The 57,671-nt window shown below is 63.4% G+C and carries 48 protein-coding genes and 1 tRNA gene (2 of these 49 cut by a window edge); 22 read left to right on the forward strand and 27 right to left on the reverse strand.

Annotated features, from left to right (window positions below):
• The 7 genes in view from waaF to A4C63_RS21825 are tightly spaced (each overlapping or abutting the next) and all read left to right on the forward strand, a layout consistent with a single transcriptional unit that may run on beyond the window.
• Positions 1-1,034: the 3' portion of a lipopolysaccharide heptosyltransferase II gene (gene waaF, locus A4C63_RS21795; RefSeq protein WP_063914530.1), read on the forward strand. It extends 16 nt beyond the left edge of the window; 1,034 of the gene's 1,050 nt are visible here — the last part of the coding sequence; the start codon falls outside the window, past its left edge; its stop codon occupies positions 1,032-1,034.
• Positions 1,035-2,093: a lipopolysaccharide heptosyltransferase I gene (gene waaC, locus A4C63_RS21800; RefSeq protein WP_063914531.1), complete on the forward strand. Its 1,059-nt coding sequence runs from the start codon at positions 1,035-1,037 to the stop codon at positions 2,091-2,093.
• Positions 2,093-3,217 (forward strand): glycosyltransferase family 4 protein, encoded by a 1,125-nt coding sequence (locus A4C63_RS21805; protein ID WP_063914532.1) that lies wholly within the window; start codon positions 2,093-2,095, stop codon positions 3,215-3,217. The genes waaC and A4C63_RS21805 overlap by 1 nt, the downstream gene beginning before the upstream one ends.
• Positions 3,214-4,020 (forward strand): lipopolysaccharide core heptose(I) kinase RfaP, encoded by an 807-nt coding sequence (rfaP, locus tag A4C63_RS21810; protein WP_063914533.1) that lies wholly within the window; start codon positions 3,214-3,216, stop codon positions 4,018-4,020. Before A4C63_RS21805 ends, rfaP begins: the two co-directional genes overlap by 4 nt.
• Positions 4,020-4,754, forward strand: coding sequence for a lipopolysaccharide kinase InaA family protein (locus tag A4C63_RS21815; RefSeq protein ID WP_063914534.1), 735 nt, complete (start codon positions 4,020-4,022; stop codon positions 4,752-4,754). The genes rfaP and A4C63_RS21815 overlap by 1 nt, the downstream gene beginning before the upstream one ends.
• A complete protein-coding gene (locus tag A4C63_RS21820; protein ID WP_063914535.1) occupies positions 4,751-5,503 on the forward strand; it encodes a lipopolysaccharide kinase InaA family protein in 753 nt (250 codons plus the stop codon). The genes A4C63_RS21815 and A4C63_RS21820 overlap by 4 nt, the downstream gene beginning before the upstream one ends.
• On the forward strand, positions 5,503-6,945 hold the full coding sequence (locus tag A4C63_RS21825; protein WP_063914536.1) for a lipopolysaccharide kinase InaA family protein: 1,443 nt from the start codon (positions 5,503-5,505) through the stop codon (positions 6,943-6,945). The genes A4C63_RS21820 and A4C63_RS21825 overlap by 1 nt, the downstream gene beginning before the upstream one ends.
• Here the strand turns inward: A4C63_RS21825 and A4C63_RS21830 are convergent.
• The 8 genes from A4C63_RS21830 to A4C63_RS21865 all read right to left on the reverse strand — a co-directional run bounded on the left by A4C63_RS21830 (position 6,906) and on the right by A4C63_RS21865 (position 18,122).
• Positions 6,906-9,725, reverse strand: coding sequence for a dermonecrotic toxin domain-containing protein (locus A4C63_RS21830; protein WP_063914537.1), 2,820 nt, complete (start codon positions 9,723-9,725; stop codon positions 6,906-6,908). The two genes, A4C63_RS21825 and A4C63_RS21830, sit on opposite strands and share 40 nt — an antisense overlap.
• A 65-nt stretch (positions 9,726-9,790) precedes the next feature.
• Positions 9,791-9,970, reverse strand: a complete 180-nt coding sequence (locus A4C63_RS21835; RefSeq protein ID WP_063914538.1) for a hypothetical protein — start codon at positions 9,968-9,970, stop codon at positions 9,791-9,793.
• Positions 9,967-11,079 (reverse strand): PepSY domain-containing protein, encoded by a 1,113-nt coding sequence (locus A4C63_RS21840; protein ID WP_063914539.1) that lies wholly within the window; start codon positions 11,077-11,079, stop codon positions 9,967-9,969. The genes A4C63_RS21835 and A4C63_RS21840 overlap by 4 nt, the downstream gene beginning before the upstream one ends.
• A 56-nt stretch (positions 11,080-11,135) precedes the next feature.
• Entirely contained in the window at positions 11,136-13,541 is a 2,406-nt protein-coding gene (locus tag A4C63_RS21845) for a TonB-dependent siderophore receptor (protein WP_063914540.1), read from the reverse strand.
• A gap of 218 nt (positions 13,542-13,759) precedes the next feature.
• Positions 13,760-14,716 carry a FecR domain-containing protein gene (locus tag A4C63_RS21850; protein WP_063914541.1) on the reverse strand — a complete coding sequence of 319 codons (957 nt, stop codon included), beginning with the start codon at positions 14,714-14,716 and terminating at the stop codon, positions 13,760-13,762.
• Positions 14,713-15,231, reverse strand: coding sequence for an RNA polymerase sigma factor (locus A4C63_RS21855; protein ID WP_063914542.1), 519 nt, complete (start codon positions 15,229-15,231; stop codon positions 14,713-14,715). Before A4C63_RS21855 ends, A4C63_RS21850 begins: the two co-directional genes overlap by 4 nt.
• Before the next feature lie 246 nt (positions 15,232-15,477).
• Positions 15,478-16,188, reverse strand: coding sequence for a PolC-type DNA polymerase III (locus A4C63_RS21860; protein ID WP_063914543.1), 711 nt, complete (start codon positions 16,186-16,188; stop codon positions 15,478-15,480).
• Positions 16,185-18,122: a DUF294 nucleotidyltransferase-like domain-containing protein gene (locus A4C63_RS21865; protein WP_063914544.1), complete on the reverse strand. Its 1,938-nt coding sequence runs from the start codon at positions 18,120-18,122 to the stop codon at positions 16,185-16,187. Before A4C63_RS21865 ends, A4C63_RS21860 begins: the two co-directional genes overlap by 4 nt.
• Before the next feature lie 116 nt (positions 18,123-18,238).
• Here A4C63_RS21865 and A4C63_RS21870 point away from each other — a divergent pair, with 116 nt between their 5' ends.
• Positions 18,239-18,778 (forward strand): response regulator, encoded by a 540-nt coding sequence (locus tag A4C63_RS21870; RefSeq protein WP_063914545.1) that lies wholly within the window; start codon positions 18,239-18,241, stop codon positions 18,776-18,778.
• 147 nt (positions 18,779-18,925) lie between these two features.
• Here the strand turns inward: A4C63_RS21870 and A4C63_RS21875 are convergent, their stop codons facing one another.
• On the reverse strand, positions 18,926-21,103 hold the full coding sequence (locus A4C63_RS21875) for a malate synthase G (RefSeq protein WP_063914546.1): 2,178 nt from the start codon (positions 21,101-21,103) through the stop codon (positions 18,926-18,928).
• A gap of 451 nt (positions 21,104-21,554) precedes the next feature.
• Here A4C63_RS21875 and A4C63_RS21880 point away from each other — a divergent pair, with 451 nt between their 5' ends.
• The gene (locus A4C63_RS21880; protein ID WP_063914547.1) at positions 21,555-22,073 is read left to right on the forward strand and encodes a glycine cleavage system protein R; all 519 of its coding nucleotides are present in this window, start codon (positions 21,555-21,557) and stop codon (positions 22,071-22,073) included.
• 254 nt (positions 22,074-22,327) lie between these two features.
• Here A4C63_RS21880 and rarD read toward each other — a convergent pair whose 3' ends face one another.
• From rarD to A4C63_RS21905, 5 genes are all read right to left on the reverse strand, one after another.
• A complete protein-coding gene (gene rarD / locus A4C63_RS21885) occupies positions 22,328-23,215 on the reverse strand; it encodes an EamA family transporter RarD (RefSeq protein ID WP_063914548.1) in 888 nt (295 codons plus the stop codon).
• 158 nt (positions 23,216-23,373) lie between these two features.
• Positions 23,374-25,854 carry a hypothetical protein gene (locus tag A4C63_RS21890; protein WP_063914549.1) on the reverse strand — a complete coding sequence of 827 codons (2,481 nt, stop codon included), beginning with the start codon at positions 25,852-25,854 and terminating at the stop codon, positions 23,374-23,376.
• A 377-nt stretch (positions 25,855-26,231) separates the two neighbouring features.
• Positions 26,232-27,206 (reverse strand): serine/threonine protein kinase, encoded by a 975-nt coding sequence (locus A4C63_RS21895; protein WP_063914550.1) that lies wholly within the window; start codon positions 27,204-27,206, stop codon positions 26,232-26,234.
• A gap of 157 nt (positions 27,207-27,363) precedes the next feature.
• Positions 27,364-28,128: a TOBE domain-containing protein gene (locus A4C63_RS21900; protein WP_063914551.1), complete on the reverse strand. Its 765-nt coding sequence runs from the start codon at positions 28,126-28,128 to the stop codon at positions 27,364-27,366.
• Positions 28,129-28,249: 121 nt separating this feature from the next.
• Complete coding sequence (locus A4C63_RS21905; protein WP_063914552.1) at positions 28,250-28,981, reverse strand: ComF family protein; 732 nt, start codon at positions 28,979-28,981, stop codon at positions 28,250-28,252.
• 89 nt (positions 28,982-29,070) lie between these two features.
• Here A4C63_RS21905 and bioB point away from each other — a divergent pair, with 89 nt between their 5' ends.
• The 9 genes from bioB (at position 29,071) to A4C63_RS21950 (ending at position 39,525) form a co-directional block, all read left to right on the forward strand.
• Entirely contained in the window at positions 29,071-30,129 is a 1,059-nt protein-coding gene (bioB, locus tag A4C63_RS21910; RefSeq protein WP_013970556.1) for a biotin synthase BioB, read from the forward strand.
• A gap of 1 nt (position 30,130) precedes the next feature.
• A complete protein-coding gene (bioF, locus tag A4C63_RS21915) occupies positions 30,131-31,303 on the forward strand; it encodes an 8-amino-7-oxononanoate synthase (RefSeq protein WP_063914553.1) in 1,173 nt (390 codons plus the stop codon).
• Positions 31,296-32,027: an alpha/beta fold hydrolase gene (locus A4C63_RS21920; RefSeq protein WP_063914554.1), complete on the forward strand. Its 732-nt coding sequence runs from the start codon at positions 31,296-31,298 to the stop codon at positions 32,025-32,027. The genes bioF and A4C63_RS21920 overlap by 8 nt, the downstream gene beginning before the upstream one ends.
• Positions 32,020-32,838, forward strand: a complete 819-nt coding sequence (bioC, locus tag A4C63_RS21925; RefSeq protein WP_063914555.1) for a malonyl-ACP O-methyltransferase BioC — start codon at positions 32,020-32,022, stop codon at positions 32,836-32,838. The genes A4C63_RS21920 and bioC overlap by 8 nt, the downstream gene beginning before the upstream one ends.
• A gap of 10 nt (positions 32,839-32,848) precedes the next feature.
• A complete protein-coding gene (gene bioD, locus A4C63_RS21930) occupies positions 32,849-33,529 on the forward strand; it encodes a dethiobiotin synthase (RefSeq protein WP_063914556.1) in 681 nt (226 codons plus the stop codon).
• Positions 33,530-33,681: 152 nt separating this feature from the next.
• Positions 33,682-33,978, forward strand: a complete 297-nt coding sequence (locus A4C63_RS21935) for a hypothetical protein (protein WP_063914557.1) — start codon at positions 33,682-33,684, stop codon at positions 33,976-33,978.
• A 286-nt stretch (positions 33,979-34,264) separates the two neighbouring features.
• Positions 34,265-36,070 (forward strand): phenylacyl-CoA dehydrogenase, encoded by a 1,806-nt coding sequence (locus A4C63_RS21940; protein ID WP_063914558.1) that lies wholly within the window; start codon positions 34,265-34,267, stop codon positions 36,068-36,070.
• Between the two features lie 269 nt (positions 36,071-36,339).
• Positions 36,340-37,623 carry a diguanylate cyclase gene (locus A4C63_RS21945; RefSeq protein ID WP_063914559.1) on the forward strand — a complete coding sequence of 428 codons (1,284 nt, stop codon included), beginning with the start codon at positions 36,340-36,342 and terminating at the stop codon, positions 37,621-37,623.
• Positions 37,624-37,746: 123 nt separating this feature from the next.
• On the forward strand, positions 37,747-39,525 hold the full coding sequence (locus A4C63_RS21950; protein ID WP_063914560.1) for an acyl-CoA dehydrogenase C-terminal domain-containing protein: 1,779 nt from the start codon (positions 37,747-37,749) through the stop codon (positions 39,523-39,525).
• Positions 39,526-39,805: 280 nt separating this feature from the next.
• Here A4C63_RS21950 and A4C63_RS21955 read toward each other — a convergent pair whose 3' ends face one another.
• Positions 39,806-40,729 (reverse strand): LysR family transcriptional regulator, encoded by a 924-nt coding sequence (locus A4C63_RS21955; RefSeq protein ID WP_004375209.1) that lies wholly within the window; start codon positions 40,727-40,729, stop codon positions 39,806-39,808.
• A gap of 210 nt (positions 40,730-40,939) precedes the next feature.
• Between A4C63_RS21955 and A4C63_RS21960 the strand changes: the two genes are divergently transcribed.
• Positions 40,940-42,220, forward strand: a complete 1,281-nt coding sequence (locus A4C63_RS21960) for an aspartate aminotransferase family protein (protein WP_063914561.1) — start codon at positions 40,940-40,942, stop codon at positions 42,218-42,220.
• A gap of 139 nt (positions 42,221-42,359) precedes the next feature.
• Entirely contained in the window at positions 42,360-42,518 is a 159-nt protein-coding gene (locus tag A4C63_RS25105; RefSeq protein ID WP_009681539.1) for a YqaE/Pmp3 family membrane protein, read from the forward strand.
• 208 nt (positions 42,519-42,726) lie between these two features.
• Here A4C63_RS25105 and A4C63_RS21965 read toward each other — a convergent pair whose 3' ends face one another.
• From A4C63_RS21965 to A4C63_RS22000, 9 genes are all read right to left on the reverse strand, one after another.
• Entirely contained in the window at positions 42,727-44,550 is a 1,824-nt protein-coding gene (locus A4C63_RS21965) for a S9 family peptidase (RefSeq protein ID WP_063914562.1), read from the reverse strand.
• On the reverse strand, positions 44,516-45,676 hold the full coding sequence (gene pqqE / locus A4C63_RS21970; RefSeq protein ID WP_063914563.1) for a pyrroloquinoline quinone biosynthesis protein PqqE: 1,161 nt from the start codon (positions 45,674-45,676) through the stop codon (positions 44,516-44,518). Before pqqE ends, A4C63_RS21965 begins: the two co-directional genes overlap by 35 nt.
• The gene (gene pqqD / locus A4C63_RS21975) at positions 45,648-45,923 is read right to left on the reverse strand and encodes a pyrroloquinoline quinone biosynthesis peptide chaperone PqqD (RefSeq protein ID WP_063914564.1); all 276 of its coding nucleotides are present in this window, start codon (positions 45,921-45,923) and stop codon (positions 45,648-45,650) included. The genes pqqE and pqqD overlap by 29 nt, the downstream gene beginning before the upstream one ends.
• Positions 45,920-46,675 (reverse strand): pyrroloquinoline-quinone synthase PqqC, encoded by a 756-nt coding sequence (pqqC, locus tag A4C63_RS21980; protein ID WP_063914565.1) that lies wholly within the window; start codon positions 46,673-46,675, stop codon positions 45,920-45,922. The genes pqqD and pqqC overlap by 4 nt, the downstream gene beginning before the upstream one ends.
• 153 nt (positions 46,676-46,828) lie before the next feature.
• On the reverse strand, positions 46,829-47,740 hold the full coding sequence (pqqB, locus tag A4C63_RS21985) for a pyrroloquinoline quinone biosynthesis protein PqqB (RefSeq protein WP_061303871.1): 912 nt from the start codon (positions 47,738-47,740) through the stop codon (positions 46,829-46,831).
• Positions 47,741-47,819: 79 nt separating this feature from the next.
• Positions 47,820-47,891 carry a pyrroloquinoline quinone precursor peptide PqqA gene (pqqA, locus tag A4C63_RS26035; RefSeq protein ID WP_003243383.1) on the reverse strand — a complete coding sequence of 24 codons (72 nt, stop codon included), beginning with the start codon at positions 47,889-47,891 and terminating at the stop codon, positions 47,820-47,822.
• Positions 47,892-48,050: 159 nt separating this feature from the next.
• Positions 48,051-50,351: a pyrroloquinoline quinone biosynthesis protein PqqF gene (pqqF, locus tag A4C63_RS21990; RefSeq protein WP_063914566.1), complete on the reverse strand. Its 2,301-nt coding sequence runs from the start codon at positions 50,349-50,351 to the stop codon at positions 48,051-48,053.
• A 144-nt stretch (positions 50,352-50,495) separates the two neighbouring features.
• Positions 50,496-51,290, reverse strand: coding sequence for a carbon-nitrogen hydrolase family protein (locus tag A4C63_RS21995; RefSeq protein ID WP_063914567.1), 795 nt, complete (start codon positions 51,288-51,290; stop codon positions 50,496-50,498).
• Positions 51,291-51,304: 14 nt separating this feature from the next.
• Entirely contained in the window at positions 51,305-52,987 is a 1,683-nt protein-coding gene (locus tag A4C63_RS22000) for an NAD(P)/FAD-dependent oxidoreductase (RefSeq protein WP_063914568.1), read from the reverse strand.
• A 624-nt stretch (positions 52,988-53,611) separates the two neighbouring features.
• Here A4C63_RS22000 and A4C63_RS22005 point away from each other — a divergent pair.
• Positions 53,612-53,902: a hypothetical protein gene (locus tag A4C63_RS22005; RefSeq protein ID WP_063914569.1), complete on the forward strand. Its 291-nt coding sequence runs from the start codon at positions 53,612-53,614 to the stop codon at positions 53,900-53,902.
• Positions 53,903-53,915: 13 nt separating this feature from the next.
• On the opposite strand, the gene A4C63_RS22010 is transcribed toward A4C63_RS22005, so the two are convergent.
• Positions 53,916-54,377 carry an Lrp/AsnC family transcriptional regulator gene (locus tag A4C63_RS22010; RefSeq protein WP_015268712.1) on the reverse strand — a complete coding sequence of 154 codons (462 nt, stop codon included), beginning with the start codon at positions 54,375-54,377 and terminating at the stop codon, positions 53,916-53,918.
• Between the two features lie 410 nt (positions 54,378-54,787).
• Here A4C63_RS22010 and nicB point away from each other — a divergent pair, with 410 nt between their 5' ends.
• A complete protein-coding gene (nicB, locus tag A4C63_RS22015; protein WP_063914570.1) occupies positions 54,788-55,750 on the forward strand; it encodes a 6-hydroxy-3-succinoylpyridine 3-monooxygenase in 963 nt (320 codons plus the stop codon).
• A 50-nt stretch (positions 55,751-55,800) separates the two neighbouring features.
• On the opposite strand, the gene A4C63_RS22020 is transcribed toward nicB, so the two are convergent.
• Both A4C63_RS22020 and A4C63_RS22025 read right to left on the reverse strand, forming a co-directional pair.
• Positions 55,801-55,877, reverse strand: a tRNA-Ile gene (locus A4C63_RS22020).
• A 16-nt stretch (positions 55,878-55,893) separates the two neighbouring features.
• Positions 55,894-57,671, reverse strand: partial view of an EAL domain-containing protein gene (locus A4C63_RS22025; RefSeq protein ID WP_063914571.1) — the final stretch only. 1,966 nt of this gene lie beyond the right edge of the window; the window shows 1,778 of its 3,744 coding nt (coding positions 1,967-3,744); the start codon falls outside the window, past its right edge; its stop codon occupies positions 55,894-55,896.

Below are 57,671 nucleotides of genomic sequence, written 5' to 3' on the forward strand. Positions count from 1 at the left end.
TTGGCCCCAGCTGGGTCGGCGACATGGTGATGGCGCAGACCCTGTTCCAGTGCCTGAAACAGCAGCACCCCGACTGCGTGATCGATGTCTTGGCCCCCGAGTGGAGCCGGCCGATCCTCGAACGCATGCCCGAGGTCCGTCAGGCCCTGAGCTTCCCGCTCGGCCACGGCGCGCTGGAACTGGCCACGCGGCGACGCATCGGCAAGTCCCTGGCCGGCCAGTACGACCAGGCCATCCTGCTGCCCAACTCGCTGAAGTCGGCGCTGGTGCCGTTCTTCGCCGGTATCCCCAAGCGTACTGGCTGGCGCGGCGAAATGCGCTTCGGCCTGCTCAACGACGTGCGCAAGCTGGACAAGGCCCGCTACCCGCTGATGATCGAGCGCTTCATGGCCCTGGCCTACGCGCCCGGCGCCGAGCTGCCGCAGCCGTACCCGCGCCCCAGCCTGCAGATCGAAGCGCAAAGCCGTGACGCTGCCCTGGCCAAGTTCGGCCTGGAGCTGGACCGCCCGGTGCTGGCGCTGTGCCCCGGTGCCGAGTTCGGCGAGGCCAAGCGCTGGCCGGCCGAGCACTACGCCACCGTGGCCGATGCGATGATCCGCCAGGGCTGGCAGGTGTGGTTGTTCGGCTCGAAGAACGATCACCCGGTCGGTGAGCAGATCCGCGATCGACTGATCCCGGGCTTGCGTGAAGAATCGTCCAACCTGGCCGGCGAAACCTCGCTGGCCGAGGCCATCGACCTGATGTCCTGCGCCCATGCCGTGGTGTCCAACGACTCCGGGTTGATGCACGTGGCCGCCGCGCTGAACCGCCCTTTGGTGGCGGTGTACGGCTCGACCTCGCCGGGCTTCACCCCGCCGCTGGCCGAGCACGTGGAAGTGGTGCGCACCGGCATCGAGTGCAGCCCGTGCTTCGACCGCACCTGCCGCTTCGGCCACTACAACTGCCTGCGCCTGCTGGAGCCGGGCAAAGTCATCGCCGCCCTGCACAGCCTGAGCGGGCCGGATCTGATCGATACCGTGGCCGAGGTCGATTAAGTGCGGGTACTGATCATCAAGACTTCGTCGCTGGGTGATGTGATCCACACCCTGCCGGCGCTTACCGATGCTGCCCAGGCCATCCCGGGCATCCGCTTCGACTGGGTGGTGGAAGAAGGCTTTGCCGAAATCCCCAGCTGGCACCCGGCGGTCGACCAGGTGATCCCGGTGGCCATCCGCCGCTGGCGCAAGAACCTCTGGCAAACCATCAAGAGTGGCGAGTGGAAGGCGTTCAAGCAGCGGGTACGCGAGCGCAAGTACGACCTGGTGATCGACGCCCAGGGCCTGGTCAAGTCGGCCTGGCTGACCCGCTACGTGAAGGCGCCGGTAGCTGGCCTGGACCGCTACTCGGCCCGCGAAGGCTGGGCCAGCCGCTTCTATGACCGGCGCCTGTCGGTTGCCACCGGCCAGCACGCGGTGGAGCGGGTGCGCCAGCTGTTCGCCATGGCCCTGGCCTACGACCTGCCGGAAGGCATCGGCAACTACGGCCTCGACCTCGAGCGCCTGCAGCTGCCGCCGGCCGCCCCCTACGTGGTGTTCCTGCATGGCACCACCTGGGCGACCAAGCATTGGCCCGAAGCCTACTGGCGCGAACTGGCCGAGCGCATGGGCCGGCGCAAGCTGGAGGTGCGCCTGCCGTGGGGCAACCCGGCCGAGAAGGCACGTGCCGAGCGCATCGCCCAGGGCTTGAACAACTGCCAGGTGCTCCCCAAATTGAACCTTGCCGGCGTCGCTCGCGTGTTGGCGGCGGCAAAAGCCTGCGTGGCGGTCGATACCGGCCTCGGCCACCTGGCGGCGGCACTCGATGTGCCCACCATTTCGCTGTTCGGCCCGACCAACCCGGGCCTGACCGGCGCCTACGGACGGACCCAGATTCACCAGGCCAGTGACTGGCCCTGCGCGCCATGCCTGCAGAAGAAGTGCACCTACAAACCGAGCGCCGACGACCTGCGCCGGTTCGATCTGAAACGCGAGTGGCCGCTGTGCTTCACTCGCCTGAATCCCGAGCATGTGGCGAGCCGCTTGAGCGCGTCGCTGCTGGCTGAGGATGTCCGTTGATGCAACTGGCTTTCGTGCTTTACAAATATTTCCCCTTCGGCGGGCTGCAGCGCGATTTCATGCGCATTGCCCTGGAATGCCAGAAGCGGGGCCACCAGATCCGTGTGTATACGTTGATCTGGGAGGGTGACATTCCGCCGGGCTTCGAAGTGCTGGTGGCGCCGGTGAAGGCGATTTTCAACCACCGCCGCAACGAGAAGCTCAGCGCCTGGATGGCTGCCGACCTGGCCAAGCGCCCGGTCGACCGCCTGATCGGCTTCAACAAGATGCCAGGGCTGGACGTGTACTACGCCGCCGACGGCTGCTTCGAGGACAAGGCGCAGACCCTGCGTGGCGGCCTGTACCGCCGTTGGGGCCGCTACCGGCACTTTGCCGAGTACGAGCGTGCGGTGTTCGCCAAGGACGCCCATACCGAAGTGCTGATGATTTCCGAAGTGCAGCAGCCGCTGTTCATCAAGCACTACGGCACCCCGGTGGAGCGTTTCCACCTGCTGCCTCCGGGTATTTCCCAGGACCGCCGAGCGCCGGCCAATGCCGGCGAAGTCCGCGCCGAGTTCCGCAAGGAATTCAACCTGGGCGATGACGACCTGCTGCTGGTGCAGATTGGCTCGGGCTTCAAGACCAAGGGCGTTGATCGCAGCCTCAAGGCCCTGGCCGCACTGCCATCGGCCCTGCGCAAGCGCACCAGGCTGATGGTGATCGGCCAGGATGACCCCAAGGTGTTCCAGCTGCAAAGCGCCACCTTGGGCCTGGGCGAGCAGGTGCAGTTCCTCAAAGGCCGCAGCGACATCCCGCGCTTCCTGCTGGGTGCCGACTTGCTGATCCACCCGGCGTACAACGAGAACACCGGCACGGTGCTGCTCGAAGCCCTGGTGGCCGGCCTGCCGGTGCTGGTCTCCAAGGTGTGTGGCTACGCCCACTACATTGCCGAGGCCGACAGCGGCCTGGTGCTGGACGAGCCGTTCGAGCAGGAACAGCTCAACGGCTACCTGCAGCGCATGCTCGAAGACCAGCAGGCCCGCGCCAGCTGGTCGCGCAACGGCCTGGCGTTTGCTGAAACCGCCGACCTGTACAGCATGCCGCAACATGCCGCCGACGTGATCCTGGGGCAGGAGTCTGCATGAAGCTGATACTGGCCGAACCGTTCAAGCGCCTGTGGGCCGGGCGTGATGCCTTCGACGCCGTGGAGGCGCTGCAAGGCGAGGTCTATCGCGAGCTGGAAGGGCGCCGCACGCTGCGCACCGAGGTCGCTGGCGAAGGCTTCTTCGTCAAGATCCACCGCGGCATCGGCTGGGGCGAGATCTTCAAGAACCTGCTTACCGCCAAGCTGCCGGTGCTCGGCGCCGGCCAGGAATGGCAGGCCATCCAGCGCCTGCACCAGGTTGGCGTGCCGACCATGACTGCCGTCGCCTATGGCGAGCGTGGCAGCAACCCGGCCGCGCAGCACTCGTTCATCATCACCGAAGAACTGGCGCCGACCATCAGCCTGGAAGACTTCAGCATCGACTGGGTCAGGCAGCCGCCCGAGCCGCGCCTGAAGCGTGCGCTGATCGCCGAGGTGGCGAAGATGACCGGCGGCATGCACCGCGCCGGGGTCAACCACCGTGACTGCTACATCTGCCACTTCCTGTTGCACACCGACCGCCCGGTGACGGCGGAAGACTTCAAACTGTCGGTGATCGACCTGCACCGCGCGCAGACCCGGGCGAAAATCAGCCGCCGCTGGCGCGACAAGGACCTGGCCGCACTGTACTTCTCGGCGCTGGACATCGGCCTTACCCAACGCGACAAGCTGCGTTTTCTGCGCGGTTACTTCCAGCGCCCGCTGCGGCAGATCCTGAAGGATGAAGCCGCGCTGCTCGCCTGGCTGGAGCGCAAGGCGCAGAAACTCTACGATCGCAAGCAACGCTATGGGGACGCACTCTGATGGCGGGGTGGACACTGGCGCCAGGCTACGAACACCTGGCGGCGGACTTCGGCAGCCTCGATGCGGTATTTGCCCTGCAGGGCGAACGCCTGACCCGAGACCCGATCAGCGAGGTGGTGCGCATCGCGCGTGGCGGGGTCAACTACTACGTCAAGCGCTACACCGGGGCCGGCAAGCACATGCGCCGTTACCTGGGGCGGCCGCGGATCAAGGCCGAATGGCAGAACCTCAAGCAGTTCGACAAGTGGGGCATCCCCACTGCCGAAGTGGTGGCCTGGGGCCTGGAGCGCAAAGGCCTGGCCTTTGGCCGGGGCGCGATGATCACCCGCGAACTGCCGCGCACCGAAGACCTGTCGGCGCTGGCCGAACGTAACGATGCACGCCTGGCCGACCGCGCCTGGGTCGGGCATGTCAGCAGCCAGCTGGCGCGCCACACCCGGGTCATGCACCAGCACCACTTCGCTCACAACGACCTGAAATGGCGCAACCTGCTGGTCGATGACCAGGGCACGCTATTCTTCATCGATTGCCCCACTGGCGATTTCTGGCGCGGCTTCATGTGGCGGCACCGGATGATCAAGGACCTGGCGTGCCTGGACAAAGTGGCCAAATACCACCTGTCGGCAACCCAGCGCCTGCGTTTCTACCTGCAATACCGTGGCCGCGACCGCCTGAATGTGCGAGACAAGAAGCGCATTCGCCAGGTGGTGGGCTTTTTCGAGGGAAGGGAATGACCGATTACCTGGCCAGCGCGGACCTCGCGCTGCTCAAACGCCATGGCCTGAACGACTTCGAGGCGCTGTGGGCGCTGCAACTGGATGCCGTGGACGAACCGAACACCGGCCGCGGAGGCTGGAGCAGCGTGTTCCGCCTGGAGCTTGAAGGCAAAGGCTACTACCTCAAGCGCCAGAGCGACTATCTGACCCGTACCCTGCACCGGCCGTTCGGCGAGCCGACCTTCGCCCGCGAATTCCGCAACATCAGCCGTTACCAGAAGCTGCACATTCCGGCCTTGCAGGCGGTGTTCTATGGCGAGCGCAAGCAAGGCGGCAAGCACCGGGCGATCCTGATGACCCGCGCCCTGGACGAATGGGCCGACCTCGACAGCCTGCTGGCCCAGTGGCCACAACTGAGCGATGCTGAACGCAACGGCGTCCTGCAGGCCTGCGGCCAGCTGGCGCGCACCCTGCACGGTGCCGGCCAGGTGCATGGCTGCTTCTACCCCAAGCACATCTTCCTGCGCCAGCGCCGCGACGGCTGGGACGCGCAACTGATCGACCTGGAAAAGACCCGACCCCTGCTGTTCGGCATGCGTGACCGCCTCAAGGACCTGGAGCCGCTGCTGCGCCGCGCCCCGGTCTGGAGCGAACGCGATGTACGTACATTGCTGGCCAGCTACCTGGCGCAGCCGGCCGATGGCACGCTGGTCGATACCTGGCTGCAACGCCTGACGCAACGCCGTCGTGAAAAAGAGGCCCGCTGATGCGTTTGTCTGAATTGAAAGAGGCCGGGCGCAACCCCTCGTTGCCCCTGAGCATCACCCTGGCCGATGCCGCTGGCACGGCTGACCTGCAATTGCTCAGCCTGCTGCGCGTGCTGCCGGGCCAGCGCTATGTGGGCGCCGGCGTGTGGCGCGGTACCCCAGTGCTGGCCAAGTTGCTGGTCGGTGGTAACGCCGCCCGGCATTTCCAGCGCGAACTGCAAGGCGTGAAGCTGCTGGCCGAGCAGGGCCTGACCACGCCGAAGCTGCTGGCAGACGGCCTCAAGGACGGTGAGGGTGGCTGGCTGCTGTTCGAGTTTCTCGACGGCGCCGAAAGCCTGGCTGATGCCTGGGCGGCAGTGGAAAACCTGCCGGTGCTTGCCGACGAGCAGCACCTGGTGCTGGGCGAGGCGCTCACTGCCGTAGCGCACATGCACGCCCAAGGCCTGTGGCAGGAAGACCTGCACCTGGACAACCTGCTGCGTCACAGCGGCAAGCTGTATTTGATCGACGGCGCCGGCATCAAGGCCGAAACACCCGGCCAGCAGCTGTCGCGCCCGCGTGTGCTGGAAAACCTTGGGGTGTTCTTCGCCCAGCTACCCAAGCGCCTGGAGCCGTTCATCGAAGAACTGCTGGTGCACTACCTGCTGGCCAACGCCGAGCATGCGTTGCCGCTGGAAGCCTTGCAGAAGCAGGTGGACAAGGTGCGCAGCTGGCGCCAGAAGGACTACCTGGAAAAGGCTGGCCGTGAATGCAGCCTGTTCAGTGTCGAGCGCAGCCTTTCCGGCCTGCGGGCTGTCCGCCGCAACGAGGTAGAAGCCATGCTGCCGGTGCTGGAGCAGGCCGACGCATTGATCGACCAGGGCCACCTGTACAAGACCGGTGGTGCGGCCAGTGTGGCGCGCATCGAGGTTGGCGGCCGAACGCTGGTGCTCAAGCGCTACAACATCAAGAACACCGCCCATTGGTTCAAGCGCTTCTGGCGCCCGAGCCGTGCCTGGCATTCATGGATCGAAGGCCACCGCCTGGAATTCCTCGACATCGCCACGCCGCGCCCGCTGGCAGTGCTGGAGCAGCGGGTGATGGGCTTGCGCAGCCGTGCCTACCTGGTCACCGAGTATGTCGATGGCCCGGACTTGGCCGAGTGCTTCGCGCCCTACGTGGACAACGGCGATGCGCCCGAGGAGCAGGTGGATGCCCTGGTGCATGTGATGCAGCAACTGATTCGGGAGCGGATCAGCCACGGCGACTTCAAGGGTCACAACCTGTTCTGGCACGACGGCCAGTGGTCGCTGATCGACCTCGATGCCATGTGCCAGCACGCCACCCAGCTCAGCTTCGCCCCGGCCTACGCCCGTGACCGGGCGCGGCTGCTGCGCAACTGGCCGAGTGGCAGTGCCTTGCATCAGCGGCTGGACAGGCTGCTGCCCAAGCTGGCCGAGTAATCCGCCGGCAGTGCCAGCCAGGCGCTGCTGCGACCGGGTTGGCGCACGCGGATGCGCCACTGGCCATCCTGCTGGCGCAGCACGGCCCAGGCCTTGACCGCGCTCTGGACTCCCCCGGTGATTTGCAAGTGATAGTGGCCGGCCAGCAGATGCCGACGCACCGGTAGCTGCTTGTCGGCCAACTGCAGGTAGAGCTGGCCGCTGGCGTCGAACAAGTCTGCTTCGCCTTCGATCGCCACGCCTTCGCGTTGTGGGTCCAGGCGGCAGTCTGCGAACAACTGGTCGAGGTCGGGCAAACCGTCGTACCAGAGCACTGGCGAATCGACCACCCAGGAACCGTCGGCCAGGCGTTTGACTGGCAGCTGTATGTAGGCGTCCGGCTGTCGCGGGTCGAGTGCACGCCAGCGGTGGCCGTCGAAGTGGACGTTGTACACCCGGCCTTGGCTGTCCTTCACGAAGTACCGATCGGGCCCGGGTGTGGCACTGACGTGCTCATAGACCTGTTCGCCATGTACCCCCTCTATCCGGTAGCGCAGCTTGGCCAGGTCCACGGTCGCCGCATGGGTTTGTGGCAATGGCCTGGGCGGTTGTGGCGGCAAACCACGAAGGGCCCGGCGCATCAAGGTAGAGCCGGCAAAACTGTTGAGGCCGTCGGTGGCATGGCTGAGCGCCGCGATGGCGTGGTGCAGGGTTGCCTCATGGTCGTTCTTTTCCATCGCTTCGAAGCCGTCCCATATGGAAATGCCCATGCGTCCGAACGCCAGCGCCGACATGGCGGGTGCCGGCAGTACCAGGCTGACCAGGTCGAGAATGAGGCGCAGCGTGGCCAGGCCGAACTCGCCCAGCACTTCTCGATTACTGCGGCTGTTGCTGTCCGCCTCGGCGATCAAGGCATGTACCTCTGCCCGGTAAAGGGCTTTGAACAGATTGCCGGGGATGATCGGCCTTTGCACATGCGGCCCGAGGCGGCCCTTGCTGAACAGCGTTTCAAGGCGCTTGGCATCGGCGCCAGGGGCGCGCTCGATGAAGTACTTTTGCAGGGCGGGGTTGCCACGCACTGCCCGCAGCATGTCACGGGCATTGCGGAATTCGCGCCAGGCACGCCGGTCTGGTGCATCCGGCGTGTAGATCACCAGCGAAGGTTGATTGGGGCTTTCGGCATTGAGCAGCAGCACGCCTTGCAGCGTATGCCCGTCCACAACCAGCTGGCGAACGACGATGTGCTGCCCGTCGATGGGCGGGCGGCTGCTGCTGTCGGGGTAGTCGACAACTGCCTTGGCCCAGTGGTAACCCTGCTCCTGCTGGCCGGGCAGGAAATGCCCGACGTAGCGAGCCTTGGCCGCCTCGGCGCGCATGCGTGCCCGGTTGATGTTGCCGTGGGCCTCCATTCGCCAGTTGGCCGATGGGGAGTCCAGCAGGTGTGTGCGCAGGTAGCGCTCATAGCCGCTGCCGGCATCGAGCTTGCGCACCAGTGTCTTGACCTGTTCGGGGGACAGGTTCGCCAGTGGGGCGCCAGTGTCGTCGTGTACCCGGGCCGTCAGCCAGTAATCCACGTCGAACCAGCTGATGTTGAGCAAGGCCAGTTCGTCCAGGCGGTAAGTGACCGCCACCATTTCGACGGTGTCGCCCACTTGCGGGCGGGCGGCGGCGGCGATGTAGCTGGACGGTGACAGGGGATTGAGCAAAGGCCCGCGCCGACGAGCCATGGTGACACTGATGCAGATGCGCTGCGGCGGTATGCTGATGGCCAATGTTCGCGCCAGCTGTTTGGCGAGCCGCGCCCGCACCCAGGCTTGCAGGTGGTGGCGCTCGCGAAACTGATCCAGGGTCAGCAGCCCTGGTGCGGCGGCCTGGGTGATAGCCCCAGCCAGTTCCTGCATGGTTTGCATGATATGCGCCAGGCCTTGTGGGGACGTATTGCGCAGCCATGCTGGCAGGTGCTTTTCAAGCAGCAGGGCGTAACGTGTGGCCAGGGCATGCTTGCTGCTCATCAAGCCGGCGAGCGACTGCTGGCTGGCCAGCGTTGCACCGAGCTTGCCCAGGTCGGGCACCTGGGCATCTTGCCAGGCGGCTTGCCAGGCCAGTGTCAGCCGCTGGTGCTGGCAATCTGTCAGGTCGCGTACCTGCTGCGCCACCAGATCGTCGGCAAACCACTCATAGCGCAAGCGGTCGGCTTGCATCAGCCATTGCTGGTCTTCCGTGCGTGGCAGCATTTGCAGGAAGGGCTGGATTTGCAGCAAGTCGTCGAGACGCTCGCAGAGTTCGACATGCAGCTCGGCTAGGCTTTCAAACCCTTCGATGCCGTGGGCGAGGCTGCAGAGCAGCGCTTTGCCGGTGACTTTCCCCGGGATGGCATCGCTACCTTCGGGGCCGTCGGCCACCAATATCAATGTGCCTGGCAGGGCCAGCCTGCGCTGGGGGCTGAGGCTGCTGAATACCGGTCGGTAAGCCTGTGCCTTCAACTCGCTGGGCAAATGTGGTCGCTGCCAGGACAACGGCAATTCGAGGTAGGTGCGCAGCAGGCTGATGTGCTGATAATCCAGGGTCTGGTCGGCCAGGCGCAGTTCCAGTTCCGCCAGCAACTGTTCCTGGCGCAGCTGCTGCAGCTGTTGGCGCCTGCTCTGGCTGCCCTTGGGGGCTTCGCTCCAGAACAGCGCCAGGTCGCTGAAGAAACGTTGGCGTAACCGGGCGGGCGCCAGCCCGGCCACAAGGGTGGGCTGCCCGTGGTGCAGCGCACGGATGCTGGCATCCAGGGTTTCGAGGCGTTGCAAAGGGGTCATGGCAGGGCTCCGTGATCAAGGAAGCCAACCATGGCGGCCCGCTGCAACGCAGCGGTGGTAGCGGGCTACCGACGCGGCAGCAAGCCTTTGAGGCCCAACCCCGCCGAGACGCCAAGGCCAAGCCAGGCGAGGCTGTCCCAAAGGCCGTCGCCTAGCAAGGCGGCGAACAACCCCGTGAAGCTGAGCAGGGCGATCAGTGTGGGCCAGGCGAAAATGTGCCGAGAGGATCGCGACCGGTGGCTCATGCCCTTGCCTCCCGGGGTTTGCGCTGTTTGCCCCACCACAGGTAGAGCCCGCTGCCGAGCACGATGATGGTGAGCACGTCGAGCACTGCCCAGAGGATTTGCATCGGTCTACCGCCGTAGTCGCCGAAGTGCAGCGGTTGCGAAAGGCCCATGGCGTCCATGTACCAGGGGCGTTCGCCGACGGCTGTAACCGCCAGGGTGCGGGCATCGATCAGAACCGGTGTGAACAGGTGCGAACTCAGGTGCGTGGCGCCGTTCATGAACACTGCATAATGGTGCTCGCTGGAGAAGCGCGTGCCGGGGAAGGCGATGAAGTCCGGGCGCATGCCTGGGGCGGCCTGTTCGGCAATCTCCAGCAGGCGTGAGGCTGGTGCGCGCTGGGTGAGCGGTGGCGCGTCGCGGTAAGGCGCGACCATGGCGGCCAGGCTGTCGTTGCGCCAGGCCGCGATGACCAGGTCGGACAGGGCACTGATCACACCGGTTACGCTTACCGTCAATGCCCAGGCCAGGGTCACCACGCCGATCAGGTTGTGCAGGTCGAGCCAGCGCAGGCGACGGGACTTGTCGTGGCGCACCGTGGCGAAGTTCAGGCGGCGCATGAACGGCGCATAGAGCACGGTGCCGGAGATGATCGCCACCACGAACAGCACGCCCATGAAGGCCAGCAGCAGCTTGCCGGGCAGGCCGGCGAACATGTCCACGTGCAGGCGCAGCATCACCATCATGAAGCCGCCATTGGCGGCCGGCATGGCCACCGCCTCGCCGGTACGGGCATCGAGCATGAAGGTGTGCGACAAGTTGGGGTCGGTGCCGGCGGTGGCGGCGGTGATGGCGACCACGCCGTTGGGTTCGTCCTCGTCATAGCCGAAGTACTGCATGACCTCGCCAGGGCGGTGCTGTTCGGCTTTGAGTACCAGTTGCTGCAAGTCGAGGTGTGGCGTGCCTGCTGGCATTTCATGCAGTTCGGGTGCGTCGCCGAGCAGGTGTTCGAGTTCGTGGTGGAAGATCAGCGGCAGGCCGGTGACTGCCAGCAACAGCAGGAACAGGGTGCAGACCAGGCTGCTCCAGGTGTGGACCACGGACCAGCGGCGGATGGTTGGGCTTTTCATCACGGTACCGATTAATGCCTGATGGGCACAGGGGCCGCAAAGCGGCCCCCGTTCACTCAGAACTTGTAATTGACACTGGCCACCACGTTGCGCTCGTCGCCGTAGTAGCACCAGTAACCGTCACAGTTGGCCAGGTAGTCCTTGTTGAACAGGTTCTTCGCCTCTACGGCTACCGTCAGGCCTTTCATGCTGTTGTCCAGGCTACCCAGGTCGTAGTGCACCGAGGCGTCATACACCGTGTACGAGCCCACATGGGCCAGTTCGGTGTTGGCGGTATTGCCGTAGGTGTCACCCACGTAGCGCACACCGCCGCCAATGCCGAAGCCGTCCAGTGGCCCGCTGTGCCAGGTGTAGTCGGCCCACAGGGTTGCCTGGTTGCGCGGGATCAGCGCCATGCGATTGCCTTTGTCGTCACCCTTCAGGATCTCGGTGTCGGTATAGGTATACGATGCGATCGCCTTGAGGTTCTCGGTAACCTGGGTGGAGGCTTCCAGTTCCAGGCCGCGAACCTGCAGTTCGCCCACCTGGCGGGTGATGCTGCCTTCCGTGACGCTGACGTTCTGCTGCTTCAGGTCATACACCGCTGCAGTGAGCAGGGTGTCAGTCCCGACGGGCTGGTATTTCACACCCACTTCATACTGACGGCCTTCGGTCGGTTTGAACGACTCCGTGGAGTTGAAGTTGGCACCACTGGCCGGCTGGAACGACTCGGTGTACGAAAAGTACGGCGTAATGCCGTTGTCGAACACGTAACTCAGGCCGACGTTGCCGCTGAAGGCCTTGTCGCGCTGGGTATTGGTGGCGTCGTTGCTGTTATGGAACACAGCGCCGGTGTGTATCCAGTCTTCACGACCACCCAAGGTCAGGCGCCAGTTGTCGAGCGACATCTGGTCCTGGACGTAGGCGCCTGTCTGGTGGGTTTTCTGCTGGAAGTCCTGCATGGCGATGTAGGTGACGTTCGACAGGTCGGCGCCATATACCGGGTGGTTGACGTTGATCGGTGGCACGCCCAGGCCATACAGCCACTGGTAGTTGGTATTCGAACGCTGATGGTCCAGGCCCAGCAGCACGGTGTGGCTGATGTCGCCGGTCTGGAAGTCGGCCTGGAAGTTGTTGTCGACGGCGAACTGGCTGATGTCTTCGTTGACGATACCCGACTCGCGGTTGACGTTGCCATCGGCGTCGATGCTGTTGACGGTTGCCACCTGCACGGCCTGGAACGACAGGTCGCTCTTGGTGTAGCGCAGGTTCTGGCGGAACTGCCAGGTGTCGTTCAGGCGGTGCTCGAAGGCATAGCCCAACGCGTAGTAAGTGCGGTCGTAGAAGTCCCAGTCCGGTTCGCCAAGGTTCTTGTGGTGGGAAATCTTGCCGGTCGGTCCGTTCAGTTTGGTGCCTTGCAGCGGCAGGAACTGGCCGGTGATACCAGTATCGTCCCGGGTGTACTGGGAGATGAAGGTCAGCTTGGTATCGTCATCGATGTTCCAGGTCAGGCTAGGTGCGATGTTGTAGCGCTTGTCCGGGATGTGGTCGACGGGTGAGTTGCTGTCACGCACCACACCACTTACGCGGTAGAGAAACTTGCCTTCATCGTCGATCTTGCCGGTGCTGTCGAAGTTGATCTGCTGGTGTTCGTTGCTACCCACCTGGGCTTCGATCTGGTGCGCACTTTCAAATTGCGGCCGGCGGCTGACCATGTCGAGCAGGCCGCCCGGTGGTGTCTGGCCATACAGCGACGACGCCGGGCCGCGCAGCACGGTAATGCGTTCGAGGTTCCATGGCTCGACCTTGGGGTTGGCGAACGAGCCCTTGGGCAGCGGCAGGCCGTCAAGGAACTGGGTCGGCTCGAAACCGCGTATACGCAACCAGTCGGCGCGCGAGTCCGAACCGTAACCGCTGCTTTGCACGCCTGCGGTGTAGCGCAGGGCGTCATTGAGGTTGAGTACCTGGCGATCATCCAGTTGCTGGCGGGTGATCACGGTCATCGAACGTGGGGTCTCGACGATTGGTGTGTCGGTCTTGGTACCCGCGGCAGTGCGTGTGGCCACGTAGCCGCTGGAGGCACCCCAGGCGCTTTCATAGTTGGAAGTCGCATTGATCGCAGTCTCCGGTAGCGCCAGTGTCCCTTCTGGCGTGGCCACCAGGCTGTAGCTGCCCACGCTGCTTTGCTGCAACTGCAGGCCAGTGCCGCGCAGGGCCGCCTGCAGGGCGCCGAGGCCATCGTAATGCCCGCTTACCGGGGCCGAGGTGCGGCCGCTGACCAATGCCGGGTCGATGGCCAAGGCGATGCTGGCCTGGCTGGCGATCTGGTTGAGGGTGGTGGCCAGCGGGGCGCCGGGCAGGTCGTAGGTGCGTGGAGCGGATTGCTCGGCGGCGAACAGGGCAGGGCTGGCCAATGGCGCGGCCACGGCGATGGCCAGGGCCATCAGGCTGGGGCGCAGGATACGATCAACAGCACGGGACATGCAGCGGCTCCTCGACGGATAAGTGCGTTCTGCTTCCTTGCCGAGCGAGATTTGAAAAGTGACAGGGTGAATCTGAAAAAAAGTGAGAATTATTTGAAGTTGGTTTTGCCTGTACCGGCCCTTTCGCGGGTAAACCCGCTCCCACAGGGATCGCGGAGGCTTTGAGGCTGGTGCAATCCTGTGGGAGCGGGTTTACCCGCGAAGAGGCCGGTGCAGGACTACTTGGGACCGACGGTCACCCACCACTGGGTATGCCGCTCGATCTTCACCGGCAGTGCCGGCACCAGCGACGCCAGCGCCAGGTCGGTGTCGGTCAGCGGGAAGCTGCCGGTGACACGCAGGTCGGCGACCTTGTCGTCTACCCCGAGGTAACCGCTGCGGTACTGGCCAAGCGCGGCTAGCAGGTCGCCCAGGCGCACGTTGTCCACCACCAGCATGCCGCGTGTCCAGGCGTCGGCACCGGCGGGGACCGCGCCGATTCGGCCGAGACCATTGGTGTTCATCAGCACCTGCTGGCCTTCACGCAGCACCTGTTCGTCGCCGCTGTTCAGCGGCATGGCGGCGACCGAGGCTTGCAGCACCTCCAGGCGTGTACCGCCGTCCTCACGGCGCACCAGGAAGCGCGTGCCCAATGGGCGCAGGCTGCCATCCTCGGTGCGTACCAGCAGCGGGCGCGAGTCCTGGTGGCCGGTTTCGACCGAGATCTCGCCCTGGTGCAGCACGATCACCCGTTGCTCGCCTGCGTAGTCGATATCCACGGCAGTGTGGCTGTTCAGGCTCAGCAAGGTGCCGTCTTCCAGGCGCAGGGTACGCAGTTCGCCGGTGGCGGTGCGCTGGTCGGCCAACCAGTAACTGGGTGCCAGCGATGGTGCGCCGACCCAGGCCAGCAGCGAGCCCAGTAGAAACATGCCGGCCAGCCCGCCGCCGACCTTGCCGATACGTCGGCGCAGGCCGGCGCGCGATTGCAGCAGGGCCTGGCGTGCGGGGCCTGCAGCGGCGCTGACGCGCTGGTCCATGGCGCCGAGTTGGCGCCATGCGCGGGCGTGCTCCTCGCTGGCGGCATGCCAGCGCATGAATTCGCTGCGCTCATCAGGTGTACCGCTGCCACTGTCGAGGCTGAGTTTCCAGGCAATGGCGGCTTCCAGTACCCGGGACGAAACCGGTGCACTGTTCACGTCGGCTCCCCATACAGGGCCACGTAGCACTGGCGCATGCCCTGGGCGATGTACTGGCGCACCCGCGACACCGAAACCCCCAGGCGCTCGGCGATTTCGGCATGGCCCATGCCGTCCAGGCGATTGTGCAGGAATGCTGCGCGGGCCTTGCTCGACAGCTTGCCGAGCAGGCGGTCGATGGCCTTGAGGTCTTCGAGGATCAGGTGCTGCACTTCTGGGGACGGTTGTTCGGCTTCTGGCATCAGTGCCAGTTCGGCCAGGTAGGCCTGTTCCAGCGCGGCGCGGCGGAAGTGGTCGAACATCAGGCCCTTGGCCACTGCGGCCAGGAAAGCACGGGGCTCGCGGGGCCTGACCAGTTGCTCACGGCCGAGCAGGCGCACGAAAGTGTCCTGGCTCAGGTCTTCGGCACGTTGGCGGCAGGCCATGCTGCGTTGCAGCCAGGCAAGCAGCCAGCCGCGGTGGTCGCGGTACAGCGCACCGACCAGATCGGCGTGTGGGCTCTGTGCAGAAGACAAGCAGCGTTCCCCCCAGGAACGTAGGTATTAACTAACGATAATTATTCGCGATTGTTGCAGAGGGGAGGGGGTGGGTGCAATGGACGCTTATCGGATGGCTAGCATCCAAGGTCATGCAGATGTGTTGCCTGTGTTGGCCTCTTCGCGGGTAAACCCGCTCCCACAGGATTTCCAGGGTTTCAAAGGCAGTGCGGTCCTTGTGGGAGCGGGTTTACCCGCGAAGAGGCCAGCAAGGGCAGCGCAAAGCTACAGGCCGTGATTGTGCACCTTGCGCCTGCGCCACCCGCGCAAGCGCTGCTCCAGCTGCAACGGGCTGTCCAGCTGCTGGCGCCGGGCCTGGCTGAACAGGATCAGCGCCAGCTCGGCGGTCACCAGGGCATCGGCGCTGGCATGATGGCGCTCCTCCACCTGCAGGCCAAACCGCGTCACCCAGTCATCCAGCCCGGCCTCGCGCAGCACTGTGTCGGGGTTGAGCATCGGTGCCAGCTCGGCAACATCGAGGAAGGGCGATTGCAAGCGATAGCCCAGGCTTTCCTTCAGCGCCCGGGCCAGCATGCGCTGGTCGAACGGTGCATGGAACGCCAGCACCGGGCTATTGCCAATGAAATCGAGCAAATCAAGCAAGGCCTCGGTCGGGTCGCAACCGGCAGCCAGGGCACTTGGGCCCAGGCCGTGGATCAGCACGCTGGCGTTGGTCTTCTGCAAAGGCCGGTGCAGGGTGCGTTCGAACTGTTGGGCAAAATCGATGGCGCCGTCTTCGATGGCCACGGCGCCGATCGACAACACCTGGTCACGGCTGGGGTTCAGGCCGCTGGTCTCCAGGTCCAGCACCACCCAGCGCTGCTCGCGCAGGGTACACACCCCCAGCGGCGTGGCCTTGGGCAGCCGGGCCAGGCGCTGGCGCGTGGCATGGTCCAGTTCGGGCGCGCTGGGGCGCAGCCAGGCGAACAGGCTCATAGCTGGTACCGCAAGGCCAGGCTGCTTTGCAGGCGCTGGGCCTGGCGCAGGGACTCGCGCAGGATGCGCCGGTCCAGGTGGTTGAGGCTGTCCGGGTCCAGGCGGTTGGAATAGGGCAGGTTGTCGCGGGTCTGGCGCTGGTGCTGCTGCATGCGGGTTTGCTGGATGAAGTGGTAGGCCTCTTCATACGCTGCGCCGTCCAGTGCCTCGATCACACCCTTGGCTACCAGCTGGCGCAGGCGTTCCAGGGTGTTGCAGGCACCGATGCCATTGGCCAGGGCCAGCAGCCGGGCACCATCGACGAAGGGTGTCAGGCCCTGGACCTTGAGGTCGAGGGTGGCGGCCTTGTCGTTGCCTTGGCGGGTCAGCACGAACTCGCGCAGGCGGCCCACCGGCGGGCGCTGACGCAGGGCGTTGTCAGCCATCATGCGCTGGAAGATGCGGTTATCGGCCACCTGGTCGAGCAGGCCCTGGCGCAGCTGCTCGCAGCCTTGCTCGTCACCCCACACCACGCGCAGGTCGAAATAGATGCTCGAGCCCAGCAGGTTCTCCGGGCTGGCTTCGCGGACAAAACCGGCAAAACGCCGCGCCCACTCACTGCGCGACAGGCACAGCTCGGGGTTGCCGGCCATGACGTTGCCCTGGCAGAGGGTGAAACCGCACTGGGCCAGGCACTGGTTGATGTATTGCGCCAGCGGCAGCAGGCGGGCGCGGATGGCGTCGGCTTCGGTGCTGTCGGCGGCTTCGAAGAGGATGCCGTTGTCCTGGTCGGTGTGCAGGGTTTGTTCACGTCGCCCTTCGCTGCCAAAGCAAAGCCAGCTGAACGGCACGCCCGGGTCACCGCGTTCGGCCAGCGCCAGTTCGATCACCCGGCACACGGTGTGGTCGTTGAGCAAGGTGATGATCTGGGTAATCTGCGTGGACGAGGCGCCGTGGGCGAGCATGCGTTCGACCAGCTGGCTGATCTCGCCGCGCAGCGATACCAAAGTGTCCAGGCGTGGTGCATGGCGGATGGTACGCGCCAGGTGCACCAGGTCGACCCGTTGCAGGGAAAACAGGTCGCGCTCCGAAACCACGCCGCACAGGCGCCGGTTTTCCACCAGGCACACGTGGGCGATATGCCGTTCGGTCATGGCCATGGCCGCATCGAAGGCGCTGGCCTGGGGGCTGAGGTAGAACGGCTGGGCGGTCATGTGCCGCGCGATGGGTGCTCCCAGGTCGGCATCGACCGCAGCCACCACCTGGCGCAGGTCACGCAGGGTGAAGATACCGGTGGGGTAGCGCTGCGGGTCGACCACCACGATGCTGCCGACCTGCTGCTCGTGCATCAGGCGCACGGCGTCGCGCAGGGGCGTGTCGGCGCTGCATGCCACTGGGTGGCGCATGGCCAGCTCCCCCAATGGCGTGTTCAGCGAATACTGGGTGCCGAGGGTTTCCACCGCGCGCTGGCGTACCTGCTGGTTGACCTGGTCGAGCAGGCTGCTGACCCCGCGCAGGGCAAAATCCCGAAACACTTCAGACATCGAGAACACGCGGATGAACGCGGCCTTGTTCAGTTGCAGGCAGAAGGTGTCCTCACCGGCCAGGTGCTCGGTGCGGGTCGCCCGCTCGCCGAGCAGGGCCGCCAGCGGGAAGCATTCGCCGCTGGTGATTTCGAAGGTGGTCTCTACACCAGGCTTGACCAGGTGCTGGCGCTCGCCGACCACGCGGCCCTGCTTGACGATGTAGAAGTGCTCGACCGGCCCGTCGGCAGGTTTGACGATGCTTTCGCCGCTGGCATAGAAGCGCAGCTGGCACTGTTCGACCAGGTAGGCCAGGTGGCTGTGTTCCATCTGGTTGAACGGCGGAAAACGCTGCAGGAACTGCAGGGTGCCCTGGATGTTCTGCAGTACTGCCGTCCTGCCCGCCTGGCTGTAGGCGTCCTTTTTGCTCATGAAACTGACCGTATCGCTATGCCGAACTATATATCTATATATATAGGTGCCGGCCATGTTGTTCTCTGCCTCCATGGTCGGCTTGCGGCGGGGTGGTGCCCATTGGACGTAAGTCTATGAGCGCCCCTGTCAAAGACCCGACAAAAGGCGAATCGGGTTACGCAAGTTTTGCGGTCCTAATGCTGAAGCGGAATTTTTTTGACGAGATGAGCATGCCTGAGCCAGACGACATCCTGAGCGACGCCGAGCGCGAGGCACTGGCCGTGGTGAGTGCGCCTGTGGCAGCCAAACCGCTGGTGCTGGTGGTGGATGATAATGCGGTGAACCGTGAGGCGTTGATCCTGTACCTGAAAAGCCGGGGGATCGACTGCGTCGGGGCGGATGGGGCCGAGGAAGCCAGGCTGTACCTGCATTACCAGCAACGGATTGGCTTGATGATTACGGACTTGCGTATGCAGCCGGAGGATGGCCTGGACCTGATCCGCAAGGTTCGTGAATCAGAGCGGGCGGCGTTGTCGATCATCGTGGTGTCGGGCAACACCGATGTGAAAGAGGCGGTGGATGTGATGCACCTGGGGGTGGTGGATTTTCTGTTGAAGCCGGTGGACCTGGGCAAACTGCTGGAGCTGGTGAAGAAAGAACTGAAGATCGAGTAGTGCAGGAGTGGGGCTGCTTTGCAGCCCTTTCGCGACACGAGGCCGCTCCCACAAGTACCGCGCCAAACCTCAGCCTTGCGCGGTACCTGTGGGAGCGGCCTTGTGTCGCGAAAGGGCCGCAAAGCGGCGCCCTGTCGCAGATGTCGCTTACAACCCGTTACGCGCCTTGAACTCGCGGCGACGGCGGTGCAGTACCGGCTCGGTATAACCGTTCGGCTGCTTGCCACCTTCCACCACCAGCTCTACCGCCGCCTGGAACGCGACGTTGTCGTCGAAGTTCGGTGCCATCGGGCGGTACAGGGCGTCACCGGCGTTCTGCTGGTCAACCACTACAGCCATGCGCTTGAGGCTTTCCAGCACCTGCTCCTGGCTGACCACGCCGTGGCGCAGCCAGTTGGCCAGTAGCTGGGCCGAAATACGCAGGGTAGCGCGGTCTTCCATCAGGCCGACGTTGTTGATGTCCGGCACCTTCGAGCAACCCACGCCCTGGTCGATCCAGCGCACCACGTAGCCGAGGATGCCCTGGGCGTTGTTGTCCAGTTCGTTGCGGATCTCTTCGGCCGACCAGTTGGTGTCGGTGGCCAGCGGGATGGTCAGGATGTCGTCCACCGACGCCGGGGTACGCGAAGCCAGTTCACGCTGACGCGCCTGTACGTCCACCTTGTGGTAGTGCAGGGCGTGCAGGGTGGCGGCGGTCGGCGACGGTACCCAGGCGGTGTTGGCGCCGGCCAGCGGGTGGGCGATCTTCTGCTCGAGCATGGCCGCCATCAGGTCGGGCATGGCCCACATGCCTTTGCCGATCTGCGCACGGCCTTGCAGGCCGGTGGCCAGGCCGACGTCGACGTTGTTGTTCTCGTAGGCACCGATCCACTTCTCGTTCTTCATGGCGCCCTTGCGCACCACGGCGCCGGCTTCCATCGAGGTGTGGATTTCATCGCCGGTGCGGTCGAGGAAGCCGGTGTTGATGAACACCACGCGCTCGGCTGCAGCCTTGATGCACGACTTGAGGTTGACCGTGGTGCGGCGCTCCTCGTCCATGATGCCGACCTTGACGGTGTTGCGCTTCATGCCCAGCAGGTCTTCGACCTGGCTGAAGATCTCGGCGGCGAAGGCTACTTCCTCCGGGCCGTGCATCTTCGGCTTGACGATGTAAACGCTGCCACTGCGGGTGTTCTTGCGGCTGGTGTTGCCGTTGAGGTTGTGCAGGGCGATCAGGTTGGTGAACAGGCCGTCCTGGATACCTTCGGGGATTTCGTTGCCCTGGGCGTCGAGGATCGCCGGGTTGGTCATCAGGTGGCCAACGTTGCGCACGAACAGCAGCGAACGGCCGTGCAGGGTCACGCTGCCACCGTTGGGTGCGGCGTACTCGCGGTCCGGGTTCATGGTGCGAGTGAAGGTCTTGCCACCCTTGGTCACGCTTTCGGCCAGGTCGCCTTTCATCAGGCCCAGCCAGTTGCGGTAGACGACCACCTTGTCGTCGGCGTCGACGGCGGCAACCGAGTCTTCGCAGTCCATGATGGTGGTCAGCGCCGATTCCATCAGGATGTCTTTCACACCGGCGGCGTCGGTGCTGCCGACCGGGGTGCTGGCATCGACCTGGATTTCGAAGTGCAGGCCGTTGTGCTTGAGCAGCACGGCAGTCGGTGCGGCGGCATCGCCGTGGAAGCCGATCAACTGGGCGTCGTCACGCAGGCCGCTGTTGCTGCCGCCTTTCAGGGCGACGATCAGCTTGCCGCCTTCGATGCGGTAGCCGGTGGAATCGACGTGCGAGCCGGCCGCCAGTGGCGCGGCTTCATCAAGGAAGGCGCGAGCGAAGGCGATGACTTTGTCGCCACGCACCTTGTTGTAGCCTTGGCCTTTCTCGGCGCCGCCTTCATCGCTGATGGCATCGGTGCCATACAGCGCGTCGTAAAGCGAACCCCAGCGGGCGTTGGCGGCGTTCAGGGCGAAGCGGGCGTTCATCACCGGAACGACCAGCTGCGGGCCGGCCATGTGGGCGATTTCTTCGTCCACGTTCTGGGTGGTGGCCTGGAAATCGTCGGCTTGTGGCAGCAGGTAGCCGATTTCCTGGAGGAAGCTTTTGTAGGCTGCGGCGTCGTGTGCCTGGCCTTTACGTGCCTGGTGCCAGGCGTCGATCTTGGCTTGCAGCTCGTCGCGCTTGGCGAGCAGGGCTTTGTTCTTTGGAGCGAGGTCATTGATGATCTTCTCTGCACCCGCCCAGAACTGCTCGGCGACGATGCCGGTCCCGGGGATGGCTTCGTTGTTCACGAAGTCGTACAGGACCTTGGCGACCTGAAGGCCACCGACTTGAACGTATCCAGTCATTGCTTGCCTCACTCTGCTCAGCTATTTCGCTCTTCTGTATTAAGCCTGTAGCGCTTCTCTAAACACGGCACCAGTGCATGCCCCCGAGTAAAGCCCCGAGCGCGGCTGGGTGCGGCCTGCCAGACCGGCTGGCAGACAGTGTGCGTATTTTCACAGGCGCCTTGGCAGACATCCAAACGACGTTTTGTAGTCCGCGCCACGGGATACTACATGAAGCAGTAGGCGGGGCAAAATCAGACTAAAAGCGCCGTTATGCGACCCGTTGGTCGCGTATGGTCACGCTGGGAGTGAGTATGTTCGCAAAAAACAGGTGGATTGTTCCAGATAAATCTTGAAACAGTACACGATTCGTTGTGTGGATTGCCCTGCGGCAGGTTGCCGCGCCTTGCCTATACTGAGTCGATCCCCCGATTTTCTGCCGCCCGGCGCGGTCCGACACGAGGAAGGGCTTGTGGATCATCTTGTACTGACTGTGATTGCCCCTGACAAGGCCGGCCAGGTCGAGCGCATTGCCCAGTGCATCGCCGACCACAGTGGCAACTGGCTGGAAAGCCGCATGTCGCGCATGGCCGGGCAGTTTGCCGGTATCCTGCGGGTGGCGGTGCCAGCGGAAAACTACGCCGAGCTGGTGGCCGCGCTGCAGGGGTTGGTCCGCTATGACATTCGCGTGCTGATCGCCGAGAGCGGCATCGAGCCGTCGTGCACCTGGAAGCCGATTGCTATGGAGCTGGTAGGGAATGACCGGCCGGGGATCGTGCGTGACATCACCCGCTTGCTGGCGGACCTGGGGGTGAACCTTGAGCGGTTTACCACGGAGGTGCGGCCGGCGCCGATGAGCAGCGAGCCGCTGTTCCATGCCGATGCCTTGCTGGCATTGCCGCTGACCCTGTCGCTGGACGATTTGCAGCAGAAGCTGGAGAGCCTGGCGGATGACTTGATGGTGGAGTTGAAGCTGCGGCCGGAGGAGTAATCCGGGATTGCCGGCGAAAGGGCTGCAAAGCAGCCCCCTGCGGTTATCCCGATATCACGGGGAAGGCCCTGTGGATAACCTGGGGGTGTACCTCTCCAGCCCAATAGCTCTGCGCCTTCCACAGCTTTGTTCAAAAAATACTCAAAAATCAGCAGCTTGTGCACAAAGCACGGGGACGAGGGTGTGGATAACCTTTGGAGATGTCTCTGCAGGCCACGCACCACAAGGCCTGCAGAGTTGCGATCATTTTTTGATCAATTGCGCTTGCGCAAACTCAACCAGGCATCGACGCTGTAAATCGCCAAACCCGCCCAGATGAACATGAACGCCACCAGGTTGCTCGACGACAAATGCTCATCGAACAGCAGCACTGCCTGCAGCAGCACCAAGGTAGGCGCCAGGTATTGCAGGAAGCCCAGTGTGGTGTACGGCAAGTGGCGTGCGGCCGCGTTGAAGCACACCAGCGGCACCAGTGTCACCGGCCCCGCGGCCATCAACCACAACGCTTCGCTGCTGGTGTAGAACGCGCCCTGGGCACTTGTCGCCGCCGGGTGCAGCAACAGCCAGCCAAGCGCCAGCGGTACCAGCATCCAGGTTTCCACCACCAGGCCCGGCAGTGCCGCCACCGGTGCCTGCTTGCGAATCAGCCCATAGAAGCCGAAGCTCAGTGCCAGCACCAGCGACACCCAGGGCAGGCTGCCCACCTGCCATACTTGCTGGGCCACACCCACGGCAGCCATGGCCACGGCCAGCCACTGCAGGCGGCGCAGGCGCTCGCCAAGAATCAGCATGCCCAGCAGCACATTGATCAGCGGGTTGATGTAGTAGCCCAGGCTGGCCTCGAGCATGCGCCCGTTGTTCACCGACCAGACGTAGGTCAGCCAGTTACCGGCGATCAGCGCCCCGCTCAGGGCGAGGATGCCCAGCCGGCGCGGGTTGTTGCGCAGTTCACGCCACCAGCCGGGGTGTTTCCACACCAGTAGCAGCAGCGAGCCGAACAGTGCCGACCACAGTACCCGGTGGACAATGATCTCCACCGCCGGGACGCTCTGGATCGCCTTGAAGTACAGGGGGAACAGGCCCCAGATGATGTAGGCGCTGAGGCCCAGTAGGTACCCGCGACGCGGGTTTGCGGCGTGCATGCAGAATCCTTGCTTAGGTAGCTAAATAAAGCGCAGGGCTATTTCAGCACAGGTTGGCGGATTGTGCTGGCACTTATGAAACGCGAAAGCCAGGGCATGGCCCTGGTTTTCGGCGTCAACGGCACGGGGAGCCTGGCCGCCAAATGCACACCCAACGATCACTTCTGGTTTATGCGCGCCCTACGCAAATTGTCACTAGCTTCAACAGACGCATAAAGCGCCAGGAATTTCTCAGCGCTAACAAAGGGAATGGGCACAATCGTACTGGCGTATAGAGCTATTTCTACGCCGGGGACCTCGTGCATCGCCACGATGACAATGTACTCACCGTCCGGCCTGGAAGGGTGTGGCGTGTAAACACCGTCGTCGATTGTGCCATTGCCGACACGCACATGCCATGAGGTTTGTTCCTTTGGTACTTGCTTCTCCGGCCCGTTTTTGGGCTTCACCCAGAACTCAAACTCCACACCCGCTTGCCCCTGCTTCGGCTTCAGCCAATAATTGCCTTCCATTGTAACAGGCAAGAGTACATGAACGGTCTTGGTGTAAGTCCCACTGCTGACCACTACTTTATCAAGCCACAGTACCGAATCAACTTCGGGCATGCCTTCTTCCCACTCGGGTATCTGTTTGGGGGCGAGGTACCGTTTGGTTGCCTGCGCTAGAGGGTCGGCGTCGGGCGACTCGACTATTTCACCCAACCCTTCGACTTTCATGCTGATGTCTTTTCCGTTAATTTCGCCAGCGACTATATCGGCATAGCCAGCCAGGTTTACGCTCACGATGGAGGGGTAGATATTGAGGCTGTCTCGCAAAGTGCTTACAAGAACATGAGAAATGCTAGTGCCTATTTGAGCGCTAATAATGACCTTGATATGACTGCCTTTGAACTTGTCGGCAGTGGGCGCGCTGTAGGTTCCAGTACTTGGGTTGATTACTCCTGGGGGGTTGTCACCGTCGTAATTAGGGAGGTGACGTACGCTCCATGTTACCCCTCCGGTGGCGGGTTCGGTCTTGAAGGTTATTCTTTCACCGGGCAGTACACTGATCTCACCGTCGTCGATCGGCTTGTTGTCGCTCCTGGTAATGGTGAACTTGTTTCGGTCAGGGGCCAGTTGACCTATGGCGGTCACGTCATTTGGCCAATGTGCGGAATCAAGGGTGATCTCCGAATTGCGGAACATAAGTGATGACAGGATAAAGGCTTCAATCTCAGCAGTCATTCCTTCGAATGACTTGTTCACGCTAAATAGGAAGTCATCGAAGTTTTCTTTCAGGCGGTCTTCGATCCATTCCCTTATGAGGTAATTCTTTTCGTCCAAGGCATCGTCTAGCTTGTCACTAACCTCCCAGTTGAACGTTTCACTTCCGCCCTCTCTCGTAAGCTCTATTTTATGCTTGCCGTCATGAACCTTCACTGATATTTTATATATGTGCTCGAAGCTCCATCTAGTGCTAAGCGTGCCCGCTGTTAAACCTGCGTCTCCGTCCCAGCCCCAGGTTATATGTGCTTTTCTTTCGGTGGTTCCAATCCACTCAATAGTCAGTCGTTCTTTATCATGTTTTATTCTGAGCTTTTCCTTGGTGTTTTCCTTGGCGGGTGCGGAATAGTCAAAAGCTGCAGCATAAAATCTGACGTAGTCCTGGCCAATTTTACCGTAATTCATCTCGGCAATTTTAAATTTGCCGGTGGCTATGTATTCGATGTTGTTCGAGGTGTTGTCATGCATGGATTTCCAGTCAAGCAGGCGAACAGACGAATCGTCAGACTTTAACTTCGGAACTATCAGGTTTGCTACAATGAAATTCGAGTGCAGCAGCACGTTGGCACTGAAGCCGTCCGGTAAAAGATAAGGAAGCTTTCGATTTTCGTCTGGCGGGCTAGCGTTTTCACTGTTGAATTCCTCCTCTTCGGCAAATAGAACGACAGCGCCGTCGCGAAAGTTTTTCGTGTTTACACGCCCTGCTCCGGGGGCACCATGGGTACGTATTGCAAAACTGTGTATTTTTAGTGGGGAGTTCTCCGAATTCGAAAGCTGGCCCAATGTATACTCGATTCGAGCTCGTTCCTCAGGTGCATTGGCGTAGTCATTGAAAAGTATCCTGAAATGTTCTCCGAGTTTCGTGAGTTCAAAATCTGTTGTGTTGCCATAAAATTTATAGTTGCCATTAGCGGCAAAGCTGAAGTAGACCCTACCCTCCTTCGAAACATCTCCCTTATCACGTTTCAAATCGACGTCAAATACCAGGGACGGGCCGTAGACAGGGGTCGCCTCCGCCAATCGCGTAACCCGCCTACGGGCTCCTAGCGGTTCGGTTAGTTGAATCTGTTTGCCTCGCACGCTTCGCATCAGCAATTTGGCTCTAGAATCGCTGAGGTCCGCATTCTCAAATGATAGCCTGGGTTCGTCCAGGCAAAAATCCAGAAGCTGGTGAAAGGAAGTGCCGTCGATATCAATCTCGCTATTAATCGGGTCCAGGAATAGCCCGCCCGAGTAGCGTTCGATAAATTCTTGCTTCAATATATGGTTTGCAGTTTTCCGATCAAATGCCACAATGATCGGGTAGCCGAAATTTTTACGTGTTTTGGCTAATTCCTTCAAAAACTGTTCGAGCGATTGTTTTGTAGAGCTGTTCATGGAGTTCTCGCTTTAAAGGGTATATGAATTCGCAGCGCTCTCGCCATGGAACATCGTGAGTGGCCATGGTCAACTGAGTTCTGGTGCTTGCGTTAATTGCGGTGCTGGGTTGAGCTTAACGCCTGAAGTGAACTTGTTTATGATGGAGAGGCTCGGCCGGACGCCTGTGCCCGCTCGGCACGCCACGGTTTGTTTGATTCATTGCTGATAATCCCGCATTGCCCCGAGAGTTTTTTTACACCCAGCCTTCCGCCTTGCCTACTGGCAAAAATGCTAGGTCCAGCCTGTAAGGAAGTTGCAGGAAAGGGCGCCGGCATTTCCGTTTGCCGGCTTGCGCGATGGGGTGTCTGCTAGCTCGATACTTTCTGATGCAAGGCTTAGAACAACTTCAACGGTGGCTCATCCAACGCGGCCATCTGTTCACGCAGGGCGAGAATCTGGTCGCCCCAGTAGCGTGGCTGGCCGAACCAGGGGAAGCTGAGCGGGAACGCCGGGTCGTCCCAGCGCCGCGCCAGCCAGGCGCTGTAGTGCAGCTGGCGCAGGGCGCGCAGGGGCTCGATCAGCGCCAGCTCGCGCGGGTCGAAGTCGTGGAATTCGTTATAGCCGTCGATCAGCTCGGCCAGTTGCCCCAGGCGCTCCTCGCGGCTGCCAGCCAGCATCATCCACAGGTCCTGCACCGCCGGGCCCATGCGGCAGTCGTCGAGGTCGACCACGTGGTACACCTCGTCGCGGTGCATCAGGTTGCCGGGGTGCAGGTCACCGTGCAGGCGGATGAGCTGGTGCGGCGTGCGGGCGTAGGTGTCCTCCACCCGCTTGAGCAGGTCGCGGGCCACGGACTCGAAGGCCGGCAGCAGCTCTCGGGGGACGAAGTCGCCTTCCAGCAGGGTATTCAGCGAGGCGTGGCCGAAGTTGTCCACAGCCAGCGCTTCGCGGTGCTCGAACGGTTTGCTGGCGCCCACGGCATGCAGGCGGCCGAGCAACTGGCCGAGGCGGTAGAGTTGGTCGAGGTTGCCTGGCTCCGGGGCGTGGCCGCCGCGTCGGGGGAACAGGGTGAAGCGGAAGCCCTGGTGTTCGAACAAGGTGCGGCCGTCGTGCTGCATGGGCGCAACCACCGGCACTTCGCAGTCGGCCAGTTCGGCTGTGAAGGCGTGTTCTTCGAGGATGGCCGCATCGCTCCAGCGTCCTGGGCGGTAGAACTTGGCGATCAGCGGTTGTGCGCCCTCGATGCCTACCTGGTAGACGCGGTTCTCGTAGCTGTTCAGTGCCAGCACCCGGGCATCGCTGAGAAAGCCAAGGCTTTCCACGGCGTCCAGGACCAGGTCGGGGGTGAGGGTGTCGAAGGGGTGGGACATGGTGGCTCCGGGGGTAAGCTGCATGGAGGCCATGGTAACGCGTTATGCCTGTACCGACCTCTTCGCGGGCGTGCCCGCTCCCACAGGTACGGCGCACACTTTGAAGCCTGCGCCGTACTTGTGGGAGCGGGCACGCCCGCGAAGAGGCCGGCACAGGTCAGGCAGGAATCCCAAGCAATACATAAGAGGGATGAAACTGCACTCGCACTGCGCTGCCATTCTCCACACGCTGCCCAGCCAACCAATCCGGCTCTGCAAACGCACACAAGGTCTGGCCATTCCCCAGCGCCAACCTGACTTCACTCGGCCCATCAATTTCCGCCAGCACCTCCTCCACCGTCGCCCGCAGGCAATTACTCCCCGCTTCGGCCTCTTCCCCTTCGGCCAGCAACCGCACCCACCCTGCCTTGAGCAGCGCCACTACCATCGTCCCCAGCGTCAGCTCAAGCCGCGTGGTGCTGTCGTGGGTGATCAACGCCTCGATCTCCAACCCACCGCCCAGCGCCAGGCTGACGTGATCATGCCGGCCCTCACGGCGCAGGCCGCTGACCTGGCCCTGCAACTGGTTGCGCGCGCTGGTACGCAGCATCAGCCGGCCGAGCAGGTCGAGGTCACTGGACTCTTCGGCTGCTTCGAGGATTTGCGCCTGCAGAGCCTGCAGCCTCTGATACAGGCGCAATACTCGCTCACCTTCCGGTGACAGTCGGGCACCACCGCCGCCACGCCCGCCAGTGCTGCGCTCGACCAAGGGCAGGCTGGCCAGGTTGTTGAGCTCGTCGATGGCATCCCAGGCGGCTTTGTAGCTGATGCCCGCAGCCTTGGCGGCGCGGGTGATCGACCCTTCTTCGGCAATGTGCTGCAGCAGCGCGATGCGCTGGGGCCGGCGGGCGATATGCTGGGTGAGGAGGGAGGGCAGGGACATGGGCATTCAGTCTTGTGGGGCCTGAGGATGGATAGTGTGTAGGAGCAACTGTCTTGCTCAAAATTTAAATGTACATGCGCTCACTCTGGGAGCTGGCTTGCCGGCGATGAGGCCCTTGAAATCACAGATAGCCCGGCTTGGGCGTACGCGCCAGGCAATACACATCCACCCGCTGCACCCCGGCCTTGCGCAGCAACTGGGCAATGGCTTGGGCAGTAGCACCGGTGGTCAGCACGTCGTCGACAATGGCGACATGCTTGCCTTCCAGCCGGCCCGTGACCGCAAACGCCTGGCGCAAATTGCGTCGCCTGGCCTTGGCATCCAGTTGTTGCTGCGCAGGTGTCTCCCGCGTGCGCAGCAGCAACCGCTCGTCGCAACGTACCCCCACCTGCGACGACAGCCAGCGTCCGAGCATCCCCGCCTGGTTGAACCCTCGCTCCCGTAGTCGACGTTTGGCCAAGGGCACAGGCAACAACAGGTCGGGGCGCGGCAGCCCTTCGGCAAAGCGGTGCAACAGCCCATGCCCGAGCAATTCGGCCATCAGGCGCCCCAAAGGCCACTGGCGGTTGTGCTTGAAACGGCTGATCAGCGTGTCCACCGGAAAGCCGAAATGCCACAGTGCAATCACCTGCTCGAAGGCCGGTGCGTGGCGACAGCACGGGGCGCAGGTCAGACCGGCCAGGGGTAAGGGCAGGGCGCAGCGCAGGCACTGATCGCCCAGCCAGGGCAGTTCCTGCTCGCAGGGGACGCACAGCGGGTAGGCCTGATCGGCAGGCTCATCGCACAGTAAGCACGTTTGATTAATAAGTGAGCATTTGTAAACCAGTCTTTTCAGCTGTGGTTGACAGTTCATAGGCCTTCCATGACTATGCGAGCTATCCGTGATGCGCTGGCGGGCTTTCCTGTCCCGGCGCCAGCTTCAGCCTAAACAAGGAAACGCCAATGAGCGCCAGCACAACTGCAACAACACGTCACGACTGGTCCCTGGCCGAGGTCAAGGCGCTGTTCCAGCAACCGTTCAATGACCTGCTGTTCCAGGCGCAAACCGTGCACCGCGCGCATTTCGACCCGAACCGCGTTCAGGTTTCGACCCTGCTGTCGATCAAGACCGGCGCCTGCCCGGAAGATTGCAAATATTGTCCACAGTCCGGTCACTACAACACCGGGCTGGAAAAACAGAAGCTGATGGAAGTGCAGAAGGTGCTGGAAGAAGCTGCCCGCGCCAAAGCCATCGGTTCCACCCGCTTCTGCATGGGTGCGGCGTGGAAGCACCCGTCGGCCAAAGACATGCCCTACGTGCTGGAGATGGTCAAAGGCGTGAAAGCCATGGGCCTGGAAACCTGCATGACCCTCGGCAAGCTCGACCAGGAGCAGACCAAGGCCCTGGCCCAGGCCGGCCTGGACTACTACAACCACAACCTCGACACCTCGCCGGAGTTCTACGGCAGCATCATCACCACCCGCACCTACAGCGAGCGCCTGCAGACCCTGGCCTACGTGCGCGACGCCGGGATGAAGATCTGCTCCGGCGGCATCCTTGGCATGGGCGAGTCGCTGGACGACCGCGCCGGCCTGCTGATTCAGCTGGCCAACCTGCCCGAGCACCCGGAGTCGGTGCCGATCAACATGCTGGTCAAGGTGGCCGGCACGCCGCTGGCCGAGGAAGAGGACGTCGACCCGTTCGACTTCATTCGCATGCTGGCCGTGGCCCGTATCCTCATGCCCAAGTCGCACGTGCGTCTGTCCGCCGGCCGTGAGCAGATGAACGAGCAGATGCAGGCCCTGGCCTTCATGGCGGGCGCCAACTCGATCTTCTACGGTGAAAAGCTGCTGACCACTGCCAACCCGCAGGCCGACAAGGACATGCAGCTGTTCGCACGCCTGGGCATCAAGCCCGAAGCGCGTGAAGAGCACGCCGACGAAGTGCACCAGGCGGCGATCGAGCAGGCGCTGGTCGAACAGCGCAGCAGCGAGATGTTCTACAACGCCGCGACGGCCTGAGATGGCCTTCGACCTGGCGGCGCGCCTGGCCGAACGGCGTGCTGCAGACCTGTATCGGCAGCGGCCATTGCTGGAAAGCCCGCAGGGGCCGGAAGTAGTGGTCGATGGCCAGCGCTTGCTGGCCTTCTGCAGCAATGACTACCTGGGCCTGGCCAACCACCCCGAGGTAATTGCCGCCTGGCAGGCCGGCGCCGAGCGCTGGGGTGTCGGTGGCGGTGCCTCGCACCTGGTGATCGGCCACAGTACGCCGCACCACCAGGTGGAAGAGGCCTTGGCCGAGCTCACCGGGCGCCCGCGCGCATTGCTGTTCTCCACCGGCTACATGGCCAACCTGGGCGCCATCACCGCGCTGGTGGGGCAGGGTGACACGGTGCTGCAGGACCGCTTGAACCACGCTTCGCTGTTGGATGGCGGCTTGCTCAGCGGCGCCCGTTTCAGCCGCTACCTGCACAACGACCCGGCCAGCCTGGCCAGCCGCTTGGACAAGGCCGTCGGCAATACCCTGGTGGTGACCGACGGCGTGTTCAGCATGGACGGCGACCTGGCCGACTTGCCGGCGCTGGCCGATGTCGCCCGCGCCCGCGGCGCCTGGTTGATGGTCGACGATGCCCATGGCCTGGGTACCCTCGGCAACCAGGGCGGCGGTATCGTCGAACACTTCGGCCTGGGCGTGGATGACGTGCCGGTGTTGATCGGTACGCTGGGCAAGGCTTGCGGTACCGCCGGCGCCTTTGTGGCCGGCAGCGAAGAGCTGATCGAAGCGCTGGTGCAGTTCGCCCGCCCGTACATCTACACCACCAGCCAGCCACCGGCGCTGGCTTGCGCCACGCTCAAGAGCCTGGAACTGCTGCGCCGCGAGACCTGGCGCCGCGAGTATCTGGCCGCGCTGATCCGCCAGTTCCGGGAAGGCGCGCAGCAGATCGGCCTGGTATTGATGGACAGCCCGACACCGATCCAGCCGATCGTCATCGGCGACAGCGCGCAGGCCCTGCGCCTGTCACGCATGCTGCGCGAGCGCGGCTTGCTGGTGACGGCCATCCGCCCGCCCACCGTGCCAGCGGGCAGCGCACGCCTGCGGGTGACATTGAGCGCCGCGCACAGCGAGGCGCAGGTGCAGCTATTGTTGAATGCATTGGCCGAGTGTTATCCACAGTTGGAGAGCGCCGATGCGTAATCGACTTGTTCTGTTGCCTGGCTGGGGCCTGGGCACTGCTTCCCTGGAGCCGCTGGCCGCCAGCCTGCGTGCCCAGGACGCCCGCCTGCAGGTGGAGCTGATGCCCTTGCCGGAACTGCCCCACAGCGATGTGCAGGCCTGGGTCGAGCACCTCGACCGCAAGCTGCCGAGCGATGTCTGGCTGGGCGGCTGGTCGCTCGGCGGCATGCTGGCTAGCGCCCTGGCGCACAAGCGCGGCGACCATTGCTGCGGCCTGCTGACCCTGGCCAGCAACCCTAGTTTCGTAGCTCGCCCGGACTGGCCCCACGGCATGGCCGAAGACACCTTCGGCACCTTCCTCGACGGCTGCCGCAACCATACCCAGGTCACCCTCAAGCGCTTCCGCACACTGTGCAGCGATGGCGCCCTGCAACCCCGCACATTGTTACGCCAGCTGGGTGTCGGCGTACCGGATACCGACCCGCTGTACCTGGCCACCGGCCTCGAAGTGCTGGCCAGGCTGGACACCCGCGAAGCCCTGCAGGCCTACGGCGGCCCGCAGCTGCACCTGTTCGCCGGCAGCGACGCGCTGGTGCCGGCCGAGGCGGCAAAAGCGCTGAGCGAGCTGCTGCCCGATGTGGAAGTGGGCCTGGTCGAAGACAGTTCCCACGCGTTCCTGCTGGAGTACCCGCAGGAGCTGGCGGCGGGCATCAAGAGTTTCCTGCATGAGAGTGGCGATGACTGACCTTTCCCGTCCGACCCTGCCCGGTGCGCTGCCTGACAAGCGCCAGGTGGCGGCCTCGTTCTCCCGTGCCGCGGCCAGCTACGACAGCGTGGCAGCCTTGCAGCGTGCGGTGGGTTCGCACCTGCTGGAGCAGTTGCCGGAAGGCTTGCAGCCGTCACGCTGGCTGGACCTGGGCAGCGGCACCGGTCATTTCAGCCGGGCGCTGGCCGAGCGGTTCACCCAGGCCAGCGGCGTGGCGGTGGATATCGCCGAGGGCATGTTGTGCCATGCTCGTAACGAAAAGGGCGGGGCGCACTATCATGTGGCCGGTGATGCCGAGCGTTTGCCACTGCGTGATGCCAGCGTCGACCTGGTGTTTACCAGCCTGGCCGTGCAGTGGTGCGACCAGTTCGCAAGCGTGCTGGCAGAAGTGCTGCGAGTACTGCGCCCGGGCGGCGTGCTGGCCTTCAGCAGCCTGTGTGTGGGTACCCTCGATGAACTGCGCGCCAGTTGGCAGGCGGTGGATGGCCTGGTGCACGTGAACCGCTTCCGCCGTTTCGAGGACTATCAGCGTCTGTGCGCCGCCAGCGGCTTCGAACAGCTTGGGCTGCAGCGCTGCCCGCACGTGCTGCACTACCCGGATGTGCGCAGCCTGACCCATGAACTCAAGGCCCTCGGTGCCCACAACCTGAACCCTGGCCGGCCTTCCGGGCTTACCGGCCGGGCCCGCATGCAGGGCCTGCTGCAGGCCTATGAGGCATTTCGCCAGCCCGAGGGGCTGCCAGCCACCTACCAGGTGGTCTATGGTGTGTTGCGCAAGCCACAGGCGTAAGGGGAGCGAGATGAGTCAGGCCTATTTCATTGCCGGTACCGATACCGATGTTGGCAAGACCACCATCGCTGCCGGGCTGTTGCATGCGGCACGGTCGCAAGGCTTGAGCACGCTGGGGGCCAAGCCGGTGGCCTCCGGGTGCACGATGACGCCGAAAGGCTTGCGCAACAGCGACGCTCAGGCGCTGATCGATGAAAGCACGATCAAGCTGCCCTACGAGCAGGTCAACCCGTTTGCCTTCGAGCCGGCCATCGCACCGCACGTGGCGGCGCGCGAGGCCGGGGTGACGCTTGCCGTACCGGAGCTGTTGGCGGCGATGCGCAATGTGCTGCAACAAAATGCCGACTTCACCCTGATCGAGGGGGCCGGTGGCTGGCGCGTGCCGTTGTCGGGGCAAGCCAACTTGTCCGACCTGGCCATTGCCCTCAAGTTGCCGGTGATCCTGGTGGTGGGGGTGCGGCTGGGGTGCATCAGCCACGCCTTGCTCAGCGCCGAGGCGATTGCCCGTGACGGGCTGCAACTGGCGGGGTGGGTGGCGAACATCATCGAGCCGCGTACTTCGCGCCTGGAAGAGAACCTGGCCAGCCTGGCCGAACGCTTGCCGGCGCCTTGCCTGGGGCGGGTGCCCAAGTTGAAGCAGGCCAGTGCCGACATGGTGGCTGAGCATCTGCAGCTGGATCTGCTGGATTAGCCGTTTCCAGGCCTGGCCCGCGAAGAGGCCGATGCAGGAATACCCATGGCCTATCGACTGGCACCGGGCCATTAGGGATTTAAACGGGCCTTTTCATCCTGGGCCTGCTTTAATTGGCCCTGTTCGTCATCCAGCGTCAATGGAGTCCTGACATGGAAATCACCGGTAGCTCCGCCTATTACGCGGGCCTGAGCGCAATCCAGACCGGCCAGAACCGCGTCGATCAGGCTGCCAGCCAGATCGCCAATACCACCGCCGAACGAACCGCCACCAGCCAGTCCAGCGATTTTCAGGCCGAACGCCTGCGCGCGGTCGACCGCAGCCAGCAGATGGACCTGGCCACCAGCACCGTGCAGCTGGCGGTGGGCAAGCTTGAAGTCGAGCTTGGCGCAAAGGTCGCCAAGGCATCCGACGAAATGCTCGGCCGGATCATCGACACCTACGCCTGATACGGCGGTTATCCCGAACCTATCGCTATCCCTGTGGGAGCGGGTTTACCCGCGAATGCGTCCGCCCGGACACCTCTGCCTTCCGGGCTGGCCCATTCGCGGGTAAACCCGCTCCCACAGGTGTATGTATCATGCCTTGGCGTATTTACCATTTTTCGTGGCGCAAATGGCACCATAGTCCATCCTTGACATAAGGCGGAGCTAAACGTAAGTTTCAAACAACTGTTTGATCGACGGCCGCCAAGCGCGGGTCACCCCCACAGAACTCACCTAGAGGTTCATCGCAATGCCTGATTACAAAGCCCCCTTGCGTGATATCCGCTTCGTTCGCGACGAGCTGCTCGGCTATGAGGCGCACTATCAGAGCCTGCCGGGTTGCCAGGACGCCACGCCCGACATGGTCGATGCGATCCTCGAAGAAGGCGCGAAGTTCTGTGAGCAGGTGCTGTCGCCGTTGAACCGCGTGGGTGATCAGGAAGGCTGCACCTGGAGCGAATCGGGCGTGAAAACCCCGACCGGCTTCAAAGAGGCCTACCAGCAGTTCGTCGAAGGTGGCTGGCCGAGCCTGGCGCATGACGTCGAGCACGGCGGCCAGGGCCTGCCAGAGTCGCTGGGCCTGGCCCTGAGCGAAATGGTCGGCGGTTCGAACTGGTCGTGGGGCATGTACCCGGGCCTGTCCCACGGTGCGATGAACACCATCTCGGCGCACGGCACCGCCGAGCAGCAGCACACCTACCTGACCAAGCTGGTATCCGGCGAGTGGACCGGCACCATGTGCCTGACCGAGCCACACTGCGGTACCGACCTGGGCATGCTGCGCACCAAGGCCGAGCCACAGGCCGACGGCAGCTACAAGGTGTCGGGTACCAAGATCTTCATTTCGGCCGGTGAGCACGACATGGCCGACAACATTGTCCATATCGTCCTGGCCCGCCTGCCGGACGCACCGGCCGGCACCAAGGGCATCTCGCTGTTCATCGTGCCGAAGTTCCTGCCCAACGCCGAAGGCGGCGTGGGCGAGCGCAACGGCGTGAGCTGCGGCTCGATCGAACACAAGATGGGTATCCACGGCAACGCCACCTGCGTGATGAACTTCGACGGCGCCACCGGCTACCTGATCGGCCCGGCCAACAAAGGCCTGAACTGCATGTTCACCTTCATGAACACCGCTCGCCTGGGTACTGCGCTGCAAGGCCTGGCCCACGCCGAGGTGGCCTTCCAGGGTGGCCTGAAGTACGCCCGTGAGCGCCTGCAGATGCGCTCCCTGACTGGCCCGAAAGCACCGGACAAGGCCGCTGACCCGATCATCGTCCACCCGGACGTGCGTCGCATGCTGCTGACCATGAAGGCTTTCGCCGAAGGCAACCGCGCGATGGTGTACTTCACCGCCAAGCAGGTGGACATCGTCAAGTACAGCCAGGATGAAGAAGAGCGCAAGAAGGCCGATGCCCTGCTGGCGTTCCTGACCCCGATCGCCAAGGCGTTCATGACCGAAGTCGGCTTCGAAGCCGCCAACCACGGTGTGCAGATCTACGGCGGCCACGGCTTCATCGCCGAGTGGGGCATGGAGCAGAACGTGCGCGACAGCCGCATTTCCATGCTGTACGAAGGCACCACTGGCATCCAGGCCCTGGACCTGCTCGGCCGCAAGGTGCTGATGACCCAGGGCGAAGCGCTGAAGGGCTTCACCAAGATCGTGCACAAGTTCTGCCAGGCGCAGGAAGGCAACGATGCGGTCAAGGAGTTCGTCGAACCGCTGGCGGCGCTGAACAAGGAGTGGGGCGAGCTGACCATGAAAGTGGGCATGGCCGCCATGAAGGACCGTGAAGAAGTGGGTGCGGCCTCGGTCGATTACCTGATGTATTCCGGCTACGCCTGCCTGGCCTACTTCTGGGCCGACATCGCCCGTCTGGCGGCCGAGAAGCTGGCTGCCGGTACCAGCGAAGAGGCGTTCTACACCGCCAAGCTGCAGACCGCGCGCTTCTACTTCCAGCGCATCCTGCCGCGTACCCGTACCCATGTGGCGACCATGCTGTCGGGTGCCAACAACCTGATGGCGATGGACGAAGAGAACTTCGGCCTGTCGTACTGATCCTGCCGTTGTAAACGAAACCCGCCTGCCTTCACCGGCAGGCGGGTTTTTTCATTCTGCGGCCTGATGCCTATCTCTTTGTAGGAGCAGCCTTGTGCTGCGAAGAGGCCATAGCTGCCACAGAAAATCTTTTGTCATTGCGGCCTTTTCGCAGCACAAGGCTGCTCCTACACGGGACAGCGTCTGATTCGATATTCAACTGTTCATGTGCACTGCCGATGAAGTAAGGGCACAATGCCATTATTGATCTGCCGGGTCGGAGATTACCCTTGTTTCGTCTTAACGCTGTTCGCGCAAGCCACTTCCTGCCGTCGCTGTTCTTGTTGCTGGCAGGGCTCGCCGCAGCCTATGTGAGAGACCTCAGTGTCTTTTTCACATCGCTGTTCAATGTCCTGCCTACCTTGGTCCTGCTGCTGGGCGGCGCCTATTGCGCGGTGTACCGCCGCCAGCGCGAGCTGTTCCTGATGCTCACGGTGTATATCGCCTACTACCTGCTCGACACCCAGACCGACTTCTACCGTGACCATGGCCGCGTGCGCGAAGACGCGGCGGTGATCTTCCACTTGGTGTGCCTGCTGCTGCCCGCCCTGTTCGGGCTGTATGGTGCCTGGCAGGAGCGCACCCATCTGCTGCAGGACCTGGTTGCCCGTGGTGCCGTGCTGTTTGCCGTCGGCAGCGTGGCGGTGGCCCTGGAGCAAAGCTACCCCGAGGCGTTGCTGACCTGGCTGGCGGAAATCCGCTGGCCAACCTTGCATGGCCAGTGGATGAGCCTGATCCAGATGGTCTACCCGCTGTTCCTCGGCGTGTTCATCCTGCTGGTGGTGCAATACCTGCGTGCGCCACGGCCGCTGCACGCGGCGCAGGTGACGGGCCTGCTGGGCATCTTCTGGATGCTGCCGCAAACCTTCATCCTGCCGTTCACCCTGAACATCATGTGCAGCCAGGTAATGCTGATGATCGCCGCGGCGGTGGCGCACGAGGCCTACCAGATGGCCTTCCGTGACGAGCTGACCGGCCTGCCGGGGCGCCGTGCGCTGAACGAGCGCATGCAGCGCCTGGGGCGCAACTATGTGATCGCCATGACCGATGTCGACCATTTCAAGAAATTCAACGACACCCACGGCCACGACGTCGGCGACCAGGTGCTGCGCCTGGTCGCCAGCCGCCTGTCCAAGGTCACCGGGGGTGGCCGGGCCTACCGCTATGGCGGCGAGGAGTTCGCCCTGGTGTTTGCAGGCAAGACTGCCGAGGAGTGCGTGCCGCATGTAGAAGCCGTGCGCGAAGTGATCGCCAACTACGTGATGCACCTGCGCGACCAGCACAACCGCCCGCAGGACGATACCACCGGGCGCCAGCGGCGGGCGGGCAGCAGTGGCGGCACGGTATCGGTCACCATCAGCATCGGCGTGGCCGAGCGCCAGACCGATCATCGTAACCCCGAGGCCGTGTTGAAATCCGCCGACCAGGCGCTGTACAGCGCCAAGGGCGCGGGGCGCAATTGTGTCATGGTATATGGGCAACAATCGCAGCGTGGGGCAGTGCGCACGGCGTGACCGAAATAGACTAGGCAGTCTAGTGATGACCCTATGTCTCGTAAAAGTTGTTCGGTTACACTGCCTGCAACCCAGTGTCGCGGTTCCCCGAGACCGCCCCGACCCGACTAGCGAGAGGTTGTCATGGCTGAATATAAAGCGCCCCTGCGCGACATGCGCTTCGTACTGAATGAAGTCTTCAACGTTGCCGAGCAGTGGGCGCAGTTGCCCGGGCTGGCCGAGGTTGTCGATGCCGACACGGCCATGGCGGTACTGGAAGAGGCCGGCAAGGTCACGGCCAAATCCATTGCGCCGCTCAGCCGCGCCGCGGATGAAGAGGGCTGCCACTGGGACAACGGCGCGGTGCGCACACCGGCTGGTTTCATCGAGGCCTACAACACCTACGCCGAAGGCGGTTGGGTGGGTGTGGGCGGCGACCCGCTGTTCGGCGGCATGGGCATGCCCAAGGTCATCTCGGCCCAGGTCGAGGAAATGGTCAACGCCTCCAGCCTGTCCTTTGGCCTGTATCCGATGCTGACTGCCGGCGCCTGCCTGTCGATCAATGCCCACGCCAGTGAAGCGCTGAAGGAAAAGTACCTGCCGAACATGTACGCCGGCCTGTGGGCCGGTTCCATGTGCCTGACCGAGCCGCACGCCGGTACCGACCTGGGCATCATCCGCACCAAGGCCGAGCCCCAGGCCGACGGCAGCTACAAGGTCAGCGGCACCAAGATCTTCATCACCGGCGGCGAGCACGACCTGACCGAGAACATCATCCACCTGGTGCTGGCCAAGCTGCCGGACGCACCGGCGGGGCCGAAAGGCATTTCGCTGTTCCTGGTGCCGAAGTTCCTGGTTAACGAAGACGGCAGCCTGGGCGCACGCAACCCGGCCACCTGTGGCTCGATCGAGCACAAGATGGGTATCCAGGCTTCGGCCACTTGCGTGATGAACTTCGACGAAGCGGTCGGCTACATCGTCGGTGAGCCGAACAAGGGCCTGGCGGCCATGTTCACCATGATGAACTACGAGCGCCTGGGCGTTGGTATCCAGGGCCTGGCCTCGGCCGAGCGCTCCTACCAGAACGCCGTGGAGTACGCCCGCGACCGCCTGCAGAGCCGCGCCCCGACCGGCCCGCAAGCCAAGGACAAGGCCGCCGACCCGATCATCGTCCACCCGGATGTGCGTCGCATGCTGCTGACCATGAAGGCGCTGATCGAGGGTGGCCGTGCCTTCTCCAGTTACGTGGCCATGCAGCTGGACAGTGCCAAGTACAGCGAAGACGCCAGCGTGCGCAAGCGCAGCGAAGAGCTGGTGGCACTGCTGACGCCGGTGGCCAAGGCCTTCCTCACCGACCTGGGCCTGGAGTGCGCGGTGCACGGCCAGCAGGTGTTCGGCGGGCATGGTTACATTCGCGAGTGGGGCCAGGAGCAACTGGTGCGCGATGTGCGCATTACGCAGATCTACGAGGGCACCAACGGCATCCAGGCCCTCGACCTGATGGGGCGCAAGGTAGTGGCCAGCGGTGGTGCGTACTGTCGGCTGTTCTCCGACGAGATTCGCCAGTTCATTGCCAGTGCGGGTAGCGAACTGGATGAGTTTGCCAAGCCGTTGGCGGCCAGCCTCGACCAGCTCGACGGGTTAACCGAGTGGGTACTGGAACAAGCCAAGGGCAACCCGAATGAAATTGGCGCGGCTTCGGTCGAGTACCTGCATGCCTTTGGTTATGTTGCCTATGGCTACATGTGGGCACTGATGGCGCGGGCGGCCAAGGCGGGTGAGGGGGACGAGGCGTTCTACTCGGGCAAGCTGGGTACGGCGCGGTTCTACTTTGCGCGGTTGCTGCCGCGGGTGGATTCGCTGGTGGCCTCGGTGAAAGCGGGGAGTGAGTCGCTGTACCTGCTGGATGCCGAGCAGTTCTGACGGATTTTGGGGTCGCAAAGCGGCCCCAATTCCAGGCACATCTGGAAGTGAATTCTCCTGTGTAAGCTTTTTCCTACACAACGTGGTGACTTTTCACCACTGTTCTCAGATTGGATCCACGGTTAATCTTTACCACATGGACGTTGCGCAGGAAGCGCAAAGGACAGATCAAGGATGACGACGAAGGACACCTGCCAGGATGGCGGGGCGATACGGATGTCACAGGGAAACAGTCTGGAAAACCCCGCTTCGGCGGGGTTTTCTTTGTGCGCGTGTTTTTTCAGCCCAGCACATCCAGCGGTGATGCGCCCAACAGGCGGGCGTCCGTCTCTTCCTCCAGCAGCGTGCGCAACAGCTCCACAGAGGCCTGCTGGCGCTGGGCATCGCGGAACACCAGGCCAACCTTCAGCGGTACCCGCGGCTCGCTCAATGGCTTCCACAGCAGCCCCTGATCATCCTCGGCGGCCTCCTTGGCCCGCCCCGGCAGGATGGTGGCCAGCGCGGTATGGGCCAGGCTGTCGAGAATCCCCGCCATGTTGTTCATCTCGGCCTGCACCTGCGGCCGACGCCCCTGGCTGGCCAGCTGCGCCTGCCAGATCTGGCGGATCTGGAATTCCTCGCCCAGCATCAGCATGGGCAGCTCCGCGGCCTGGCGGATGGATACCTTCTTGAAGTCCTTCAGCGGGTGGGTAGCGGGGATGACCAGTTGCAGCTCGTCTTCGTACAGCAGCAGGCCATGCAGCCCCGGCTGGCGTGGCGGCAGGTAGCTGATACCGATGTCCAGGCTGCCGTTGAGCAAACGCCGTTCGATCTCCAGCCCCGACAATTCGTAGATCTGCACCACAAGATGCGGCTGTGCCCTGCGCAGGCGTTCCAGCAACTGCGGCACCAGGCTCGGCCGCACGGTCTGCAGCACGCCAATGGCCAGCGTACGCAGGGACTGGCCCTTGAAGTTGCGCATGGCCTCGTGGGCGCGCTGCAGGCCGTCGAGCAGCGGCAGGGCATGGTTGTACAGGGTATGGGCGGCCAGGGTCGGCAGCAGGCGCTTGTTGCTGCGCTCGAACAGGCTCAGGTCGAGGCTGTGCTCCAGCTGGCGGATCTGCTGGGATAGCGCCGGCTGGGACAGCGACAGGCGCTCGGCGGCGCGGCCCACGTGGCCTTCTTCATACACCGCGACGAAATAACGCAGTTGGCGGAAATCCATAAGCAACACTTATCGAAAATGCTGGAAAAACGAAATGGTCGAAAACCCTCGCGAAGCCTAGTCTATCGCCGTATTCCAGCGGGTTACAGCGATGAATCGGTCGATTGTTACCCCGGATGAAAAACACTTTTGATAGGCAAGGCAAAATATCGAGTGTCGGCACCTAGACCGCACCGTGGCCGCCCTTTACCGTGATCGGTTGGAGCCCTGATGAACCTGTTCAACCTGCGCCGCCCGGCCCCTGCCGCCGTCGCCGAGCCCACGCGTGCGCCGGTGATCGTGCCGGAAGCGCCGCAGCTGTCGCGTGAGCGCCTGATGCCCAGCACCGAACGCGCAGCGCAAGTGTTCGTGCGTGGCCAGGGCTCCTGGTTGTGGGACAACGAAGGGCACGCCTACCTGGACTTCACCCAGGGCGGTGCGGTCAACAGCCTGGGGCACAGCCCCAGCGTGCTGGTGAAAGCGCTGGGCAACCAGGCCCAGGCGCTGATCAACCCGGGCTCGGGCTACCACAGCCGTGGCCTGCTGGGGCTGGTCAACCGCCTGTGCCAGAGCACCGGCAGCGACCAGGCCTACCTGCTCAACAGCGGTGCCGAAGCCTGCGAAGGCGCGATCAAGCTGGCGCGCAAATGGGGCCAGCTGCACCGCAACGGCGCCTACCACATCATCACCGCCAGCCAGGCCTGCCATGGTCGCAGCCTGGGCGCGTTGTCGGCGTCCGACCCGCTGCCGTGCAACCGCTGCGAGCCGGGCCTGCCGGGCTTCAGCAAGGTGCCGTTCAACGACCTGGCGGCGCTGCACGCCGAGGTGGACTCGCGCACCGTGGCAATCATGCTCGAGCCGATCCAGGGCGAGGCGGGTGTGATCCCGGCCACGCAGGAGTACCTCAAGGGTGTGGAAACGCTGTGCCGCGAACTGGGCATCCTGCTGATCCTCGACGAGGTGCAGACCGGCATCGGCCGCTGTGGCGCGCTGCTGGCTGAAGAAATCTACGGCGTGCGCGCCGACATCATCACCCTGGGCAAGGGCCTGGGCGGTGGCGTGCCGCTGGCAGCCTTGCTGGCCCGGGGCACGGCGTGCTGCGCCGAGCCTGGCGAACTGGAAGGTAGCCACCATGGCAACGCGCTGATGTGCGCCGCCGGCCTGGCTGTGCTGGATACCGTGTTGGAGCCTGGTTTCTTCGCCCAGGTGCAGGACAACGGCCGCCACCTGCGCGAAGGCCTGAGCCGGCTGGCCGGGCGTTACGGCCAGGGCGAAGTGCGCGGGCAAGGCCTGCTGTGGGCCCTGCAACTGAAAGAAAACCTGGCCCGCGAGCTGGTGGCGGCGGCCCTGGACGAAGGCCTGCTGCTTAACGCACCGCAGGCGGATGTGGTGCGCTTTTCGCCGGCGTTGACCGTGAGCAAGGGCAACATCGACGAAATGCTGCTGCGCCTGGCCCGCGCCTTCGCCCGCCTGCACACCCGGCAGCAGGCCCGCCGGGAAGTACCGGCCTGATCCGAATTTTACGAACCGTCTGGCGTTCCTGCGCATCGCCCCTGGCCTGTTTCATTCGGCCCGGGGCGTTTTTTTTTGCCAGTGGAACCTCTGCCACGCGGGTCTAGTCTGTGAAGTAACCCCTTCAGGAGAGACTCGCATGGACTTCATTCGCATCATCATCGCCATCATCCTGCCGCCGCTCGGCGTGTTCCTGCAGGTGGGGTTTGGCGGGGCGTTCTGGCTGAATATCCTGCTGACCTTGCTGGGGTACATTCCGGGGATCGTGCATGCGGTGTATATCATCGCCAAGCGGTGACATTGCTGGGGCTGCTCTGCAAACACATAAATAATTGAGTTAGCAGGGCTCTGTGGGAGCGGGCGTGTCGAGGCGTCGAACCGCCGCGAACACCGGCGGAGCCGGTGCCATACACCGGGTTGGCCGTTTCGCGGGCGCGCCCGCTCCCACAAGGGAATGTGACACGCTCTCGAACATTGTTCCCTGTGCGACAGCGCAGCCCAAAATCTCAGCTCCCCAACACCCGGCAATAGAATTTCCATTCTTCTTCCAGCGCATGCGCCAGGTTCTCCGCCTTGCGGAACCCATGCCGCTCCCCGGCATAGAAGTGCCCTTCAGCCTCGATCCCGTTAGCCTGCAACGCCGCCAGCATCGAACGCGTCTGCTCCGGCACCACCACCGCATCCAGCTCGCCCTGGAAGAAAATCACCGGCACCTTGATCTGCCCCGCATGCAGCAGCGGCGTACGCTGGCGATAGCGCTCGGCGTCCTGCAGCGGGTCGCCGATCAGCCAGTCCAGGTAGTCCCCTTCGAACTTGTGCGTGGCCCGGCCAAGGGCAACCGGGTCGCTGACCCCGTACAGGCTGGCGCCCGCGCGGAACACATCATGGAACGCCAGGGCGCACAGGGTGGTGTAGCCCCCCGCACTACCGCCGCGGATGAACGCCTTGCGGCGGTCGATCAACCCACGTCCGGCCAGGTAATCTACCGCCGCGCAAGCATCGGCCACATCGCTTTCGCCCCAGCGCAGGTGCAGGGCCTGGCGGTATTCCCGGCCATAGCCGGTGCTGCCCCGGTAGTTGAGGTCGGCGACGGCGAAGCCGCGTTGGGTCCAGTACTGGATGCGCGGGTCGAGCACGGGATAACAGGCTGAGGTCGGGCCGCCATGGATGAACACCACCAGCGGTGCAGCCCCTTGCGAGCGGGCGGCCGGGTAGAAGAAACCATGGGCGCGGTGACCGTCACTGCCATAGTGGATCGACTGCGGCAGGCTGATATGCCTTGCCGGCAGCACGTCGGCACCACCGGCCAACACGCTGACCTCGTGGTTGCTGCGGGTAATGGCGATGACCGCTGGCGGGCTGATCGGCGAGGCGGCAATGGCGTACAGGTGTTCGCCATCCATGGCCAGGCTGCGAAAGCGCGTGTAGGCGCTGGCGAAGCGCTCCAGGCGGCCATCGGTAGTACGCAGCCCCAGTTGCCCGAAGCCGTCTTCGAACCAGCTGGCTAGATAGCTTTGCGGCCCCAGCGCCAGCCAGGTACTGGCGCCCAGTTGCCAGGGCGCCGCAGCGTGGTCCGCGGGCTCGGCAGACAGGGCCTGCCAGCGGCCATCGATCTCACCCCAAGGCTGCCAGAAGCCATTGCGGTCAGACAGGCAGAAGAGTTGGCCTGCGCTATCGAAGCGCGGCTGTTGCAGCGATTCGTCAGCGCCGGCCACACATTGCGCCGGCCCCCAGTGGCCACTTGCATCACGTGCGCGGCACATCAGCCTGGTGACGGTCCAGGGTTGTGCCGGGCGGTCCCATTCGACCCACGCCAGGCGCTGGCCGTCGGCACTCACCGTAGGCGAGGCATAGAAGTCGGCACCTTCGGCGAGCACCTCGCGGGTATGTTCACCCAGGGCGACCAGACGATGCTCGACCCGTTCGCCATGCTGCTCCTCGACCGCCAGCACCAGGCTGTCGTGCCACTGCACATCGCCGTAGCGGCAGCTGGCATCATCGGTCAGGGCACGCGGTGCCGCGCCTTCCAGGGCCTGGGTATAGACCTGCTGGTCCTTTTCGTTGACGAACACCAGCCCGTCACCACCCAGGCAAAAACTGCCGCCGCCGTATTCGTACACCCGGCTACGCGCGCTGAAACCATCGGGGGTCAGGCAGCGGGCCTGCTGGTGCTGCCAGTGCCAGATACGGCAGGCGCCATCGGCTGGGCGGAATTCATTCCAGAACAACCCCGCGGCGCTGACCTTTATTTCGGCAAAGTCGGTGCCGGCGGCAACCGCCTGGGCCGCGCTGAACTCAGCCGCGGGCGATGACACGGGAGTTTCGTTCATTGCGGAAGGTCATCTGTTCAATGGTGAGCTGGGCGCTTTCTGCCTCCTCACGGGCCTTGAGGATGATGCCGTGATCGGTCGACTTGGCGCACACCGGGTCGGCGTTGCTGGCATCGCCGGTGAGCATGAAGGCCTGGCAGCGGCAGCCGCCGAAGTCCTTTTCTTTCTCGTCGCAGGAGCGGCAGGGTTCGGGCATCCACTCATAGCCACGGAAGCGGTTGAAGCCGAACGAGTCGTACCAGATGTGGTGCAGGTCGTGGTCGCGCACGTTGGGGAACTGCACCGGCAACTGGCGCGCGCCGTGGCAGGGCAGGGCGGTGCCGTCCGGGGTGATGGTCAGGAACAGGCTGCCCCAGCCATTCATGCAGGCCTTGGGACGCTCCTCGTAGTAGTCCGGGGTGACGAAGATCAGCTTGCACGGGTTGCCCTCAGCCTTGAGCTTGTCCCGGTATTCGTTGGTGATGCGTTCGGCCCGCTCGAGCTGCGCGCGGGTCGGCAGCAGGCCCAGGCGGTTGAGGTGGGCCCAGCCGTAGAACTGGCAGGTGGCGAGCTCGACGAAGTCGGCCTCCAGTGCGATGCACAGCTCGATGATGCGGTCGATCTTGTCGATATTGTGCCGGTGGGTGACGAAGTTGAGCACCATCGGGTAGCCATGGGCTTTAACCGCACGGGCCATTTCCAGCTTCTGCGCAAAGGCCTTCTTCGAGCCGGCCAGCAGGTTGTTGACCTGCTCGTCGCTGGCCTGGAAGCTGATCTGGATATGGTCCAGGCCGGCCTTCTTGAAGTCGGCGATGCGCGCCTCGGTCAGGCCGATGCCCGAGGTGATCAGGTTGGTGTAGTAGCCCAGCCGGCGGGCCTCGCCGATCAGCTCGGCGAGGTCCTGGCGTACCAGCGGTTCTCCGCCGGAAAAGCCGATTTGCGCGGCCCCCATTTCCCGGGCTTCGGCCATTACCTTGAACCACTGCGCGGTGCTCAGCTCCTGGCCCTGGGCGGCGAAGTCCAGCGGGTTGGAGCAGTACGGGCACTGCAGCGGGCAACGGTAGGTCAGCTCGGCCAGCAGCCACAGCGGCAGGCCAACCGCGGGCGTGGGCGGTAACTCAGGCGAGGACGATCCAGTGTTCGGCACGGGCCACCTCCATGAACTGCTCGATGTCATCGGCCACTTCCGGGACACCGGGGAACTGTTGTTCGAGTTCGGTAATGATCGCGGCAACGTCGCGTTGGCCGTCGATCAGGCCACCGATCATGGCTGCGCTGTCGTTGAGCTTGATCATGCCCTCGGGGTACAGCAGCACATGGCCCTTTTGCGCCGGCTCGTACTGGAAGCGGTAGCCGGGGCGCCAGTTCGGCACTTGATTACGGTTGAAACTCATAGGGTGATCCCTTTGTGCCACACCCGTTCCTGGGTGACGGAGTGATAGGGCGGGCGGTTCAGCTCGTAGGCCATGCTCATGGCGTCGAGCATGCTCCAGAGAATATCCAGCTTGAACTGCAATATTTCCAGCATACGCTCCTGGCCCGCGCGGGTGGTGTAGTGCTGCAGGGTAATCGCCAGGCCGTGCTCCACGTCACGCCGGGCCTGGCCCAGGCGGGTGCGGAAGTACTCGTAGCCGGCCGGGTCGATCCACGGGTAGTGTTGGGGCCAGCTGTCCAGGCGCGACTGGTGGATCTGCGGGGCGAACAGCTCGGTCAGCGAGCTGCTGGCCGCTTCCTGCCAGCTGGCCCGGCGGGCGAAGTTGACGTAGGCATCCACGGCAAAGCGCACACCGGGCAGTACCAGCTCCTGGGAGCGCAGCTGGTCCTGGTCCAGGCCCACGGCCTGGCCCAGGCGCAGCCAGGCTTCGATACCACCGTCCTCGCCGGGCGCGCCATCGTGGTCGAGCAGGCGCTGGATCCACTCGCGGCGCACTTCGCGGTCCGGGCAGTTGGCGAGGATCGCGGCATCCTTCATCGGGATGTTGACCTGGTAGTAGAAGCGGTTGGCCACCCAGCCCTGGATCTGTTCGCGGGTGGCGCGGCCCTGGTACATCGCCACGTGGTACGGGTGATGAATGTGGTAGTAGGCGCCCTTGGCGCGCAGGGCCTGCTCGAATTCGGCAGGGGACATTGGCAGTGCGTCGCTCATTCGGCTGGCTCCTGTAAAGCTGAGTCTCGGCTCAATCCCTGTGGGAGCGGGTTTACCCGCGAACACCGGCGAAGCCGGTGCCATACACTGTGTGGGATTCTTCGCGGGTGAACCCGCTCCCACAGGGGCTGTGTTGCTTGTGCGATCTGGCTGTTACAACTCGATACTCATGCCATCGAAGGCCACTTCCACGCCCCGGCGCAGCACTTCGGCACGCTCGGGCGAGTCTTCATCGAGAATCGGGTTGGTGTTGTTGATGTGGATAAGTACCTTGCGCTGGCGCGGGAAGCCATCGAGCACTTCCAGCATGCCGCCGGGGCCGTTCTGCGCCAGGTGGCCCATCTCGCGACCGGTGCGGGTACCCACGCCACGGCGCTGCATTTCATCATCTTCCCACAGGGTACCGTCGACCAACAGGCAGTCGGCGCCATGCATCATCGTCAGCAGCTTCTCATCCACCTGGCCCAGGCCCGGGGCGTAGAACAGCTTGCCGCCGGTGCGGGTGTCCTCGACCAGCAGGCCAAGGTTGTCGCCCGGGTGCGGGTCGAAGCGGTGCGGCGAGTAGGGCGGCGCGGCGCTGCGCAGGGGGAACGGGGTGAAGCGCAGGTTGGGGCAGGCGTCGATGACGAAGCTGCCTTCCAGCTCGATGCGGTTCCATTGCAGGCCGCCGTTCCAGTGGCTGAGCATGTTGAACAGCGGGAAGCCGGTGGTCAGGTCCTGGTGGACCATGTCGGTGCACCACACCTGGTGCGGGCAGCCTTCGCGCAGGCTGAGCAGGCCGGTGGTGTGGTCGATCTGGCTGTCCAGCAGGATGATGGCGTTGATGCCGGTGTCGCGCAGGGCACGGGCCGGCTGCATCGGTGCAAAGGCCTGGAGCTGGGCGCGGATGTCGGGCGAGGCATTGCACAGCACCCAGTGCACGCCATCGTCGGACAGGGCGATGGACGACTGGGTGCGCGGCGTGGCCCGCAAGGTGCCGTCACGCAAACCCTTGCAGTTGACGCAGTTGCAGTTCCACTGGGGGAACCCGCCGCCGGCGGCGGAACCGAGAACCTGGATGTACATGGCCACTCTCTCTGCAGAAAACCGTAGCGAAAAAACGAAAACGCCCCGGCAGGCCGAGGCGTTGAACCGTAAGCCGGGCTTAGCGGTTGGCGAAGTACATGGTGACTTCGAAGCCGATGCGCAGATCAGTGTATGCAGGTTTGGTCCACATGGAATTACTCCTTCCGGATGAGGGTTGGGTTTGTCAGCTAATACTAGGGTACCGCCATTGGCTGGAGGTTCCCATGATTCGGGATTGCGCTATCTTACAAGAAATAGGTGTACCGAAAGGTTAATTATTAGAAAAGTGCCCTTGCAGTTCGCGTAATAATCACTCGGTTGAGGTGATCCAGGAGCTATCTGGCGCGGCAGCGTTGGCCAGGCACAGCCACCTGGAGCCGGTATCGAGCAGGTGGATCAGCAGCTGGTCCAGGTCCGACTGCCGCGTGGTCAGGATAGCCCTGCCTAGCGTTTCCAGCCCGCCAGGTTGTGTAGCCAGGCATGTCTGCCATGCCCATTCGGCGACTGCGTCGTTGGCCATCGCCGGCTCATCGAATTGCCCGGCCAGTGCCTGGCGAGCGCCTGGATCGAAGGTAATGCCCTGGCGTAGCAAGGTGAGCAAGTGGTCGAGTATCTGCGCCTGGTTGGCGTGGGGCGACTGGACTCCGAACAGCAGGCCACCGACACCCTCGACCTGACGAAAGGTACTGAATACCGCATAGCCGAGTTGCAGTTCTACCCGCAGTCGTTGGTAGACCGGCCCTTGCAGCAATTGGGCGAGCAGGCGGCCAGCGGCCTCCATCGCCGCCGGCAAAGGGCAGAACAGCAGCAGGGCATGTTCACTGCCGGCTACTTTGGCATGTTGCCAACGGTGGTTGGCCCAGGTAGGCAGAGGGCCAGGCGCCGAGCCTTGGCCAGGGCAGTGCTGCAACGCAGTGCCCAATGCGTTGAGGGCGTCATCGTCGAAGCCTGCAGCCAGGCCGTGCCAGCGTGTGTGCTGCCACAGGCTGTCGAGTTGCGTCTGTGTCAGGGTGCAGTCCGGAACCGGTGCAGGCGTGGCGCCCAGCACGGCGTCGGGCAGTTGCTTGAGCAGGGCGCGGATGGGGATCAGAGCCGGTGGCTGCACCGAACAAGGCAGCCAGCTGCTTGCCGGGGGCTTGAGCATCAGTACCAAGGCCTGTTCCACAGTGCGCAAGACTGCTGCGGGCAGCCCGGCGCAGCGCAACTGCCAGTATTCGCCAGCGGCACTGAACTGCAGCTGCACCGATACACGCTCGCAGCGCTCCTGCAGGGGGTGCAAGGCGCGTTCGAGCAGCGCATGCAGGCGCTGGCGCAAGGGTGAAGGGACATGCCAGCGCAGGTACAGCGCCGCGTACTGACGGGCGCCAGGCAGCTGGTCGCTGACCTTCAGTGCCGCTGGCAGTGGATGCTTCCTGACATCAGGTACATCCGCCAGTAGCAAGGGGTCGACAGTGGGCAGTTGCCAATGCCCATGCTCGCGGCCCGGCAGGTCCTCCAGCAGGGCACGGAGGGCCTGCAAGCCTTGTGTATCCAGACCGGCGAACAGCTGGCCGGCGCTGTCCCGGCGGGCCAGCTCAAGCGCGCTGGCGCTGCGTTCGCGGCTTTGCTGCAGCAGTGCGAACTCGGTATTCAATTGCTCAGGTACGACCTGTCTGATGAAGCCGAACCAACCTTGCAACAGGGCATCGGCTTCCTCTGGGCTGGCGTCTTCGCTGAGCTGCAGGTCGATGTGCCACAGCGACTGCCCGGCGAAGGCATACAGCGCCTCGGCCTTGAAACCTTGCAGCCAACCGCGCTGGCGAAGCGCATTCAGCCAAGTACCCGGGCGGCTATCGCTGAGGCAGGTGATCAGCAACTCAAGGGCCTGCTCGGCACCTGCCGGGAGGTTTTCGTGGCTGAAGAGCAGGTGCGTGTCGGTCGCCGACAATGGCGGTGGCAGAGCTTGTGGTACCCGTTCACCCGTTGCGAACAGCTCGGCATGCTGCCGGCCCAGCAGTTCCAGTTCATCCAGCGATTGTGGGCCGCACAGGCTCAAGCTGACCTGGCCGCCTTGGTAGAAGCGCTGGTGAAAGCCATGGAGCGCTTGCTGGAAGGCGGGATCCTGCAAGGCCAGGGTGTGCCGGTTGCCGGCATGAAAAGCGCTCAACGGATGGCCGGGCGCTGCGGATTGCAGCAAGGCGAACTGCTGCTGGGCCTGCGGATTGCGCGACCAGGCAATGAACTCGGCATGGATGACTTCGCGTTCGCGGCGTTGGCGCTCGATGCCCAGGTCTGGCTCGGCCAACATCTGGCACAGGCGCTCCAACCCCCCGGCCAGGGCGCTGGGTGGGACCTCGAAGAAAAAGTCGGTGGTGCGTTCGCGGGTGCTGGCATTGACCTGGCCGCCGAGGGCCTGCACGTAGCGCATCAGGCCGTCGTCCAGCGGGAAGCGCGGGGTGCCGAGGAAGAACAGGTGCTCCAGGAAGTGGGCCAGGCCGGGCCATTTGGTCGGCGTGTCGTGGCTACCCGCGTGCACCCGCAAGGCAGCGGCCGAGCGCTTCAGGCGTGGGGCGTGGCGCAGGGTCAGCTGCAGGCCGTTGGCGAGGGTGAGGTGGCGGGTGGCGTCAGGCATGGGGGCTCCGGTAACTGCTTCCATGCTAACCCATTTGTTTGCAGGCCCGGCCTCTTCGCGGGCACGCCCGCTCCCACAAGGTATGGCGCAGGTACGAAAGGCAGCGCAGACCCTGTGGGAGCGGGCGTGCCCGCGAAAGGGCCATCAGCTCTTACGCAGATGCAACTCCTGGCGCAAATCGGTGAGGTAAGGAAACGCCTCGCGCCCCTGCACCACCCGCTCATGCTCCAGCTCTGCCAGCAACTGGCACTCATCTCGTCCGGCCATGGCCAGCAGGCTGCCGTCCGGGCCGATGATGCTGCTCTGCCCGCAATACTGGATCTCGTCTTCCGAGCCACAATAGTTGGCATACACCAGGTAGCACTGGTTCTCCTGCGCCCGCGCCCTTACGGTCACCTGGCAGATGAAGTCGTAAGGGGTCATGTTCGCCGTCGGCACCAGGATCAGCTCGGCACCGTCCAGCGCCAGGCGTCGGGCGTTCTCCGGGAACTCGATGTCGTAGCAGATCAGCAGGCCAACCTTCCAGCCATCTAGCTCCACCACCGGGAAGTGATCGGAACCTGGACTGAACATCGAACGGTCCAGTTCACCGAACAGGTGGGTCTTGCGATAGTTGCTCAGGCTGCGGCCGTGCGCATCGATCAGCTGCACACTGTTGTAGATCGCGCCATCATCGCCGCGCTCCGGGTAGCCGTAGACGATGGCGATGCGGTGCGCCTGGGCGATCTCCACCACCTCCATGGCCGCCGGGCCATCGTCGGCCTCGGCCAGGCGCTCGACCTGGGCCAGGCCGATGTTGTAGCCGGTCAGGAACATCTCCGGGCATACCAGCAAGCGGGCGCCGCGTTCGGCTGCCAGTTGCGCCTGGTGGCGCAACCGTTGCAGGTTGCCGGGCACGTCCAGTGGCTTTGGAGCGCCCTGGAACAGAGCGATGCGCATGTTGCCTCCTTGTCTCAGTCCGGCAGGGCGATCGGGCCGATTTCGTCGAACACGTCGCCTGGGCCGGGGTTGTCCGGGTGGGTGCGACCACCGAAGTGATTCATGATACCCCACACCGCATTCAGCGATGTCTGTACCGCGCCTTCCACCCAGGCCGGCGTCCACGACACGTCGTCACCGGCGATGAACATGCCGCGCTGCTCGGCAGGCATGTCCTGCTGCATGAAGTGCGCGTACATGCGCTGGTTGTAGCGGTAGTGGCCCGGCAGCGCGCCCTTGAAGGCGCCGAGGAAGTGCGGGTCGGCTTCCCAGGAAACAGTGATCGGGTCGCCGATGATGTGGCCGGCGATGTCGGTCTTCGGGTAGATCTTCTTTAGTGCGTCCAGGGCCAGCTGCACGCGTTTTTCCACCGGGTGTGGCAGCATTTTCAGCGCGTCGCTCATCCACGAGTACGACAGGCAGATCACCCCCGGCTTGTCGTTGCCGTTGTCGAACAGGTAGGTGCCGCGGGTGAGACGATCGGTGAGGGTCATGCTCATCAGATCGCGGCCGGTTTCCGGGTCCTTGTCCTTCCAGAACGGGCGGTCGACCATGACGAAGGTCTTCGACGACTGCATGTAGCGGGTGCGGTCCAGGGCCATCCACATCTTTTGCGAGAACAGCGATTCCTCACAGTCGATCTGGGTGGTCAGCAGCCAGGTCTGGCAGGTGGCGAGCACGGCGCTGTAGTGACGGGTGTCGCCCCAGTTGTCGGTGACTGCCAGGCGGCCATCGGCGGCGCGGGCGATGCGCTTGACCCCGGTGCGCGGCGCACCGCCATGCAGTGCGCTCAGGCTGGTGCCTTCCGGCCAATGCACGCAGCGCTCCGGTACATGGCGCCAAATGCCTTGCGGTACCTGCTCCACACCGCCGACCACCAGGTGCTGGTGGTCATCGCAGTTGGTCATCACCACGCGGAAGATTTCCAGCATCGAGTTGGGGAAGTCCGAGTCCCAGCCGCCGGTGCCGAAGCCGACCTGGCCGAACACTTCGCGGTGCTGGAAGCTCAGCTTGGCGAAGGAGCGCGAGGTGGCGACGAAGTCGTAGAAGGTGCGGTCGTCCCACAGCGGTACCAGCTTGTTCCACAGCGCTTTCAGGCGCGGTACGTCACGGTCGCGGATGGCCTGCTGGATGTCGGCGAACTGGGCGCCGCTTTCCAGCGCGTCGGCCCAGGCATCGGCCACTTCGTGGAACAGCTTGGGCAGGTCGGTGGGTTTTTCGGCGTAGTAGGTCTGGCCTTCCAGGTCGATCACCGTGCTGCCCGAGGCCGGGGTCAGCGGGTTGGGGAACGGTTTGGTCTCCAGACCCAGCTTGTCCACGTAGTGGTAGAAGGCAGTGGACGACACCGGGAAGCGCATGCCACCCAGTTCGGCGATGATCCCGTCGGTGCCGTTGAAGGCTTGCGAGCGCAGCCGGCCACCCAGCTTGGAGGCTTCGTACACCACCGGCTTGAGGCCCAGCTTCATCAGCTCGTAGGCCGCCACCAGGCCGGCGATACCGGCGCCCACGATTGCCACTTCCTCACCATGGTGCTCGGGCGGGATGCTGCCCAGGCCTGCGGGGTGTTCCAGCCAGTCGTCGAAGGCGAAGGGGAAGTCCGGGCCGAAGATGGTGACGGGTTTTTTGCCGTCGGCGGGGTGGCGGTTTTTCTTGTTCATGGAGTGACCTTGCCAGAGAGGCTGCGCAGCGGGCGGAGCCTGAGTATAGGAGATGCGTGGTGGCCATTTTAGGGAGTGGGGTGTTCGTTATTAAGGTGCAGAGTGTTGTCTGAATGTAGCTTGTATCGTCGAAATGTATGAACAAGATAGCTTTATGACGAACAGGAAGCCTACCAATCTCAAGCACAGCATCGGCCCCCTGTGGGAGCGGGCGAGCCCGCGAAGAAGCACCCGCGGTGTATGGCACGGGCTGCGCCCGTGTTCGCGGGCACGCCCGCTCCCACAGGGTCTGCGGCGGGCTTACCAGAGTGTGATCAGATAGTTCCTACACCCATGCCGGGAAATAAAGAATTACCCTACGCCCGCTATAGCCTCGGTCTGGCAGCGTGGGAAAGCCTTCATCGTTAACTTCACTGGGTCGCCGCAAATTCGGCGATCGGGCGTGAGAACCCGCTGATCTTTCTGGAGGCGCACTGCTATGGCAGCTGTGCGCGGGCAGGCTTTGCCTGGCCGGGTACACGCCTCCAAGTTCGCCGGTTCTCACCTCGTGCATGGCTGCCACCCAATTCCCGTGAGAAGGATGCGATTGGCCGCCGATCACCCTTGTGATTTGGAGGCTATACCATGACCAAACGCTTACCCGACCAACCCGAAAAACTGAAACCCACCGCAGAAAAAACCTTCTGCAACTGCGAAGCCAGCCATCCGCCATTATTCGCCATACGCCCCGGCATCGACGCCGCAGACGCCCTGGTCCACGCCTGCCTGCTGGCCCGTGGTCTCAATCAGATCGCCACCGACTACGCCCAGCACCACGCCCCCGAGCGCAGCCGTGACATCGTCTGGTCGATGCAGCATTGCGCCGAAAGCCTTTCGGCAATACTGGAAGGCCTGCTCGACGGCCAGGAAGCCTGACCGCCAGCCGAGTTCAGAGCGGCTGCCCGCGGTCCACCTTGCTGCTGAGAATGATCGACGTGGTGGTCTTCTCCACCCCGTCGACACTGCCGATCTGGTCGAGCAACTGGTCCAGTTGCTCGGGCGAATCCGTACGCAGCCAGGCCACATAGTCGAACTCGCCGCTCACTGCGCACAGCTGCTGCACCTGGCCCATTGCACTCAGGCGCCGCACCACCTCTTTGCCCGAGCGTGGCTGCACCTTGATCCCCACATACGCCTGCAGACCACCCCCCATCACCCGCTGGCCCAGGCGTACGCCATAGCCGGAGATGACCTTGTTCTTCTCCAGCCGCTCCAGGCGCGAGTTGACGGTGGTACGGGCGATGCCCAACTGGCGGGCGAGGGTGGCGACGCTTTCGCGGGCGTTGATCTGCAGCAGGGCGATCAGCTGGCGATCGATTTCATCCAGCGTGATGGAGCGGGAATCCGACATGGCGAGTCTCTACGGTTGGCCCGCTAGCCTAGCCAGCCAGTGCTGACCAGAGCAAGGGCAGTCACAGCTGGCCGCTCCTACAGCTGCCGCGCCGGCATGTAAGCATCGGGCGCAATGGCAGAACTGCTCGATTGGTGCGGCAGGTCGAGGTGCAGTCCAGGGTGAAATAGGGGCTCACAAAATCTAACGATTTATCGCTGTCTGGATAGCCATGGCTGAGCAGAGAATGACCCTCTCACAAACGTTGTGTTTCGGAGGACGAGGATGCCAGCCTACCAACTTGCATCAGCTCCCTCATTGCGCAATACTGCCGACAACAACTAACCCTCACGATCGGCGTGGCATGACCATCTGGTTGGAGGGGGAAAAAGCCGGCTTAAGCCGGTTTTTTCGTTTCTGGAGTGCAAAAGATGCAGAGAAAGCTTGATTCTGAGCCTCTGCGCACTCGTATCTATATCGACGGCTACAACTTCTACTACGGCTGCTTGCGCGGCACTCCGTACAAGTGGCTCGACCTGTTGCCTCTCTTTGAAAAGCACATCTTGCCTTCTGTACTGGTCACGGACAGCCATGGTCAGATCAGGGCATCGCGGCTCCTGGAATCCCCCTCGATCAAATATTTCACGGCAAAGATCATCGAGTCGGTCGCCCGTGCTGGCGATTCGGTATCGTCACAAGCTCGCTACCACACCGCTTTGCGCAAGCTGCATGACGGTCGAATAGAGCTCATCGAAGGTTATTACGCCGTCAATAAAATGAAGGTGAAGATCGTCGACCCTGAAGACCCGGACAAGGCTCCGCGTGAGTGCCAGGAAATCCAGGCCTGGAAGGTGGAGGAGAAACAGAGCGACGTGAATCTGGCCCTCCAGGCTTACCATGACTCGATCACGGGGCAGATTGACCATGCCGTCATCGTTACCAACGACACTGATATCGCGCCTGCACTTGAGATGATTCGTGCTCACATAGATGTGCGGATTGGCGTGGTTGTGCCGACGTCGGGGCAGAACCGCTCGGCGAATACCGACCTCATCAAGTTTGCGCACTGGAAGCGAGAGCACATCAATTCAGGCGAGCTTGCGGCCTGTCAGCTACCGAGAGTGATTCCAGGGAGGAAACCAACCATCAAGCCGGAGTCCTGGTATGGGCAACCTGAACTGCTACAGGAAATTCTGGATTTGGCCATTCCTGTACGCGGAAGCAGGGCGGCAGCGTTCAAGTGGATGGAGCAGCCCAATCAGTTCCTCTGTGGTGAGCGGCCGATAGAGCTGGTGGAAACTGCCGAAGGTGCGACACGGGTTCTTCAGTACATACACAGCTGGATAGCCCAGCAAGAGGAGTTGCCCGAGTCAGGAGAACATGACGACTGCTGACCCTGAAATGACAAAGGCCTACGTTCTGCAACGTAGGCCTTTGAGTTATCTGGTGGGCCCACACGGACTCGAACCGTGGACCAAAGGATTATGAGTCCTCTGCTCTAACCGACTGAGCTATAGGCCCTCAGTAAGTGGCCGGATTATAACGAGGGTTTCGCACCTGTGCCATCTGAAAGATCCGATAGTGCTATGCGAAGAAACGTCGCCGCGAACTCGTCCGGGGGCAGGGGCAGGCTGACGATGTAGCCCTGGATCTGCTCGCAGCCCTCAGCCGCCAGGAAGCGTTGCTGGGCCTGGTTTTCCACACCCTCGGCAATGATGGTCAACTGCATGCTGCGGCCCAGGGCGATGATCGCGCGGGCGATGGCGGCGTCGTGGGGGTCGTCGGGCAGGCCGCGGATGAACGACTTGTCGATCTTGAGAATGTCCAGCGGCAGGCGCTTGAGGTAGCTCAGGGATGAATAACCGGTGCCGAAGTCATCGATGGCCAGTTGCACGCCCAGTTTCTTCAGTTGGTACAGCACGGCCAGGGCTTCTTCTGCCTGGCTCATGATGAAGTTTTCGGTGATTTCCAGCTGCAGGTCGCCGGCCTTGAGTTGGTATTGCTTCAGCAGCTGTTCGATGCGCCGGGCCAGGTGTGGGTGACGTAGCTGGGCGCCGGCAAGGTTGATCGACAGCGGGCCGAAGGGTTGGTAGTGCTTCTTCCAGGCCTGCATCTGCAGGCAGGCCTGCTCCAGTACCCAGTCGCCGACCTGGAGGATGGTGCCGTTCTCTTCCGCCAAGTGGATGAAGTGCTCCGGCGGCACCTCACCAAAGGTCGGGTGGCTCCAGCGGATCAGCGCTTCGGCGCCGACCAGGCTCTGGGTCTTGAGGCTGAGCTTGGGCTGGAAGCACAGGCTCAGTTCGTTACGTTCTATGGCGCGGCGCAGCTCGTGCTCCAGGGCAATGCGTTCGCTGGCCTGGGCGGTGAGGTCGCGGGTGTAGGCTTCGACGCGGTTGCGCCCCTTGGCCTTGGAGCGGTACATGGCGGCGTCGGCGTTGCGAATCAGTGTGGAAACGTCGGTGCCGTCCTGTGGATAAAGGCTGATGCCGATGCTGGCGCTGGTGAAGAACTCGTGCTCGCCGGCCTGGAACGGCGCGTTGAAGCAGGCCAGCAGCTTGTTGGCGATGGTGCTGGCGTCACTGGGTTTGTGCAGGCCGGGCAACAGGATGATGAACTCGTCGCCGCCCAGGCGGGCCACGGTGTCGACGTCGCGCACTTGCTCCTTCAGGCGCTGGGCGATGCCCTTGAGCAGCAGGTCGCCGACCGGGTGGCCGAGGCTGTCGTTGATGTGCTTGAAACGGTCGAGGTCAAGGAACAGTACCGCGCCCTTGCGGTTGGACACCTGCGAGCAGGAGAGTGCAGCCTGCAGGCGGTTCTCGAACAGGGCGCGATTGGGCAGGCCGGTCAGCGGGTCGTGGTGGGCCTGGTAGTCGAGCTTGGCCTGGGCGTGCTTGAGGCTGGAGATGTCGGCAAACACGGCGACGAAGTGGGTAATTTCCCGCTCGCTGTTGCGCACGGCGCTGATGGTCAGCCAGCCGGGGTACAGCTCGCCATTCTTGCGCTTGTTGTAGATTTCACCTTGCCAGTGGCCTTCATCGGTCAGCTGATGCCACATGGCGACATAGAACGCGCTGTCGTGCTGGCCGGAGGCTAGCAGGCGTGGGGTCTGGCCGAGGGCTTCGATCTCGCTGTAGCCGGTGATTTCGCTGAAGGCGCGGTTGACGGCACTGATGCGCTGGTCGATGTCGGTGATCAGCACGCCTTCGGCGGTGTTCTCGAACACGGTGGCGGCCAGCTGCAGCTTTTCCTGCATCAGGTGGCGTTCGGTGATGTCGCGGGCGATGGTCAGCATGCAGTCTTCGCCAGCAATTGGCA

The organism is Pseudomonas sp. p21 (assembly GCF_001642705.1).
GTDB lineage: Bacteria > Pseudomonadota > Gammaproteobacteria > Pseudomonadales > Pseudomonadaceae > Aquipseudomonas.

Bases quoted from the DNA above. Each gene is read 5' to 3' on its own strand.
- bioF (WP_063914553.1), top strand. From the start codon at position 30,131: ATGGCCTTCGACCTGGCGGCGCGCCTGGCCGAACGGCGTGCTGCAGAC.
- rarD (WP_063914548.1), bottom strand. From the start codon at position 23,215: ATGCACGCCGCAAACCCGCGTCGCGGGTACCTACTGGGCCTCAGCGCC.
- A4C63_RS21845 (WP_063914540.1), bottom strand. From the start codon at position 13,541: ATGTCCCGTGCTGTTGATCGTATCCTGCGCCCCAGCCTGATGGCCCTG.
- A4C63_RS21830 (WP_063914537.1), bottom strand. From the start codon at position 9,725: ATGACCCCTTTGCAACGCCTCGAAACCCTGGATGCCAGCATCCGTGCG.
- pqqC (WP_063914565.1), bottom strand. From the start codon at position 46,675: ATGAGCGACGCACTGCCAATGTCCCCTGCCGAATTCGAGCAGGCCCTG.
- A4C63_RS21935 (WP_063914557.1), top strand. From the start codon at position 33,682: ATGGAAATCACCGGTAGCTCCGCCTATTACGCGGGCCTGAGCGCAATC.
- A4C63_RS22010 (WP_015268712.1), bottom strand. From the start codon at position 54,377: ATGTCGGATTCCCGCTCCATCACGCTGGATGAAATCGATCGCCAGCTG.
- A4C63_RS21965 (WP_063914562.1), bottom strand. From the start codon at position 44,550: ATGAACGAAACTCCCGTGTCATCGCCCGCGGCTGAGTTCAGCGCGGCC.
- A4C63_RS21905 (WP_063914552.1), bottom strand. From the start codon at position 28,981: ATGAACTGTCAACCACAGCTGAAAAGACTGGTTTACAAATGCTCACTT.
- A4C63_RS21805 (WP_063914532.1), top strand. From the start codon at position 2,093: ATGCAACTGGCTTTCGTGCTTTACAAATATTTCCCCTTCGGCGGGCTG.
- A4C63_RS21815 (WP_063914534.1), top strand. From the start codon at position 4,020: ATGGCGGGGTGGACACTGGCGCCAGGCTACGAACACCTGGCGGCGGAC.
- A4C63_RS21860 (WP_063914543.1), bottom strand. From the start codon at position 16,188: ATGAGCCTGTTCGCCTGGCTGCGCCCCAGCGCGCCCGAACTGGACCAT.
- A4C63_RS21820 (WP_063914535.1), top strand. From the start codon at position 4,751: ATGACCGATTACCTGGCCAGCGCGGACCTCGCGCTGCTCAAACGCCAT.
- A4C63_RS22005 (WP_063914569.1), top strand. From the start codon at position 53,612: ATGACCAAACGCTTACCCGACCAACCCGAAAAACTGAAACCCACCGCA.
- A4C63_RS21895 (WP_063914550.1), bottom strand. From the start codon at position 27,206: ATGTCCCACCCCTTCGACACCCTCACCCCCGACCTGGTCCTGGACGCC.
- A4C63_RS21840 (WP_063914539.1), bottom strand. From the start codon at position 11,079: ATGAAAAGCCCAACCATCCGCCGCTGGTCCGTGGTCCACACCTGGAGC.
- pqqB (WP_061303871.1), bottom strand. From the start codon at position 47,740: ATGTACATCCAGGTTCTCGGTTCCGCCGCCGGCGGCGGGTTCCCCCAG.
- rfaP (WP_063914533.1), top strand. From the start codon at position 3,214: ATGAAGCTGATACTGGCCGAACCGTTCAAGCGCCTGTGGGCCGGGCGT.
- A4C63_RS21920 (WP_063914554.1), top strand. From the start codon at position 31,296: ATGCGTAATCGACTTGTTCTGTTGCCTGGCTGGGGCCTGGGCACTGCT.
- A4C63_RS21875 (WP_063914546.1), bottom strand. From the start codon at position 21,103: ATGACTGGATACGTTCAAGTCGGTGGCCTTCAGGTCGCCAAGGTCCTG.
- A4C63_RS21890 (WP_063914549.1), bottom strand. From the start codon at position 25,854: ATGAACAGCTCTACAAAACAATCGCTCGAACAGTTTTTGAAGGAATTA.
- A4C63_RS25105 (WP_009681539.1), top strand. From the start codon at position 42,360: ATGGACTTCATTCGCATCATCATCGCCATCATCCTGCCGCCGCTCGGC.
- bioD (WP_063914556.1), top strand. From the start codon at position 32,849: ATGAGTCAGGCCTATTTCATTGCCGGTACCGATACCGATGTTGGCAAG.
- A4C63_RS22000 (WP_063914568.1), bottom strand. From the start codon at position 52,987: ATGAACAAGAAAAACCGCCACCCCGCCGACGGCAAAAAACCCGTCACC.
- A4C63_RS21870 (WP_063914545.1), top strand. From the start codon at position 18,239: ATGAGCGCCCCTGTCAAAGACCCGACAAAAGGCGAATCGGGTTACGCA.
- bioB (WP_013970556.1), top strand. From the start codon at position 29,071: ATGAGCGCCAGCACAACTGCAACAACACGTCACGACTGGTCCCTGGCC.
- A4C63_RS21900 (WP_063914551.1), bottom strand. From the start codon at position 28,128: ATGTCCCTGCCCTCCCTCCTCACCCAGCATATCGCCCGCCGGCCCCAG.
- A4C63_RS21955 (WP_004375209.1), bottom strand. From the start codon at position 40,729: ATGGATTTCCGCCAACTGCGTTATTTCGTCGCGGTGTATGAAGAAGGC.
- A4C63_RS21995 (WP_063914567.1), bottom strand. From the start codon at position 51,290: ATGCGCATCGCTCTGTTCCAGGGCGCTCCAAAGCCACTGGACGTGCCC.
- bioC (WP_063914555.1), top strand. From the start codon at position 32,020: ATGACTGACCTTTCCCGTCCGACCCTGCCCGGTGCGCTGCCTGACAAG.
- pqqF (WP_063914566.1), bottom strand. From the start codon at position 50,351: ATGCCTGACGCCACCCGCCACCTCACCCTCGCCAACGGCCTGCAGCTG.
- A4C63_RS21950 (WP_063914560.1), top strand. From the start codon at position 37,747: ATGGCTGAATATAAAGCGCCCCTGCGCGACATGCGCTTCGTACTGAAT.
- A4C63_RS21960 (WP_063914561.1), top strand. From the start codon at position 40,940: ATGAACCTGTTCAACCTGCGCCGCCCGGCCCCTGCCGCCGTCGCCGAG.
- A4C63_RS21940 (WP_063914558.1), top strand. From the start codon at position 34,265: ATGCCTGATTACAAAGCCCCCTTGCGTGATATCCGCTTCGTTCGCGAC.
- A4C63_RS21825 (WP_063914536.1), top strand. From the start codon at position 5,503: ATGCGTTTGTCTGAATTGAAAGAGGCCGGGCGCAACCCCTCGTTGCCC.
- A4C63_RS21865 (WP_063914544.1), bottom strand. From the start codon at position 18,122: ATGAGCAAAAAGGACGCCTACAGCCAGGCGGGCAGGACGGCAGTACTG.
- nicB (WP_063914570.1), top strand. From the start codon at position 54,788: ATGCAGAGAAAGCTTGATTCTGAGCCTCTGCGCACTCGTATCTATATC.
- pqqD (WP_063914564.1), bottom strand. From the start codon at position 45,923: ATGAGTTTCAACCGTAATCAAGTGCCGAACTGGCGCCCCGGCTACCGC.
- A4C63_RS21835 (WP_063914538.1), bottom strand. From the start codon at position 9,970: ATGAGCCACCGGTCGCGATCCTCTCGGCACATTTTCGCCTGGCCCACA.